Below are 52,102 nucleotides of genomic sequence, written 5' to 3' on the forward strand. Positions count from 1 at the left end.
CCCCAGGCGTGCGGCAAGCGCCTGGCGCTGGTCGGCGCCGAGCCCGTCGGCGGCCAGCACGACCCCTGCGGGGTTGCCCCCGAGGGTGGATCCCGCCTGGTCATCGACGAAGGCGTTGACCGTGTGAACGGTGATGCCCATGGCCATCCTTTCTGATGCGATGGCCGCTCAGCGCCCCAGGCGGTAGGGCTCTTCGAAATCCAGGAAGTCGTGTTCGGCCAGCGCGCCGTCAATCCAGGCCTTCACCCCCGGCAGGGCGGCCACACGTTCCACGTAGGCCTGCAGGTCGGCGGGCAGGGGCAGGCCGTAGGTCTTGATGCGCATGCACACCGGGGCGAAGTACGCGTCGGCGATGCTGAAATCGCCGAACAGCAGGGCGCCTTCAGGTTGCGCCGCCAGCAACTCGCCCCACAGGCCGCACAGCCGCGCCACGTCGGCGCGCACGCCGGCCTGGTCGCGCCAGATCAGGCGGCCGGTGTCGGGCAGCGAGGCTTCGATGTTCATGGGGCAGTGGCTGCGCAGCGAACCGAAGCCGCTGTGCATTTCGGCGCAGACGCTGCGTGCCCGGGCACGCGCTTTCGCGTCGGCCGGCCACAGCTGCTTCTCGGGGAAGCGCTCGGCCAGGTACTCGGCGATCGCCAGCGTGTCCCAGATGGCAAAGCCCTCGTCCACCAGCACCGGCACCTTGCCCACCGGGTTGACGCCGCGCAGGCCTTTCTTGAATGCCGAGTCCGCCGCGAACGAGTCGAAGCGCACCATCACTTCCTCGAACGCAATGCCGGCCTGGGTCATCAACACCCAGGGGCGCATGGACCAGGACGAATAGTTTTTGTTGCCGATGTAGAGCTGCAGTGCCATGGGGGGAATCTCCTTGTGAGGACGCCCATGCTAAGCCCTGGCTGGCAGCGCATTGATGCCAAAAAACCGCGGTATTGATTCGAGCGAAACGGTCACTGATCAGCGATGCAGCAACCAGAGGCGCAGGGATATGGGCGACCCCCGGCGCGAAGTGCCCTATCCCAGAACGCCGCGGAACCGGCTTTGCCGGGCCGCCAGCGTTGCCCCCTGGGGGTAGCGCGAAGCGCTGCGGGGGGAGCCCCTTATGCGTACTTTTCAAGAATCCGCGTCGAGCGCTCCACCTCGCGGAAGGTGTCGACCTCGGAGTTCGAGGTCGACACCGCCTCCATGACCGAGCAGGCCATCATGCGGTAGAAGGCTTTGTCCATGGCCTTGCGCGCGGCCGACATCTGCTGGGCCACGTCCTCGCAGGAGCGGCCTTTTTCCACCATGTCGATCAGCCCGCGCACCTGGCCCTCGATGCGCTTGAGGCGGTTGATCACGTCGCGTTCGTGTTCCGAGCGGTAGGCAGCGGCCGTGGGCGCCGGTGGGGTGGGGCTGGACGGGGATTTTGCTGGAGTGGCTGCCATGGTGGTGGTCCTGTGAATGGAGACTGGCCCCGAGTTTGCCAAAAATCCGGCGTGCGCGTCCGCTGGTGTTCCCTGATGCGCTGCATCTCGGTGACTACCCTACCCCCTAGGGTAGTCACCGATGGCGCGAGGAAGCGCCTCCGATATCGTCCGATGCGCAGTGATTTGAGAAATATCAAGTCACGCATTTTTTCCAACCCCATCGCGACACGAGGACAGCACCATGCACATCTGCAAGCGTTTCTCCATTGGCCTGGCCCTGGCGGCCACCCTGCTGGCCACCACCGGCTGCGGCACGATCTCCACCCTTGGCCAGTTGGAGGACGGCGCGGGCGCCGAGGCCTCGCGCATGTGGGATCGCTGGGTGGACGGCCAAGGCGACATCGCCGTGGCCACCACCTGGGAGCGCAAGGTCAAGGACGGTGTGAGCGCCAAGGACGTGGAAGAGATCCTCAAACTCGTGGCGGTGGAGCGCAACATGCGCGACGTGGGTGTGCTGCCGCTGTCCAAGGAGCTCGAAGCCCGCTCGGGCAAGAAGGAAAAGCTGCTCACGGTCTATTCCTACTGCAGCCCGGCCACCGCCCGCAAGATGGTGGACTTCAGCCCCCACATGGCCGCCTACCTGCCCTGCCGCATCAGCGTGGTGGAGCACGACGACGGCAGCCTGTGGCTCTACACCCTGAACATGGACATGATGGTCAAGATGGGCCGCAAGCTGCCCTCGCCGCTGAAGGAAGAAGCCTGGGCGGTGCGCGAGACCATCTGGCAGATGATGGAGCGCGCCTCCAAGGGAGAGTTCTGACCCTGGCAAACCCGAACACCAAAAAAAGCCAGTGATCACGACCACCCGAGGAGACACCACAATGACATTCCAGATCAGCGCCCTGCGCGCCGCCACCCTGATCGCACTGGGCCTGACCGCGCTGTCAGCCCATGCCACCGACGGCTATTTCTCGCACGGCTATGGCATCAAGGCCAAGGGCATGGGTGGCGCGGCCACCGCCCTGGCGCAAGACGGCTTCGCCGGCGCCAACAACCCGGCCGCCGCGGCGTTTGCGGGCAACCGCTTCGAGGCTGGTGTGGACCTGTTCATGCCCGACCGTGAGATGTCGCGCAGCGGCACCGGCGGCATGCTCGACACGCGGGTGCGCAGCGACAAGCGCGCCTTCCTGATCCCCGAGCTGGGCTACAACCAGGACCTGTCGCCCCGGCTGGCCGCGGGGGTCACGGTGTATGGCAACGGGGGCATGAACACCACCTACCCGGGGGGGCAGCTCAACTGTGGTCAGGGGCCGGCCAACGCGCTGTGTGGGTCGGGGCAGCTGGGTGTGGACCTGATCCAGCTGGTGGTGGCGCCCACGGTGGCCTACAAGCTCAACGAGCGCCACAGCGTGGGCGTGTCCCCGCTGCTGGTGTTCCAGATGTTCAAGGCCTATGGCCTTGAAGGGTTTGGTGGCATGTCGGTGGATGCGGCCCACCTCACCGGCAGCGGCTATTCCAACAGCACCGGCCTGGGGCTGCGGCTGGGCTACATGGGCAAACTCTCCGAGCGGGTGAGCATCGGCGCGTCCTACGCGCCCAAGGTCCACATGAGCCGCTTCAAGGCATACGCGGGCCTGTTCGCCGACGGCGGCGACTTCGACATCCCGGAAAACGCCAGCGTCGGCATCGCCGTGCAGGCCACGCCCGAGGTATTGCTGGCGGCCGACTACCAGCACATCGGCTACGGCGGTGTGCCGGCGATCGGCAACGCCGCCACCGCCGGCCCGCTGGGCGGTACCCCGGGGGGTGGTTTCGGCTGGAAGAACATCGGCGTCGTGAAGCTGGGCGTGCAGTGGCAGATGAGCCCCCGCGTCACGCTGCGCGCGGGCTACAACCGCAGCGAGAACCCGGTCACCGCGGCCAACATCACGCCCAACGTGCTGGCCCCGGGGGTGATGAAGTCGCACTTCACGCTGGGTGCCACCCACGCACTGTCGCCCCGTTCGGAGCTGACCTGGTCGTTCATGCATGCGCCGCGCGTGTCGGTGAGCGGGCCTTCGCTGCTGGCCGGCACCGAGACGGTGAGCATGCGCCAGAACGCCATCGCCATCCAGTGGGGCTCCAGGTTCTGAACACCCCTCCGGCGGGGTGATAGACCGGAAACGGATCGATCGGAGGGGCACCGCCAGACGCGGTCTCTCCGGTGCGAAATGCCTGCGCCCAGGGCACCGCCGGGCCGGCTTTGCCGGACGGCCAGTGCCGCCCCCTTGAGGGGGTCGCGCGAAGCGCGGTGGGGGTGTTCCTTCCTAGCCACGCCGCAGCGTGAGCAGGCGGCTGCGGCCGTTGCCACCGCCCAGATAGGTGGGCGCCACCGCCACCACGGACGAGGGCCGGATGCCCAGATCGGCCAGGCCGGGCAGTTGGCCCGTGGCCACGTTGTCGACCCGCATGGCGTCCAGGTTGTCGCGGCTCATCAGCGGTTCGCCCGGCGCCAGTTCCATCATCAGCGCCTGCAGCCGCCCCAGCGCCATGGGCAGTGGGACGATGGGCCGCTGGTGGCTGCCGAGGCGCCCGGCCAGGCGCACCAGATCGGCCAGCGTGAACACGTCGGGCCCCGCGCACTCGTAGGTCTGGCCCACGCTGTGGCGCGCCGGGCCGGTGCCCAGGGCACAGGCCACCACGGCACGGGCCACGTCTTCCACCCACACCGGCTGGAAGCGCACGCCCGCGCCAGCCAGCGGCAGCACGGGGAACACCGCCTGCAGCCGGGCGAACAGGTTGAGAAAACGGTCGCCGGCGCCAAAGATCACGCTGGGGCGCAACACGGTCAGGTCCAGCCCGGCCTGGCGCAGCACCTGCTCGCCGCGTGCCTTGCTGCGTTGGTAACGCGACGGCGCGTCCAGGCCCACGCCCAGCGCGCTCACATGCACCACGCGGCGTACCCCGGTGGCCGCGCAGGCGCGCGCCAGCGTGGCCGGCAGCGCCACGTGGGTGCGCTCGAACGCCGCTTCGCTGCCGTGCAGGATGGCCACGAGGTTGATCACTGCGTCGTGCCCGGGCAGCAGCCGGGCGAGCTGTGCCTCGTCGTGTACGTCGGCTTCGATCACGGTCAGGCGCGGCAGGTGCTGCACGGCGCTGGCATTCGCGGCGCGCCGCGTGGGCACCGTGACGCAGCCGTCAGCACGCTGCAACTTCTCGCAGACGTGGCGTCCCACGAATCCGGTACCCCCCAGGACAAGGATGTTTTTCATGGAGCGATCACGGGGTGGGAACGGTTGAGGGGGTCAAGGCAGCTCGCGGTTGACCGCGGTGGGGTCGGCGCGCGGCCCCACCATGCCCAGCCGCGCGCGCAGCGACTGCGGCCGGCCGCTCAGGATGGCGGCGTAGTTGGTGGTGTTGGCCAGCACGCGCTTGACGTAGTCGCGGGTCTCGTCGAACGGGATGTTCTCGGCCCAGATGTCACCGGGCAGCACCGGCCCGTTGCGCCAGGCCCGGGGCCGCCCGGGGCCGGCGTTGTAGGCGGCGGCGGCCATGGGCAGCGAGCCCTCGAAGTCGTCCAGCGCGAATTTCAGGTAGGCCGTGCCGATGGCGATGTTGGTGTCGCGCTCGCCGATCTGGTGCGGCCGGAAGTCGGTCAAGCCGATCTTGCGCGCGGTCCAGCGCGCCGTGGCCGGCATCACCTGCATCAGGCCCGACGCGCCCACGCCGGAGCGCGCGTCCATCACGAAACGGCTTTCCTGGCGGATCAGGCCGTACACGTAGGCCGGGTCCAGGCCGATCTCGCTGGCGCGCCTCACCACGGTGCTGCGGTACGGCATGGGAAAGCGCTGCGCATGGTCCTGGGCCATCGGCGTGCGCTCGCTGGTGTTGATGCAGCGGTCCCACAGATCGTTCTGGCAGGCCAGTTGGGCGGCGGCGAGCAGTTCGCGCTCGTTCATGCCGCCCGGCGTGTGCAGGCCGACGGTGTAGTTCCACTCACGCACGCCCTCGCTGCGCAGCCCCAGGCGGATGGCGGCGAGCGCGCGTTGCAGGCCGGGGTTGCGCTCGGCGGCCCGCAGCTCCTGCGGCTGAAGGGGTTCGGGCGCGGGCGGCACCGTCACCAGGCGGCCCAGTTCCTCCAGCGCCAGCTGCTCGTAAAAGCCGCGCGACGAGGCGATGGAGGCGTACAGCTCGCGCGAGCGGGCCGTGGCCGCCAGCGCGTCGGGCTCCTTGAGCGCCTGCATGGCGCGGGCGCGCCAGTACACCCACACCGGCTCGCGCTGCTGGGTTTCGTCCATCGCGGCGATGGCATCGCGCACCAAGCCCCAGGCCCCGGCGCGCAAGGCGGCGCGCGCCATCCAGGCCAGGTGGTCGCTGGGCATGAGGTTCGTCTGTCCGCGGGTGAAGTGCTCCAGCGCGTTGTCGTGCAGCTTCTGCGCCGCGCGTTTGCCGATCACGCCCCAGAGCCAGCTGCGCTCTTCCTGTGTGAGCTGGGCCTTCCAGCGTGTGCGCTCCATCTCCAGCGCCGCGAGCGCCGGCTCCTTGTCGGCCAGGCGGATGATGGCCAGCGTCACCATCTCCTTGGTGCGCGGGCGGATCGCGGTGATCTTTTCGTCCAGGTACTTGGCGGGGTCGCTGGCGATGGCGCTGACGGTGGCCACCCAGTCCGGGTCCAGCATGGCCACGGCCTGTTCGGCCGCGCGCGGGCGGTTGGCCTCCATCGCCAGCCGGGCGCGCCGCCAGGCCACCTCGGGAGCGAGATGGCCGCTGTTGAGCAGGGCCTGCGCGGCGGTGGCGCAGCCGACGTCGGCATCGCGTTGGCTCAGCCAGAGGCGCTGCACCTGGGTGGCCACCACATCGGCGGGCGTGCGCCGGTCCACCGCGTCGAGCATCAGGGCGTAACAACGCAGCTCGCGGTCGTCGTTCATGCGGTAGTGGGGCAGTTCGCTGGCCAGGGTGGCCCAGTCGTGCCGCTGGCCCAGTTGCAGCAGCCAGTCGTTGCGCAGGCGGTCTTCCCAATAGGTGCCGGGGTGGCGTGCCAGCGTGGCGCGCACCTCTTGCGCGCTGGCGGTCTCCAGCCGGGCCTTCATTTCCCAGTAGCTGGCCAGGGGCTCGAGCAGGTGGCCGCGCACGCCGGGCAGCAGGGCGCTGAGCTGTGCGCTGTCGTTGCGTCGGAACGCTTCACGCATCTTCAGCAGCGTCGCGTCGGCACTGGCTTGCGCCCAGGCAGCGCCCGGGAGCACGAGGGCGGCCATAATGGCCACGAGCCCCCGTTTCATTCTTTCCTGTTGCAGGCTTACCAGTTTCATTGGCTGATTATGGACAACAAAGACGCTCAAAGTTCCTCGACCAGCGGGGCGGGTGGATCAACGGCGGCGGTGCAGAAAACCGCCTGGCGCAAGGACCTGATCGACAAGCGGCTCTCGCTGGCCGACCGTGCCCTGCGCAACGACCTGCTGCAGCGTGTCATGCGCGTGTGGCTGATCGACCGGCCCGACGCCATCATCGGCGCCTACTGGCCCATCAAGGGTGAGTTCGATCCGCTGCCGGCGCTGTTCCGCTGGCAGGAAGCGGGGCTGGAGGAAGACGCGCAAGGGGCGCAACGGCACCGGCGCATCGGCCTGCCGGTGGTCAATAAGGTGGACAAGACGCTCACCTTCTACACCTGGTACCCGGGCTGCCCGATGGAGGAAGACGCCTATGGCATTCCCAAACCCAAGGACACCGAGATCGTGGTGCCCACGCTGATCTTCGTGCCCTGCGTCGGTTATGGCCCGGGCGGCTTCAGGCTGGGTTACGGCGGCGGTTTCTACGACCGCACACTCGCTTCGCTTCAACCCAAACCCTTCACCGTGGGACTTGGTTACGACTTTGCCTACGTGCCCGATCTGAAGCCCGAGATCCACGACGTGCCGCTGGACGCCATCCTGTCGGACACGGGGGTGATGTGGCCGGAGAGATGAAACACCCCCGCCGCGCTGCGCGCGACCCCCTCTAGGGGGCAACGCGATGCGGCCCGGCGAAGCCGGTTCCGCCGCGTTCTGGGCAAGGCACCTGCTTCGACTGGCAGGCGGGTATTCACCCTATCCTCTGTCGCCACGGGCTCGTTCCGTCGGCTGTCCTACGGGTGCTCGGCGTTGGCGTGCACCTCGGTGATGCGCTTCTCGCGCCGCACCAGGTACAGGCCGCTGCCCACGATGATGGCGGCGCCCAGCCAGGTGTGGGCGGCGGGCAGGGTCTGCCAGACCAGCCAGTCCAGCGCCACGCCCCAGGCCAGGGCGGTGTATTCGAACGGGGCGACGGCCGAGGCCTGGCCGTGGCGGAAGGCTTCGGTGATGGCGAGCTGGCCCACGAAGCCGGTGAGCGCGAGCGCCAGCAGCAGGCCCGCGTCGGCGGGTGCCAGCGGCACCCATTGCGGCGCTGCCAGCAGGCCCGCGCCGAGCGACATGAAGACCATCATGGACAGGATCATGCTTTCGCTGCTGTCGGTGCGGCTCACCAGCCGCCCGGCCACCGCCGCCACCGCGTAACAAAATGCCGCGGTCAGCACCGCCAGACCCCCCACGGTGACGAAGCCCGCCTGCAGGTCTTCACCGCTGGGGCGCAGGGCGATCAGCACGCCGGCAAAGCCCACGCCAATCGCCCACCAGTGGGCGCGCGGCACACGCTCCTTGAGCACCGGCACCGACAGCGCGGTGATCAGCAAGGGGGCGATGAAAAACAGCGTGTAGGTGGCCGAGAGCGGCAGCTCGCGCACACCGCGCGTGAACAGCGCCAGCATGATGATGCCCAACACGCCGCGCAACAGGTGCAGCTTCCAGCGGATGCGCAACACCGAGGGCCAGGCGCCGCGCCAACTGATGTAGGCCAGCACCAGCGGCAACGCCGTGAGGCCGCGCAGCGTGGCGATCTGCAGCACCGGGTAGCGCGCGGACAAGGTCTTGAGCACCGCGTCCATGAGCGCGAACGACCCCACCGCCATCAGCATGAAGGTGATGCTGCGCAGATTGCCTTGGGCGTGGTGGGCGGAGGAGGTCATGGGCGCGGAAGAAAAGCTGCGCAGTGTGCCTGAAAGACGGCGCCGACCAAGGCACCACACGCGGCACTGCGGAGAGAGCCGCTGCTCGGCACAAGCCGGGGCTCCGGCTAAGCCGGGCCAATGGCGTGGTGCCCCCGGGCGAAGCCGCACGGATGGCAAGAACATCGGAAAAGAAGACGGGTAGTCACCGAGCACACGCCGAAGATCCGGCTCCGCCGGTCCAAGGGCGTGGTCCCCCTTGGGGGAAGCCGCGTAGCGGCGCAGGGGGTTAATCAATGTAATCGACGGTGTCCGGATCCGGCACCTCACCGATCGCCTGGCGGGTGCGTTCGGCTTCTTTCAGCAGCCAGTCGCAGAAAGCCTTGACCTCCGGGCGCACCACGCTGCGTGGCGCCTGCACCAGCCAGTACACCAGGGGCGAGTCCAGCCGCATGCCGGGCAGCGGCTCGACCAGATCGCCACTGGCCAGGCTCTCGGCCACCAGCGGCATGCGGGCCAGCGCCACGCCCTGTCCGGTGAGCGCGGCCTGCACGATCTGGTTGGCGTAGTTGAAGTACAGCCAGCGCTGCGGCGTGAGCCGCGCTTTGGGTCTGGCCGCGCCCGGCCCGGCCTTGGCGCGCGCGCCGCCGGTGGCCGGGGCGGGTGTGGCGAAGTGGTCGAGCCAGCGCTGCCAGGTCAGCCACTCCAGGTGGCGCGTGCGGTGCGCGTCCCCCGCTTCGATGAGGGTGATCTTCGACAGGTCTTCCACCTTGCACAGGCGGTGCGTCTTGAGCAGCCAAGGGCTGGCCACCGGGGTGAGCTGCTCGCCAAACAGCCGGATCGCGTGGGCCGGCATGGCCTGGGGCACGGCGTAGCGCAGGGCCAGGTCCACGTCAGCGGTGGCCAGATCGATCGCGGCGTCGGAGGCGTCGATGCGGATGTCGATGTCCGGGTGCTCGCGCTGGAAGGCCTCGAGGCGTGGGATCAGCCACATCGAGGCGAACGAGGCCCAGGTGGTGATGGCCACGCTCTTGCGCCCGGCGTTCTGGCGGATCTGCCGCACGGCCGCATCAATGCGCTCCAGCGCCACCCCGCTGGCGCGCAGCAGCTGCGAGCCCGCGCTGGTGAGTTCGACAGCGCGCGTGTGGCGCAGGAAGAGGGCAGTGCCCACCTCGTCTTCCAAGGCCTGGATCTGCCGGCTCACCGCGCTCTGTGTGAGGGACAGTTCCTCGGCGGCGGCGCGGAAGTTCAGGTGCCGGGCGACGGCGTCAAAGGCGCGCAGATGCCCGGCGGAGATGGGGCGGGTGCGGGGATGGCTGGCCGGAAGCGACATGGGCAGGTCCAATCAATTGATGCGGAATCCGTATCAATAGCTTACCGCCATTTCATTGGACCCATGGACAAGGGAGCGGGAAGATGGCATCCGTGTTTCTGTCACTGGACGACTGTCACTGGAGAACCCTATGTCACACCCCGCAGCTTCTTTGTCCGCCCGCCGCGCACCCATCGGCGCCTGGCGACTGCACCCCGGCCACGCCATGAGCCTGAGCCCGAAGAAGACCGCCGTGCTGCGCATCTTCTGCGGCCAGGTGTGGGTGACCCTGGGCGGCCCTTACCAGGGTGCCCCCAACGAACTGGGCGACCGTTTCCTGGGCCCGGGTGACGTGCTGGCCGTGCCACCCGGCGCGCAGCTGGTCATGGAGCCCGTTGCCCGACCTGACGACGCCGGGCCGGTTCATTTCGACTGGTCCGACGCCGCGGCGTCGGCGGCCCCCAGCCGCTTCGCCCGCGAAGTGGCGTCGCCCGCGCGCGAGCTCGGCGCGGCGCTGGGCCAGGCGGGCGTGGCCACGGCGCGGGTGTTGCGCGGCCTGCTCGGCTACAGCGAGTTCCTGGCGGCCGGCCGGGGGCGGGTGCTGGGCCCGTACGAGGCCGGGCACTGGTGAGCCGGGCGCGGCCAGCGCCTGCCCGGGCAGGCCGCTAGCGTGCCGAGGACTTTTTGCGCTGCGGTGCCGGCTTTCGCGCCGCCACCGCAGCGGCCAGCGCCAGCCGGGCCCAAGGCGACATCAGCGCGGGCGATTCCAGCGCGTCCTCGGGCGGCGTGTGGTAGTGCAGGCGCATGGTCTTGCCCTTGGCCTCGTACTGAAAAGGCCGCCCACCCGCGGCCAGCCACTGGGGCTCCGTCTCGGCATTGGTCTTGAGAAACAAGGTGTCCCAGGCAATGATCGCGACGTTCATGCCGTCCACCGACAAGCCATAACCCCCGAACATGCGCGTGGCCTTGCACGGGCCGAGACAGGACAGCAGCTCGCAGGCGTGCAGCACGAAAGGATCGGTGATGGGTTTGGTGGCCATGCGCGCATGGTAGACAAGCACGCGCAAAGTGCCAATCCGGCTGTGGCGAGGGGGAGCAAGGCCAGAATGCCGCGGAACTGGCTTCGCCAGGCCGCAGGCATTGCCCCTTGAGGGGCTGAGCGGCTACGCGCAGCGAGCAAGCGATGGGGGTGGGCCACATCCTGCATGGGTGGACAATGTCCACCCATGGCCCGCCCCAAATCCGCCACCCACGACCTCAAGCGCGACGAAATCCTCGACGTCGCGGCGCAGTGTTTTGCCCGCCAGAGCTTCCCGGCCGCGAGCATGAACACCATCGCCACCGCCTGCGGCACCAGCAAGGCGCGGCTCTACCACTACTACGAGAGCAAGGAAGCGATCCTGTTCGATCTGCTCGACCGCTACACGCAGCGGCTGCTGGCGCTGATCGGCGAGGCCGAGGCGCGGGCCCAGCGCAAGAACCTGAGCGAACGCGATGCGCTCAATGAACTGGTGCGCGCTTTCCTGGCCGAGTACGAAAGCTCGGCCACGCGCCACGTGGCCCTGGTGTCCGACACCAAGTTCCTGGGCGAGGCTCAGCGCGAGCTCATCCTGAACCGGCAGCGCGACGTGGTGGCCGCCTTCACCCGGTTCATCCGGCGCGCCTACCCCGAGCGCGTGACGCCCGCCAACCAGACCGCGCTGACCATGATGCTGTTCGGCATGATCAACTGGACCTTCACCTGGCTGCGCCCCGGCGGCCCCATGAGCTACGCCGCTTTTGCCGACGAGGTGGTTGCCGTGCTCGAGAAGGGTTTGGCCGGATGAGTCCCAGTGTCTCATAGGGATATTTGTTTACTTATTCGTAATTGATTTCGTTTAGTTAAAATTCGCCTGTTTGCCGATCTGCGCAGCCGACACCCCCACAGGAGACCCCCATGAGCAAAGCCTTCGCTTCCCAGGCCGACCTGGAAGACAAGAAGATCACCTTCGAACAGCTCAGCCCGCACTGCTGGGCCTACACCGCCGAGGGCGACCCGAACTCGGGCGTCATCATCGGTGACGACTTCATCATGGTCAGCGACGCCACGGCCACGCCGGCCATGGCGCGCGACCTGATCCAGCAGATCCGCAAGGTGTCCGACAAGCCGATCAAGTACGTGCTGCTCACCCACTACCACGCGGTGCGCGTGCTGGGCGCCAGCGCCTACTTCGCCGAGGGCGCGACCGAGATCATCGCCAGCCAGGGCACGCTGGAGCTGATCCGCGAGCGTGGCGCGCAGGACATGCAAAGCGAGATGGAACGCTTCCCGCGCCTGTTCCGTGGCGCCGATTCGGTGCCGGGCCTGACCTGGCCGAGCATGGTGATCGGCGGTGGCGACCCGACCAAGGGCGAGGTGCCCGGCAAGCTGTCGATCAACCTCGGCGGCGTGGTGGTGCAGATCTGGAGCCCGGGGCACGGCCACACGCGCGGCGACACCATCGCCTGGGTGGAAGAAGAAAAGGTGCTGTTCAGCGGCGACCTGGTGGAGTACGAAGCGGGTGTCTACACCGGCGATGCCCAGCTCGAAGAATGGCCCGCCACGCTCGAAGCACTGCGTGCGCTCAAGCCCGAATTCATCGTGCCCGGTCGCGGCGAGGCCATGAAGGGCAACGCCGACGTGAACAAGGCGCTGGACTACACGAAGCGCTGGGTCACCACCCTGTTCCAGGCCGGCAAGGAAGCCGCCGCCGCCGGTATGGACCTCAAGGCCGCCATGGCCCACACCCGCCAGAGCATGGACCCGGTGTTTGGCCACGTGTTCATCTACGAACACTGCCTGCCGTTTGACGTGAGCCGCGCTTACGACGAAGCCAGCGGCATCAAGAACCCACGCATCTGGACCGCCGAGCGCGACATGGAGATGTGGAAGTCGCTGCAGGGCTGAGGTTGTTCGCTCAGGCAAAAAGCAAAAGACCCGCCTCGGCGGGTCTTTTGCTTTGGGGTAGCGCCAGGCGGGAACCCACGCAACGGGCTACTCGGTCGCCGACTGGGTCGATGTCGATGTGGACGTGGTCGTCGTCTGGCTGGCCGGCTTCACCGTGATCTCTTCGGTCGTGCTGCCCTCCCGGCCCACGCTGTCCGTGACCGTGAGGGTGACGGTGTAGGTGCCCGCGGCGGCGTAGGTGTGGCTGACCGCTTCGCCCTTGGCGCTGCTGCCATCGCCGAAATCCCATTTGTAAGACGTGGCGACGGTATCGGCCGGCTTGTTCGAGATCACGGTCCCGGAGCCGTCGAACGTCACCGACTCACCCACCGTGGCAGGTGAAGGGTCCGCGCTGATGATGGCGATCGGGTTGCAGGCGGCGAGCAGCACCACCGCGCTGATCAGCAGCGGTTTGCACCAGGAAAGAAGCGCTTTTTTGCAGGACATCATGGTCGGAAATGCAGGTGGGTGAATAGGAGGGGAGGTGTGGGTTCCAGGGGCGGACGTGGTGGTCGGTCGCCAGGCCTTTGCTACCATGCCGCACCACCCAGAGCCCGCCTTCATGACGCCATCAACCGCCCTGTTCGGGCATTCTGCCACCGACTGGGGCATCGTCGCGGTTTTCGCGGTCGTGTACCTCGGCATGTTTCTCGGCGGTCTGCCGCGCCTGAAGCTCGACCGTTCGGGCGTGGCCCTGCTCGGCGCCATCGCGGTGATCGCGCTGGCCGGCCTGCCGGTGGAAGACGCTGCGCGCGCGGTGGACCTGCCCACCATCGTGCTGCTGTTCGCCTTCATGGTGGTGTCGGCCCAGATGCGGCTGGGCGGCTTCTACGCCGAAGTCACGCGCCGTGTCGGGGCCATGCCTCTCTCACGCCCCGGGCTGCTGGCGGCGCTGATCGCTGTGGCCGGCGCGCTGTCGGCGGTCTTTTCCAACGACATCATCTGCCTGGCCATGACGCCGGTGGTGGCGCGCCTGTGCCTGCAGCGCGGGCTGAACCCGCTGCCGTTCCTGATCGGCCTGGCCTGCGCCGCCAACATCGGCTCGGCCGCGACGCTGATTGGCAACCCGCAGAACATGCTGATCGGCTCCGTTCTGCAACTGCCGTTCGGCGGCTATGTGCGCCAGGCGCTGCCACCGGTGGTGCTGAGCCTGGGTTTGCTGTGGTTGTGGCTGGCCTACGGGCCGGGGGCACGCACGGGGGCGGGCGAACCGCGCCGCCCGGCGGACATGGCGCTGCTGCCGGCCGCGAGCCCGGAAGAGGAGCCCGCATTCGACCGTTGGCAGACCACGAAGGGACTGGCGGTGGCCACGGCCCTGATGGGCATCTTCCTGTTCACCGACTGGCCGCGCGACGTGGCGGCGCTGGTCGGTGCGGGCGTGCTGCTGCTGAGCCGGCGCCTGCATTCCTCGCACGTGATGGGTTTTGTGGATTGGCCGTTGCTGCTGCTGTTCATCGGCCTGTTCGTGGTCAACCACGCGTTCGAAACGACGGGTCTGGCGGCGCAGGCGGTGGCATGGATGTCCAGCCAGGGCGTGCACCTGGCCGACCCCGGGCCGCTGCTGGTGCTGGGTGTGGCGCTGTCCAACCTGGTGTCCAACGTGCCGGCGGTCATGTTGCTGCTGCCGCACCTGGGTGCCAACGCCAGCGAGGCGGGCGTGATGCTCGCGCTGGTGAGCACCTTCGCCGGCAACCTGCTGCTGGTGGGCTCGATCGCCAACCTGATCGTGGCCGACCTGGCTGCCAAGCAGGGCATCGGCATCAACTGGAGGCAACATGCGCTCACCGGCATCCCGGTGACGGTGGCCACGCTGGCCGTGGTGTGGGGCTGGATGCGCTGGGCTGGCTGAAGCACGGCACCTGGGTGCATTCCCCGGCGCGCGGACTGCAACGATTGAAGCCACCCCCGCGCAGGGCACCGCGGAACCAGCTTGCCGGGCTACCCCCCCCTTGGGGTGATGCCGAAGGCGGCGCGGGGGGTCAGTGGATCGACGACAGGAACTGCTGCAGCTCCGGCGTCTGCGGGTTGCCGAACAGCTCGGCCGGCGTGCCCATCTCGTGCACGCGCCCCTGGTGCATGAAGATCACGCGGTCGCTCACCTTGCGCGCGAAGCCCATCTCGTGCGTGACCATCAGCAGGGTCATGCCCTCGTCGGCCAGCGATTCCACCACGCGCAGCACCTCGCCCACGAGCTCGGGGTCGAGCGCGGAGGTGATCTCGTCGCAGAGCAGCACGCTGGGCTCCATCGCCAGCGCGCGCGCGATCGCCACGCGCTGCTGCTGGCCACCCGAGAGCTGGTCGGGGAAGGCGTCGAACTTCTCGCCCAGGCCCACGCGGTCCAGCAGCTGGCGCGCCTTGGCCTCGCCGGCGGCGCTGTCGGTCTTCTTCACCAGACCGGGCGCGAGCATCACGTTCTTGCCCACGCTCAGGTGCGGGAACAGGTTGAAGTTCTGGAAGATCATGCCCACGTGCTGGCGCAGTTCGCGCATGGCGGCGGCGTTGCCGTGCAGCAGCGGCTGGCCGTCCACGCTCAGGCTACCGCTCTGGAACACCTCCAGCCCGTTGATGCAGCGCAGCAGCGTGCTCTTGCCCGAGCCGCTTTTGCCGATGATGGCGATCACCTCGCCCGGCTTGACCTGCAGGTCGATGCCCTTGAGCACCTCGTTGCTGCCGTAGGACTTGCGCAGCTGGTGGATGTCGACGACAGGTTTGATCGAGGCTTGGTCGGTTTGAGCATTCATGGTGTGGGCTCCATCAGAGGGGGAGTCGAATCCGGGGAAACCGCGGAACGGGCTTTGCCCGGCCGCTGGTTTCGTCCCCCTGGGGGGAAGGCGCGAAGCGACGTAGGGGGGAACCTACCGCACCGCATTCATCTTCCTTTCCAGGGAACGCGCATAAAGGCTCACGGGGAAGCACAGCGCAAAGTACAGAAGGGCCACGCAGCTATACACCAGGAAGGGCTGGAAGGTGGCGTTGGTGATCATGGTGCCGGCCTTGGTGAGTTCGACGAAGCCGATCACCGAGGCCAGCGCCGTGCCTTTGACGACCTGCACCAGAAAGCCGACGGTGGGCGCGATGGCGATGCGCGTGGCCTGCGGCAGGATCACGTGGCGCAACTGCTCGCCAAAGCTCAGCGCCAGGCTCTGCGCCGCTTCCCACTGGCCCTTGGGCACGGCGGCCACACAGCCGCGCCAGATTTCCACCAGGAAGGCGCTGGTGTAGAGCGTGAGCGCCACGGCCGCGGCCATCCAGGCCGAGGTGTCCACACCAAACAGCGCGAGGCCGAAGTAGGCCAGGAACAGCTGCATCAGCAGCGGCGTGCCCTGGAACAGCTGCACGTAGCCGGCCACGAAGCGCTCGGCGCCGGGCCAGCGCGCGGTGCGCGCCACCAGCAGGGCCAGGCCCACCAGACCGCCCCCGACGAAGGCGATCAGCGAAAGGCTCACCGTCCAGCGCGCGGCCAGCAGCAGGTTGCGGAAGATGTCCCACAGCGAAAAGTCAACCACGGCGGCCTCCAAAGAGATAGCGGGGGCCAGCCCAGTTGAGCAGGGCTCGCACGCCCATCGACAGCAGCAGGTAGATGCCGGTGGCGACGATGAAGGCCTCGAAGGCGCGGAAGTTGCGGCTCTGGATGAGGTTGGCCGCGTAGCTCAGCTCTTCGGTGGAGATCTGGCCACACACGGCAGAGCCCAGCATCACGATGATGATCTGGCTGGTGAGCGCGGGCCACACCTTCTGCAATGCCGGCGGCAGCACCACGTGCAGGAAGGTCTGCACGCGCGAGAGCGCCAGGCTGGCGGCGGCTTCGAACTGACCCTTGGGCGTGGCATCGATGCCGGCGCGGACGATCTCCGCCGCGTAGGCGCCGAGGTTGATCACCATCGCGATCACCGACGCGATCTCGGGCGTGAGCTTCACGCCCGCGGCCGGCAGGCCGAAGAACACGAAGAACAGCTGCACGATGAAGGGCGTGTTGCGGATGAGCTCCACATAGCAGCCCACCACCCAGCGCAGCCACAGCGGGCCGCTGCTGCGCGCCCAGGCGCAGAGCGTGCCCACCACCAGACCGATCACGGCCGAGATGGCGGTCAGGCCCAGCGTCCAGAGCACGCCCTTGGCGAGCAGCGGCCACTGCAGCAGCACGGTGATGAAGTCGAGTTCGATGCGCATGTGTGTGCCCTCAATGCGTCATGGGGTGCGAAGGTCGATTCGCCGCCGGGCCGCCCCAAGGCGAATCAGCCCCCTCGGGGGGGCAGCGACCCGCGCAGCGGCGGAGCGTGGGGGCCTGTTTCATTCAGGGAGCGTGCCGGCCGGGCGGCCCAGCCACTTCTTGGCCAGGGCGTCGATCTCGCCCGACTTCTTGGCCGCGATGATGATGTCGTTCACCTTCAGGCGCAGCGCGTCTTCACCCTTGGCCACGCCGATGAAGTTGGGGCTGTCTTTCAGCAGCAGCTTGTATTCGGCGCCCAGCTGCGGGTTGCGCGCCATCATGTTGCCGGCCACCGAAGCGCCGGTGGCGATGAGCTGGGTCTGGCCCGAGACGAAGGCCGAGACGGTGGCGTTGTTGTCTTCGAAGCGCTTCACGTCGGCCGTGGGCGGTGCGAGCTTGGTGAGTTCCTGGTCTTCGATGGCGCCGCGGGTCACGCCGATGGATTTGCCAGCCAGGTCGGCAAAGCTGGTGACCGTGAGCGACTTCGACGCGAACACGGCCTGGAAGAAGGGTGAATAGGCGGCGGTGAAGTCGATCACCGCCGAGCGCTCGGGGTTCTTGCCCAGGGTGGAGATCACCAGATCGGCCTTCTTGGTCTGCAGGTAGGGGATGCGGTTGGCACTGGTCACGGGCACCAGCTCCAGCTTCACGCCGAGCTTGCTGGCGATCAGTTTGGCGGTGTCGATGTCCAGGCCCTGGGGTTGCAGGTCGGTGCCGACGAAGCCGTAGGGCGGGAAGTCGGTGGGGATGGCGATCTTGATGGTCTTGGCCTTCATCACGTCGTCGAGCGCGGTCTGGGCGTGGGCGGCGCCCAGGCTGGCGAATGCGCCGAGCGCGACGGCGGTGGCGAGAAACAGGCGTTTGGTGGATTTCACAGCAAGGCTCCTAGGTAGGTTTCGGGGGCGGGAGGGGTGGGTTTGCGGGTGCGGCGGCCGGCCTTTCGGGCGGCGCCTGGCGGGGTGCCGGGGGTGGCTTCGTGCAGCGGCGCCAGGGCTTCGCGCAGGTTGGCCAGGGGGTCGTTGGGCGCGTTCAGCCGCAGGGCGGCCTGCACCTGGCCGATGTGCGCCTGCATCAGGCGCTCGGCGTGTTCGGTGTCGCCGCGCTCCAGCGCTTCGACGATGTCCACATGGTCCTGGCAGGACTGCACCGCGTCGTGTGAGGACTGGTAGAGCATGGCGATGAGCGTGGTGCGGGCGGTGAAGTCGCGCAGCGTGTCGGCCAGCAACTGGTTGCCCAGGCATTCGGCCAGGCACACGTGAAAGTCGCCCAGCAGGTAGCTGCGCTGGCCCACGTCGCTGCCCTTGAGGGCGGCCTTTTCCTGTTTGAGGTGCTGGCGCAGGCGCTGCAGCGCGGCCTTGTCCATCGGGCCGGCCTGGCGGATCAGGCCCATTTCGATCACGCGGCGCGCCTCGAAGGCTTCGCGCGCTTCGTCGTGCGAGGGCTGCACCACGTACCAGCCGCGGCGCGAACTCACGGTGACGATGCCGCGCGCGGCCAGCCGCATGAGGGCCTCGCGCACCAGGGTACGGCTGCAGTCGAACAGGATGGACAGGTTCTGTTCACCCAGGCGCGCACCCGGCGCGAGCCGCTGCGCGAGGATGGCTTCAACGATGCGCTGGGCAATGACTGTGGAATTCACCATGCCGCTTTATATGCGAATTCCGTGCCATGTCATACAAGACTTGTATGCAAGATATGTGCACCAGTGTTGTGCGAAAGACCGGTTCGCTGGTGCGACATGCACCAGCAATGCGTGCGCGGCGGCGCCGTTGTGGTGCCCCGGCCTGATGCGCGGGCGCGGTGCTCAGTGCGTCGCCATCAGCGCGCGCAGGTCTTCCTCGTAGCCCTTGAGCACGTCGACGGCGTGGGCGCGTTGCGCCGGGCTGGTGCTGTTGTGCAGGGCGGCGAACTGCTCGCAGCCTTCGCGCACCAGGCTTTCGCTGTAGGCGTGAAAACCGGGCACGGGCGCGCGCATCACGCGGTCGTGCCAGGCGCGCAGGGCCGCCACGGCGGCGGCTTGGGTCGCCGGGGGCGTCGTGGGCGCCGTGGCGCTGGGGCTGGTGCCGTTGTCGCCGCCCGCGTGACCCAGCAGCCCGCGCAGTGTCTGCAGCAGATCGTTCTGGCGCCGCAGGCGTTCGGCGTGAATGCGCTGGGGGTCGAACGCCGACTGGCGCAGCCGTTGGGTCAGCAGGGCCGTCTGGGCGTCGGTGAGCGTGCCGTACAGGGTTTCGTAGCGGCTGGTGGCCTTGTCCAGCAGGGTGTCCAGGCGCTGTTCGGGGCTGCCCAGATAGTCCTCTGCAAAAACCTGGTTGCTCTTGGCGTAGTGCCGCTCCATGTGTTGCAACTGATCGGGGGTGAGCTGCAGGGCCAGCCGGGCCAGGGGCTCCAGGCTGCGGTCGATCAGCCGCAGGTAGCTGCTGCGCAGGCGCTCGAACTGGATGCAGGTGAGCTGGGCGGTGCTGTCTTTCACCGCCAGCTGTTGCCACTGCATCAGAAACCCGGTGTAGATGGGCAGCTCGGTGCTGCGGTGCCAGGCGAAAAAGCTGTCGATGTCCTGGCGCAGCTGGACCGATTGCGCATCGTTCAGGTCGGTGTAGCCGTCGATCCACCAGTACACCAGATTGGGGGCCTGGTTGTAGGCCAGGCGGGTTGCGCTGCAGGCGCCCAGCAGGAGTGTGAGCAGGGCCAGCGCGAGGGCCAGCACACCGTGGCGCAGCGGTCGGCGGGAGATAATCCGCGGCAGGTTTTGTCCCAGATTCAATCCGTGGCCCGGCGCGGCCCCAGCAAAGGTGTTCATGTCTTTCCCTGTGGATGTGGTGGTGATGGCGGCGGGCAAGGGCACGCGCATGAAGAGCCTGCGGCCCAAAGTGTTGCACCGATTGGGCGGGCGTGCACTGGCCCAGCACGTGATCGACACGGCGGCCCGGATGTCGGCGCGTTCGGTGGTGGTGATCACCGGGCACGGTGCCGAAGCGGTGGAGGCCGCCTTGCGCGCGCCCGACGCCATGGCGCTGCGTTTCGTGCGCCAAGAGCCGCAACTGGGCACCGGCCACGCGGTGCAGCAGGCCGTGCCCGTGCTGGCGGACGACGGAATCGTGCTGATCCTCAACGGCGATGTGCCCCTGATCGGGCGCGCCACGCTGGACGCCTTGCTCACAGCCTGCGCCGGCGAGCACCTGGCCCTGCTCAGCGTGGACACGGGCGAAGACGCCGGTGGGTATGGGCGGATCGTGCGCGACAACGACGAGGACCGATCGGTGGTGGCCATCGTCGAAGCCAAGGATGCCGATGCGGCGCAGCGGGGCATCACCGAGTGGTACAGCGGCGTCATGGCCGCGCCGGCCGAGCTGCTCAAACCCCTGCTCGCCCGTCTGTCGAACGACAACAGCCAGCACGAGTACTACCTGACCGACGTGGTCAAGCACGCGGTGGCGCAAGGCCTGTCGGTGCGGGCCCTCACCACGCGGGACGCGGTCGAGGTGGCCGGCGTCAACAGCCCGCTGCAGCTCGCGCAGCTGGAACGGGCCTACCAGCGCCGTGTGGCCGAGGCGCTGATGGAGCAGGGCACCCGCCTGGCCGACCCGGCGCGGCTGGACGTGCGCGGCGAACTGCTGTGCGGCCAGGACGTGGAGATCGACGTCAACTGCGTGTTCGAAGGCCGCGTGGCGCTGGGTGCGGGTGTGCGCATCGGTGCGAACTGCGTGATCGCCAACGCGGTCATCGAAGCGGGCGCGGTGATCCACCCGTTCACCCACATCGACGGCGAAAAACTCGGGGTCACGGTCGGCCGCGGATCGCTGGTGGGGCCGTTCGCGCGCCTGCGCCCGGGCGCGGTGCTCGGGGCCGAGGTGCACATCGGCAACTTCGTGGAGGTGAAGAACTCGACCCTCGCCGATGGCGCCAAGGCCAACCACCTGGCCTACCTGGGCGACGCCACGGTGGGCGAGCGGGTGAACTACGGCGCGGGCAGCATCACGGCCAACTACGACGGCGCCAACAAGCACCGCACCGTGATCGAAGCTGACGTGCACGTGGGCAGCAACTGCGTGCTGGTGGCACCGGTCACCCTGGGCGCCGGTGGCACGGTGGGCGGGGGATCGACCATCACCAAGAACACGCCGCCGGGCGCGCTGTCGGTGGCGCGCGGCAAGCAGGTCAGCCTGCCGAACTGGCAGCGCCCCAGCAAGAACAAGGGCTGAGCGCCAGCCCTGGTGCCCTGGCCGGTGGGCGTGGGGCTCAGTGCGCGCGCGAGCGCTGCGAGGGCGGGCGCTGCCGGTTCTGGCGTTCGGCGTCTTCTTCCCCCAGATTCATCAGCCCACTCAGGCCCATGACCTCGGAGTCCCGGAAGCCGGTGGCCGGATAGAGCTGGTCGAATTCCGAGATCCGGGATTCCAGCCGCTGCTGGGGGGTTTCCACCTCTTCCTTGGGCTTGGGCTGGGGCAGCGCGGCCAGATTGAGCTGCGCACGGAAATCGTCTGGCGAAGGCATGCGGTGGATGCCGTTCTTGAGCAGCAGAAAGCGCACCCCGGCGGTCTTGAGGATGCGGTTCTTGATCTTCACCTGGTGCTCTTTGGCCTTGGCGTTGCTCAGGTGGTACTGCTCCACGTCGAACGCGAACTGGGGGCGGCCGTCTTCGCCACACACCACGAAGTCCACCTTCTGGGTCCGCAGCCGCTCCTGGGCGGTTTTGTGGTCGGCGGCGCGCCGCACCGAGAGCATGTCCTTGAGCGGCAGGTTCGGCAGCACCACGTGGCCGGGAAAGGTGTCGTGCAGGTAGTCCAGCATCTGCACCTGTTCTGGGGTGAGCACGCGCTCGGGGGTGTAGCGGTCATCGCGGCCCGAACTCTTCTCGGTATTGCGGCGGTAGTAGAGCCAGGCGCCCAGGGCCACCAGCGCCAGAACAACCATGAGAGCGATCCACAAGGCGAACATTCAACCTCCAGTTTGTTGCTGATTCCAGCCAGTTGCTGAATTTTGTGGTCGGATTCTAGGAGCCTGTAACCGCTTTTTGGTCGTTCTAACGCTTTGTTACCGCGCGATGACGGTCCCGCCGACGGGTCGCAGCGCCAGCCGTGGCTCGAACTTGGCCCGCTTGATGCTGAAGAAACTCTTGACGTTGCGCACGTTGGCATCGCTGGTGAACAGGCGCTGCGCCAGCGCGAGGTAGGCGGGCATGTCAGGCACGTGCACCACCAGCATGAAGTCGGGGCCGGGGCTGACGCGGTAACACTGCTGCACCGCCGCCTCGGCTACGGCGCGTGCCTCGAAGGCGTCCAACTGCTCGGCGCCCTGGCGTTCCAGTGTGATTTCGAGCAGGGCCGTCAGACCGTGGCCCAGCAGCGGCGCGAGCCGGTCGGCGCTGAGCAGGGCCACCTCGCGCTCGATCAGGCCCAGCTCGCGCAGGCGCTTGATGCGCCGCAGGCTCGTGGGCGGCGAGAGGTGCGCCAGCTCGGCCAGGGTCTGATTGCTGCGCGAGGCGTCGGTTTGCAGCAGATCGAGCAGGCGAAGATCGGTGTCGTCTATGTTCATTTATTTCATTGTTTGTAATTTCAGGGAATAAAAAACCAAATCAGTCTTATGGTGAAATTATTGGTCAATATGTGATGAAATTTGATCTGAAGTTTCCTCGCTGGCTGTATAGCATGCACAACATCAATTTTTCAAGGAGCGCGTTATGTGCGGCATCGTGGCAGGGGTTTCCGGGCGTGACGTGGTGCCCGTGCTGGTTCAGGGGCTGCAACGGCTGGAGTACCGCGGCTACGACTCCTGCGGTGTGGCGGTCCACAGCGGTGGTCTGCGGCGCGCGCGCAGCACGGCCCGCGTGGCCGAACTGATCGAGCAGGTGAAGCTGGAGTCCATCGCCAGCGGCACCGGCATCGCCCACACGCGCTGGGCCACCCACGGCGCGCCCGCCGTGCACAACGCCCACCCGCACTTCAGCCACGGCCCCGGGCACAGTTCCACCGATGGCACGGCCGGCCGCGTCGCGTTGGTGCACAACGGCATCATCGAGAACCACGACGAGCTGCGCGCCGCCCTGCAGGCCAAGGGCTATGTGTTCGAGAGCCAGACCGACACCGAAGTCATCGCCCACCTGATCGACTCGCTCTACGAAGGCGATGTGTTCGCCGCGCTGCAGGCGGCGGTGGCGCAGCTGCACGGTGCCTATGCGCTGGCGGTGTTCCACAAGGACGAGCCGCACCGCGTGGTGGGCGCGCGCGCCGGCTCACCGCTGATCCTGGGTGTGGGCGACGGCGGTCAGGAGCACTTCCTGGCCAGCGACGCCATGGCCCTGGCCGGCGTGACCGACCAGATCGTCTACCTCGAAGAGGGCGATCTGGTGGACCTGCAGCTCGGCCGCTACTGGGTGGCCGACGCCCAGGGCCGCAGTTTCGACGCGACCCAGCGCCCGGTGAAGACCGTGCACGCGCACAGCGGCGCGGCCGAGCTCGGCCCCTACCGCCACTACATGCAAAAGGAGATCTTCGAGCAGCCGCGCGCCATCGGCGACACGCTCGAAGGCGTCGCCGGCATCACGCCCGAGCTGTTCGGCGACGGTGCCTGGCGCATCTTCAAGGACATCGACAACGTGCTCATCCTCGCCTGTGGCACCAGCTATTACAGCGGCTGCGCGGCGAAATACTGGCTGGAAGACATCGCCAAGATTCCGACGCAGGTCGAGGTGGCGAGCGAATACCGCTACCGCACGAGCGTGCCCAACCCGCGCACGCTGGTGGTCACCATCACGCAAAGCGGCGAAACCGCCGACACCCTGGCCGCGCTGCGCCATGCCCAGGGCCTGGGCATGAAACACACCCTGACCATCTGCAACGTGGCCACCAGCGCCATGGTGCGCGAATGCGAACTGGCCTACATCACCCGCGCGGGGGTCGAGATCGGCGTGGCGTCCACCAAGGCCTTCACGACGCAGCTCGCGGGCCTGTTCCTGCTCACGCTGGCGCTGGCCCAGGTGCGCGGCCACCTGAGCGACGAGGCCGAGGCGCAGCACCTCAAGGCCATGCGCCACCTGCCCGTGGCGCTGCAGGCCGTGCTGGCGCTGGAGCCGCAGGTGATCAGCTGGGCCGAAGACTTCGCGCGCATGGACAACGCGCTCTTCCTCGGCCGGGGGCTGCACTACCCGATCGCGCTCGAAGGCGCCTTGAAGCTCAAGGAAATCAGCTACATCCACGCCGAGGCCTACCCGGCGGGTGAACTCAAGCACGGCCCGCTGGCGCTGGTCACCAGCGCCATGCCGGTGGTGACCGTGGCGCCCAACGACACCCTGCTGGAAAAGCTCAAGAGCAACATGCAGGAAGTGCGCGCGCGCGGCGGCGTGCTCTATGTGCTGGCCGATGCCGACACCCGCATCGGCAGCAGCGAAGGCATCCACGTCATCCGCATGCCCGAACACTACGGCGCGCTCTCGCCCATCCTGCACGTGGTGCCGCTGCAGCTGCTGGCCTATCACACGGCGCTGGCCAAGGGCACGGATGTGGACAAGCCCAGAAACCTCGCCAAGAGCGTCACGGTGGAGTGAGGTGGCGGAGAACCATTGACCCGTGGCCCTTCAGGTTCCCGGTCAAGACACATCCGCCGGGCCAATCCCTTGAATCAAGGACTGGTCGCCGCGCAGTACTCCAGCGGCACACCAGGCGCGTAGGCTGCCAGCACGGCCGCGCTGGCACTTTGTTGGCTGGAGAGTGTTGGCACTTCCACCAGCACACACCGGCTGACACTGCGGGTGGCGCCTTGCAGCTGGTTCATGTTCATGAAGGCCAGCGCCGATTCCAGCGGTGAAAGGCTGGGGTTGTAGGCCGCGTTTTCGGCGTTCCGTCCCGCGTAGATGCTCCCGTCATTCAGTTGCACCGCAATGCCCGCGTAACCGTAGGCGGTGTCGGTGGGGTAAGGGGCGTAGCAACCCTGGGCTGCCGCAAGCGCGGCCGCAATGACCGGGTCGCTGGGCGCGCCACCAGGCAGGCTCACCGCATGGGTGCACAGCTTGGGGTCCATCAGCCCACCGGTGATGCCCAGGTCACTCGGCCCGAAGGCATCGGGCAGAAAGGTGGTGAGCGGCGTCATCGTGTACGCGTAAGGATTGTTCGGGTTGGCCGGTACCGGTGGCAGCAGGATGTTGAGCTGCTGGGCGGACACCAGTTCGTACAGGAACTGGCGGCAATACCCGCACGGCGCGGCACTGATCGCCAAGGCCTGCAGACCCGCTTCACCGTGGAGCCAGGCGTTGTTGGTGGCGGCCTGCTCGGCATGCACCGTGAAGCTCAGGGCGACGTCGCTGAACTCGAAGTTCGCGCCCAGATACAAGCTGGCCCAACCCGTGCCCGGAACCGGCATGCCGGCCGCCACGGCCCCGACCTGGTAGTGCGAGACAGGCACCACCGCATAGGTCTGCGCCACCGGCAACAGCTGCATCATCAGCGTTCCGATCTCAGCCTGAGCGCCGAGCTTGCCCAGAATGGTTCCCACCTGGTTGGCCGACAGAAAACCACCCTGTTCCCACATCGCATCGACGTCCGGACGGATGTCGGCAGGCAGGGTGTTGATGGCTGTGATCCAGGCGGAACTGCGTTGAGAAGTGCTGGGCATGTTGTCTCCAAAGTGTGTGAATGAACCCTCTCCCTGAGTGCCACCTTTGAGGCGTGGCACCACCGGCCTGAACGTATCAAGGACGGCAACCGGTCAGGCGTGCCTACCTGTCATGGTTACCAATTCGGCGCGTTGTGGGTTCGTGGGGGCGCCGTCATTGCCTGCCGGTTGATTGCGAGGCAGAAGCGGCCTTTAGAGTTCGGTGGGCGGCTTTGCAGCGTGTGCTGACGGTGGGTGCGCTCAAGCGTACTCACGCTGACTGCCACGAAGCGGATGTTGGCCGCTGCTACATGTGACGGCCCGAATGGCGGCAGTACGAGGTACTGCTGTCATAGGGCATTCGCGACCCGGCTGGCGCCGCGCCGCCGACCGCTTCCCCATCACCTGGACTGGCGGTACCGACGCTGAGGAGTCGTTTGACTCAAGGTCCCAAAGCCGTCATTCCTGGTTCGGTGATCGGCAGGGGCTACTGCATCCAGTGGTTTCGCCCGAGTAGACTGCCAAAGTGTTTGCGGACCCAAATGTCCAACCCGGTGGTACGTTGCGAACCCGGTCGGATCTGTTTCCAATAATCAAAGCTGTGCTTGCGGGTGACCTACGCGCTTTGCACTCCGGATCGGCACGCCGCACAACCCGCACCCTCGGTGTACAACCACTTCGATATCTGTATCCAGCATGCAAAAAGCCCCTGAAATTGAACTGCTCGATGCCCGCAGTCGACTCCTTGAGTTCGCGGAGGCATACGACACAGCTCCGGCGAGGACCGTCTTGAACACCGTGTGGGAGCGCGCGCGCGAAGTCTCAAAGAGTGCCAGTGGTTCCTGGCTTGGGTATCAGGCGAATGTGTACTACAAGAATTTTTCGACTCCTCCTGCCGGCACTCACTTCGACATAGAGCATGGCACTAGCGGCACCTACTATGCTGCTCCAGACCGCAACTGGATCGAGTTGACCGATCAGCAAGTGTTTGACTTTCTTGTGGATCAGAGCGGCAATGAGGCACTTGCAATCGCCGAGGATCTTGCAGACCAAGGTCTTGCACTATTCAACAGCTTCAAAGCTGACGTGATTTCGATCCTCACTGTTTACCTTGATGCGCATGACGACAAGTACGTTAGCCGCATGTTGGAAGAGATCGAAAAGGCCGAGGTTTTTGACGCAGCCGGCATCGCAAACCAGTTGTCCCCCAAGCGTCAGCTAATAACCAGCGACATGCGCGCAATTCAGCAAGGTACTTGGGCGCCGCCCCATGTGAAGATCCAGGCCCGAATCACCGCTGCAAACCAACCCGCAGCGCACTGCCAAGAACTCGCGAATCGTCTCGAAAAGATTGCAGCCCACCTCAGTCGTGTGAGCAGGGTGGAAGTGCGCTCCTCTCGGATCGGCACGAACGTCTTTATCGGCCACGGCCGCTCATTCGTGTGGAGAGATCTCAAGGACTTCATAAAGGAACGACTGAGGCTTCCTCACGACGAATTCAACCGCATCCCAGTTGCTGGGATCACGAACATTGCAAGGTTGTCTGAGATGTTGGACTCGGCTGCTTGTGCATTCGTCATCATGACGGCAGAAGACGAACTTGCTGATGGGAAGGTTCAGGCTCGAATGAACGTCATCCACGAAGTAGGCCTCTTCCAGGGCCGCCTCGGATTCACAAAGGCAATCGTATTGCTCGAAGAGGGTTGCGAAGAGTTCAGCAATATTCAAGGCCTTGGTCAGATCCGATTTCCCAAAGGAAACATAGCCGCCAAATTCGAGGAGATTCGCTTGGTGTTGGAGCGGGAGGGTGTACTTGAAGCGCCGAACGCGTCCTAGCAAGTCGGTCGAGTCAAGTTTCAAAGGCTGAGCCCGTCAGACCGGCTTTGCCTATGTTGGTAGTGACGGGCTTAGCGGTTGGCACCGTCCACACCCCGATTGTTGAATGACCGACTCTCTTTGCTCAAGCCGCCGCCCCTGGCCGGTTCTGTGGGTTCAGAGCACATCCCGTCAGCGGTCTCCTGGTCTCGCCGCATCACCGACCAACGGCTGCTTCCAGCGCCGTCCGCGAATTGGAGGATCCGGCCAGAAGCGGGCGATCCTCAATCGTGAATGCGGTCGCTCAACGTTTGACATGAGGGGCGGCCGAGGGCGATAGCCCTTGGACGTCCCTCTTGATGGAAGGGCTAGGCGCCTGCCCTGCGAGTAGGCCCAGTGAACTTTGGAGCAACAAGCTTCCGATAGGCAGCCGAAAGATCTGTGAGCTTGATTCCCATTTGCTTTATGTCTTCTTCCGAGAACGTTTCAGGGCTTAGCCAGTACTCGGCCTTGTTCTCGCAGTTCATTGCAAGTTCTTGGTCAATATGTCGCAAAGGTATTGCGGCGGCGGCCCAGTACTTTGCGAGCTGGCTCTCAATGTCTCGGCTGCGCTCTTTGCCAAGGCCGAGGTCTCTGTAATAGAGTTTGGTTTCCTGCAGCGCATGAGAGATAGAGCGTAAAGCGTTGTCTTGCAGGTCTCGCTTTTCCTTAGCCATTGTGGCGATTGGGCCAAGAAGAGAGATCAGTCGTTCGACTACCCATTGCATCATTACTTGTTCCTCCCTGTGATCCAGGTCGATGGTGGCATGTAGGTTGGTGATTTTGCAGGCGCCTAACGCTTTGCGTGAGGGGCGCATTTGGAGTGAAGCCGAAGGAGCAGCGGAAAATGCGTCCCACTCCACGCGATTGCCAGGTGCTTAGCCGGGTAGCAGTGCGACAAACTCTTCATCACTGATCTCTTTTTCCGGGTAGGGATGGTCGTCATGTACGGTCCATCCCTTGTGCCCATGTTCTAGCCGATGCTGCGGGCCGACCAACACACAGTTTGGCAACACTACTTCTTTGACGAATGGCGTGCTCTCATGCTTTCGCGCCACATACATGGCACCTTTTGTTCCTTTGATATACCAAGGCTGGAGACCAAAGGCAGAAAACTGCTTTTCTACTATTTTTTGAAGTGTAGTAATAGCTTCAAGCGCAGAATCCCTCGCAGTGGTATCTGTTTCCGGGTTAAAGTGAATTGAGTGATGCCGAATGGCAGCAAGCTTCCGGAATAGGTTGGCTGGTTCAGGTAGCAAGACTTCCCACGAAACAAGAGTGGCAATCGCCACCTCCCAGTTATCGAAGGACTCCTTCCGGTAGATGGTTTTATACTCAACCGTCGACTTGTAGTATCTGCGAAGGTGGATTACAAGCCTGTTTAGAATCCGCTCGCCGAGCGTGCAAGCCGATACCAAAGCTGGGTAATAGCTTCCATACACGAATGCGCTTCGACATTGCCGGAGAAACACGTTGTGGAACGAAATGAGCGACATTGGATTCGCACCCAACGCTACGAAGTCTTCGATCTTGCGCTCATGCTCTTTCGGACCGAACTCAAACACCAACCCATCACGAATGGATCGCCTATTTCGTAGCCAGAGCTGACGATTATTCTCCTCCCAATCGTCTTTGATTTCGGTCTCGAGCATTACTGCCCGTGTGTCGAAATCGTATGCCAGTACCCGATAGCGCTTCACGATGTTTTTACACCTAACGTTTGAGGTGAGCGGCGGCAAACGGCTGGCCGCTGGAGGGATGATGAAGCAAGCCCGGAAGCGGCCAGCCGGTTGACGTCCGCTCGACCGAAGGGTTAGGCGTCACTCGTTCCAACTCGGTATTCATAGCTTTCACCTTGAAGCTTGAAATCCTGGACCTGCATGGCAGTGCCGTTCGAGAGAACAGCGAGGCCAAGCTGGTTTATCTCATCTTGTAGCTGATCTGGATCGACTGAGGAACTTCCCGCCTCAGCTTCGAAATAGGCCCTCTCAAGAAGTGCAAGACGCTCCGCCAGGATGCCGAAGTTCTTGCCCGGCTTGAATCTTCCATAGCACCAGAAGTGATCGACATTCGTGCTTTCAAGAATGCCGATCTGGTGCTCTCCCAACATTAGGAACTCAGGCATCTATTCCTTCGGCTGGTGAGACTTTCGATGAATGGACTGCGTGGCATTGGACGCCTAACGTAATGTCCAGAGCAAAACCTGCTCTATAAGTTGGGTGCTGCTCCATAAGTTGGTCATGTATTCCTCCCGTAAGTGGCTTGCAGCTTGGCTGGTTGACTAATTTACTGGATGTACGTACAGTTACAAAAATTCCGTCAAACCCCGCGCGCCAGAGCAGCAGTCGACCCGGCTTTGGGACCAGTTGAGCGAGTGAATCCAGTACATGCAATATAGCCTCAGCATCGAGCAGGTAGGTACCGAGATCCGAACCGTGCACGAGCTTTTGGGGCATTCCAACGTGTCGACAACGATGATCTACACCCATGTGCTGAAGGTGACGGTGGATGCGGGGGGCACGGCGAGCCCGCTGGATGCCATTGCACATGGGCATTGAAGATCCGCTCCGAGGTTCGCGGACATAGGACTGCTCCGGGTCGGGCACAGCCGCTCACCTCAGGCGCGAGAAGTCGTTCTCGAAGCGTGACCAGGCTGGCCTGCGTTGAGTGATCGGTGACGGTTGTGCAGCGGTCGTTCGACCCTTGCATCCTCGAATGACAGGTGACCGCGGCGGCCGACATTCAGGCGTGCCAGGTCACCGGCAGCAGCCAGCCTTGAAGCGACTTTCGATGGATCTTGATATCACGGGGAATGGTGCGAAAAGTCCGGACTTCTTAGATGCATATTTTTTATAATCAAATATTTGGCTGTGCCCCGACCCGTTGACGTGTTCAGGGAATGGTGCAGAAGGCCTCGGCTTTCGGGGTGTATCGAATTTTTGTCGACGACCCATTCTCAGCAAACAAGGCCATGTGCCGGGAGCGACCCATCACGCTCCTGACGGCATCCGATTTCAGCATCCATGATCATCAGACCCACGGTCAACATCCGCCCATTTACGCTCGTCGAGCACGCTGGGTTTCGCTATCTGGCGGTTATCCAGAACGGAACCCAAATCGGGGCATTGGCTCAGACGCCCGAGGGGCGGTATGTGCAGGTCAACGGTGCAGTGGTTCAGCCACTGAATACGTTCAAGGTGCTCCGTGCGCTGAAGCATGAGTTCCCCCGAAAAAACTGGAGTCGTCGTCCATCGCTGCCCGTCGTTGCGCCAGTGGGGAGCGTCCTGCCTCAGGCTCTTGATTTCGAACACCAGATCGAACGTCCTGTCGCCGCGCCTGTGGTGAGCGTGCGGCGGCGCCGCCGTGTCCCCGTTGAGGCCCTGCAGGGGTGATTGGCTAAGCACCAAATAGGTGGCGCAGCGAAAAAGTAGAGCGGTGCAAAAGTGACCCGGTTGCACGACCGCAGACCAGCGGTCTGGCGTTTGGTGTCAGGCCCGGCCTCAGGCGTAGAAGTCGTACGGAGACTTCAGGCCATAGATGTGCACGGCGCCAGGGCCTCCAGCGAAACACTGGGCCAGCTCGGGCACCGCAGGGACGGAAAGGATGGCCATGTCCTGCGTACCCAGCGTCTGAAAACTGGCGTTGCTCGCGCCGCTCCGGTTGGGGTCGCCGCCGACGGCGGGCTGTTGCACGCGCGCCAGCTGGGTGTGGCCCGCGTACGCGGGGTTGCTGGCGTCAAGGTAGTTGGCGTAGACGCATTGCACGCTGTTTTGCACACCCTGGCATGCCGTGCCGTTGCTGGTGTCCAGGGCGTACTGGCCGTCGCAGTTGAAGACAAAGCCCATGGCGTCGGCGGCCACGCTGGGCGCGGCGATCTGCATGCCGCACGAGGGGATGATCTGCACATGCAGGGCATCGACCGCCTGGGGCCAGGGCTCGTTGTCGATGTTGCGGCGCAGGCGCACGTCGCTGTGGTCCAGGCAGACCTCCACGCCGAAATCGACGTACTGCGGGAAATTCTCCGGGCCGTAGTTCTGCCGGAAGATGGCGTATTTGTCCTTGGCGCTGGCCTTGAGGTCGCCATCGCTCAGGTCAATGAAAGGGTAGGCCGTCATCTGCTCCGTCACGACGTCTTGGCGGCCAGTGGTGTCGTAGAGCACGAAGTCTTCGTTGGAGACAAAGTACTTCTCGCAGGTCATCTGGTCCGTGCCCAGCGAATGGGTGGGCGTGTCCAGCGCGACGTTGCTCACGATCAGGGCCCGGTTGCGCACCTCCATGCAAGGGTAGGAGTGGCAGTTCTTGATGAAGTTGACCAACATGTCGAACACTACGCCGTTCAGTGGCCCGTAGGCCGCCAGCCACTGCTCGGACAGGGACTGCACCACGGCATTGCGCACCTGGGTGCTGTTGGAGGCCAGGATGGTGGTCACGTCGTGCACACGCGAGGTGATCGCCGAACCACAGACAAAGGTCCAGTCCGGGTACTGGCTGGCCGGAAAAGCCTGGCGCAGCTCGCTCAGGATGAAATCGGTTGGGTCCGCATCCACATGCCCGTAGATGTACGGACCCTGGGTGCCATGAAAGTAGAACTCGGGGGCCACGAACAGGTTGAGCACGCTGCCTGGCGCCTCGTCCGATGGCAGGGCCGCAAGCGCCTGCTCGGCGGCGTTCTTCAGCACCGCGATGCGTGCCCGCACATCCGCCTGAAAATCCTCCAGCCCCAGGTAGGTCCCCGCCACCGCGCCCGGGCCATTGGGGTTGCCAATGGCGACCATGCTGGCCGGTGTGGTGGGGATGGTGTACCCGATGAAGCGGATCTTGGAATAGCGCTGGGTCATGAAAACTCCCTCTTTGAATGAAACATGTGAAACGTGCCTGCAGCTCATGCCGACCGGCTGCGTCCGGCCGTGGCCCGGTGATCTCGTCGGGAGGGCTGGCGCAGGTCAAACGTGGCCAGCAGCAGCCAGCGCCGCGCCTTGTGTTCGGCACCCGGCTTGGCGCGCAGCGGCGTGGTGTAGTGCCAGAAGGGCAGCCGGTACAGCGCCACCGAACCATCGCTGGCGGCCGGATAGACCCCTGTCAGATGACCATGCTCTTCGCAGACCAGGAACTGGTCCTGAACGCCTTCGTTGCACAGCGAGATGTGCAGATCGACAAAGCCCTCGCGGGCGTGGGCGTTCTCGGGGTGGTGGTCGTTGTGCGGCCCCGAATAGTCACCCGGCTCGTACAGGATGAGTTGCACGCCGCGCCGCCGCTCCAGCGGCAATCCGGTGATCCGCTCGGCGAAGAGGGCCAGGCTCTCCGAGCGCAGCATTTGCAGCAGACCGATCTCTGCTGCGGCCCGGTAGGCGGCGCTTCGGGGTGAGTCGAAATACGCCGTCTGGATGCGCATGCTCTTGGGCAACTGTTCGGTGTAGTTGCGGCGCATGCCGGTGATGGTCTCGGGTGGAATGCGCGACTCGATGCGGCGGACGTGGGCCGGCATGGTGGCGTCGAGCAGGCGGCGCGCTTGCATCGCCCAGGTCTTGCTGAGCATGCCCGGCAAGAAAGCCAGTGGTGTCTGGCCAGACCCCGCGTCCTGGGTCGCGGCCCTGCCCGCAAAGCGTGCGGTGTCTGCAAAACCTTGCCGCAGCATCGCCTTGCCGGGCGCGCTGAGCATCTCGGCAAACTCAGCCGGAAACTTGTCCATTGCCTCCCCCTCATTTCTCTTTTGTTTTTGCCGTTGGAGGCAGGTCGCCTCTTGATGGCGCCCAGGGCTCCTGTGCGGCTCATCTGGCTGGCAATGCTCGGGGCATTCGGCGGGCCCGCCAAACGTGGCCCTGGCAACTCTGACAGGTGGGGGCGTGCCGGGCTCACCCTGCGGCGCTGCTGCGGATGGCCGCTCCTGGCCGATCAGGCGGAGCGCCGCTTCATCGGGATGCCGTCACTCACCGATGTCCTCAACCGTCAGGCCATGGTGGTCCATCAAGGCCTTGATCTCCCGGATCACCTGCTGACGCTGGGCGGCTGTGTGGGCCTGGGTATCGTGTTCGGTTGCCTGGAAGAAGTGATTCAGGCCGCGCATGAGTTCCTGATAGCGCTGCTCTCCCATGGCCTCGCTCGGCCGAGCGCGAGACGGCTCGATCCTGCTGCGGTCACGTGGCTTCTGATGGTTCATGTATGCATGGCCTTCGCGGCCGGTCCGGACGTCTCGAAACTCCCATGGTGATATGGGTTATTTTCTACACAACACCCGGGCGATCAGGCGCTTGCACCGAATGCCCTTCTGTTTGAACTGCGGCCAGGCTCTCTCCAGGAGTCCCCGATGCGCCGCCACATTCCACCCTGTCACCGACGCTTTGCGCACGGGGAAGACCTGCACGGCTGAGGCGTGGCGGTAGGCGATCGCGTCGTCCAGGCTCGCCCGGAACAGCTAACGCTCGAGCCACAGGACGATATTCCAACTCCAGATGACGCCCACCCTGTGGCTTGAGCAGGCCGGCACGCCACAGCGCCGGTGATGCAAGGCATGGAGGCTGCGGGTAGATGTTTTATGCAGGGTGCGCAATAGCCTCAGCCTTTGGCTGCAAGTACGCCGTCAGCCCCTGGAACCACATCACCTCGACAAAGTCACCGCGGATCACCAGATCCCCATCGCGCAAGGCCGACAGAAAGGCGTCCGTTCCGTCTTTCGCGGACAGAACGGCATAGCCTCTCTCCGCATTTCTGAACGTCATGGTGAAGCGTGGGCTTTCCGTGAGCCCTGCGCTTGAGCCCACCTGGCCGTTGGCTATGTGGAAATGGCGCCCCACGCCGTCGGCCGTCTGGATCTGAAACACCAGCGTTTTTCCATCGATGTAGCTGGCGCAAGCGGGGTTCTTCTTGACCGCTCGCTGCAGCAGCTTGGTCAAGGCCCACAGCAGGAATTTGAACTTCAGCATGGTGGTATGTCTTTCTTCAAGGGAGTGTCCAGCGACTCGCGGGTGCGCTACTCGCCGAGGAACTGGATGGCGTGCTTCAGGAAGCGTTCGGGGTACTGGAACTGCGCGGCGTGACCGGCATCCGGGTAGACGAACAGCTGCGCGTTCGGAATGTTCTGGACCATATGCCAGGAGTTGATGGTCGGAATCATCACGTCGTTCACGCCATTCAGAATGAACGTGGGCTGCCGGATCTCGCGCAGGTGGGCGAACGGTGCCTTGGGATCGGGTTTGGCCAGGTAATACATATTGGCCTCGATCTGGGCCTGCATCACCGCAGGGGAACTCGGTGGGTCCTGGTCCGCTCGCTGGTGGCGGCGGTTCCAGAAGTCACGCCCGGCCTGCTTTGCTGCCTCGGAGGCTCCGAAGAAGAGAAACAGGAAGTCTTCAACCGTTGGAACAGGGCGCGGCGCTCTCTCCAGCACGCCAGGCTCCGAGTCGGGGTTGCCGCCCCGTGGACCGGTGCCCAGCAGCATGAGCTTGCGAACCAGTTCAGGGTGGCGCCGCGTCAGGTCCTGTGCCTGAAACCCACCCAGCGAGAAACCCAGAACATCCACCTGGCGAAGTCCCAAGGCCCGGATCACCGCCGCCGCGTCATCGGCCATGTCCTCGATCCGGGTACGCGGCGTGCCGGTGGAAGAGGCGACGCCGCGACCGTTGAACAGGATCACTTCGCGCCCCGCGGCCAGACCGTCGGTCATGAGTGGGTCCCAATGGTCCATGCCCCCGCGGAAATGCTGCAGGAAGAACAGGGGTGGCTGGTCCGTCGTGGTGTTGCCCCAGCGGCGGTAGGCGAATTGGTCGCCGTTGACTTCGACGAAGCGAGTGGGTGCGGTGAGGTGGGTGTCGGTCATGGTGAGACAGTCCTGTTGGCAAGCGTCAGCGGGCCAGAAACTCGAGCGTGCTGCGCACGAAGTCGGCGTGGAACTGGAAAGCACCGCCGTGTCCGGCATCGGGGTAGATGATCAGCTGGCTGTTGGGCAGCCGCCGGGCCAGGTCGTGCGTGTTGACCGTCGGGACCATGCGGTCGTTGTCACCGTTGACCACGAGCACCGGCTGCTGGACCACCGACAGATCGGCGGGCGCCTTCTTCCCCCACACGCGCAGCGCCTCCAGCTGCGCGAGGAATGCGCTCACCGTGATCTCGGTGTCACGGTCCTCGGTGCGTTCCTTCAACCGAGCTAGAAAGGCCTTGCCGGCCTCGATGCCACCGGGGGTCCGCGTGAAGAACAGGAACTGCTTGGCATCCTGGCCCGTGAAGAAGCCCCGGAGCATGTCGTAGACGGTCACCCCCGCCACGGTGCTGATGCCTTCGCCACCCGCAGGGCCGGTGCCCGCGAGCACCATCTTGCGCACGAGTTGCGGCTCCTTCAGCACGATTTCCTGGGCGACCATGCCGCCCAACGAAAAGCCCAGCAGGTCCACCTGCTGAAAGCCCTTGGCGTGGATGAAGCTGATGGCATCGTCCGCCATCTGTTCCATCGAATTCGACGGCGAGCCACTGGAGGCCCCGATACCGCGGTTGTCGAAAGCGATGACGTGGTGCTTCGCCGCGATACCGTCCATGATCCGAGGGTCCCAGTTGTCCAGGACCGCAGCCAGATGGACCAGAAACACCACGGGCGTTCCGCCGTTGTACTGGCCCATTTCCCGGTACGCGAAGTTCACGCCGCCAACCGTGATGGTTTGGGTAGGGACGTTCTTCCAGGTGACTTCAGACGGTCGTCCGAGCGAGAGCTGGCTTGGGTCCGCCCCGGTGGCGACAGGCTCTGCCGCCAGCAGCGTGGACGTCTGGAGGGTCGTGGACAGAGCGAGGCCCAGCACGGTCGTCTTGAGCAGGTGTTTCATCGTGAGTCTCCCATCAGGTGCCGAGCGCTGGATAGTCGGTGTAGCCCTTGGGACCCGGCGTGTAGAACGTCGTCATGTCCACGGGGTTCAACGCCGCCTTGGCTTGCATGCGTTCCACCAGATCGGGGTTGGCGATGAACGGGCGGGCAAAGGCGATCAGATCGGCGTGACCCGCTGTGAGTGCACTTTCTGCACCCGCCCGATCAAACCCACCGGCCAGGATGAACAGGCCGTGAAACGCCACACGAAGGCGGAACTTGAACTCGGCAGGCACGGGCGGCGCGCCCAGGGCCGAGTGGTCCAGCAGGTGCACATACAGAATGCCCAACTGCGCCAGTTCTTCGATGAGGGCCAGGACCTGCGCCTCGACCTCGGGGTATCCGCCCATGCCGTTGAAAACGCCGTAGGGCGAGAGCCGGATGCCCACCCGGTCTGCGCCGATGGCAGCGACCGTGGCGCGAGCCACCTCCAGTGCGAAGCGGTTGCGGCCCTCGATGCTGCCCCCGTACCCATCGGAGCGGTGGTTCACGTTGGCGTTCAGAAACTGCTCTATCAGATAGCCGTTCGCCGCGTGCAGCTCGACACCGTCGAAGCCCGCCTCAATGGCCAGCTGGGCCGACCTGGCGTACTCCGCCACGGCGTGGGCGATGTCGTCAGCGGTCATGGCGCGTGGTGCGCTGTGCGGCTGCATGCCCTGGGTGTCGGTAAACATCTCGCCGGGGCAGACCTCGGCCGTCGGCGCGAGCACTTGCGCACCGGCAGGCAGGTTGGCCACATGGGCCACGCGCCCCGTGTGCATCAGCTGCACAAAGATCTTGCCGCCTTTGGCGTGCACGGCGTCTGTCACCAGCTTCCACCCCTGCACATGCGCTTCGGTGAACAGGCCCGGAATGCGGGCGTAGCCCAGGCCGTTGGGCGAGGGCGAGGTGCCCTCGGTGACGATCAGCCCGGCCGAGGCCCGCTGGCCGTAGTACTCGGCCATCAGGGCATTGGGCGTGTTGTGGTCCACCGCCCGGCTCCGCGTCATGGGCGCCATGACGATGCGGTTGCGGAGCTGCAGGGAAGGCGCAGAGTGTGTGGTGAAGAGCATGGCGGTCTTTCTGTGGGTGGTGTTGGCGTGGGGCCGGAGGGGTTGGGCTCATTGGCCCTGGGGGAGGTAGACCGGGCGCGTTGCCGTCAGGCCCTGCCGGACCTGCTCGGTGAGCGCGTCGGCCAGCACCTCGTCGGCGCCCGCTTCCAGACCGTCGAGCGCCCGTTGCACGATCTCTTCGGCGCTGCTTTTCGGGACCTCGAAGCCCCGTGTGAGGTCGGTGTCGACATAGGCCATGTGCAGGCCCAGCACCTGGGTCTTCTGGCTGGCCAGCTCGTGGCGCAGGGCGTTGGTCAGCGACCACGCCGCCGACTTGCTCGCCGAATAGGCGGCCAGTTCGCCGCCGTTGACCCAAGACGCCACCGACAACACATTGAGCAGTGCGCCACCACCGTTGGCCTTGAGCACCGGCGCAAAGGCCTGGCTCACGTTCAACACGCCAAAGAAGTTGGTCTCGAAGACGCGGCGCGCCACCGCGTCGCTGTCGGGTGCCAGGAAACCGCCGGGCTGGGCAATGCCCGCGTTGTTGATCACCAGGGTGACGTCAGCGGCCTGTTGCGCGGCGGCCGCGATCTCCTCGGGTTGGGTGACGTCGAGCCGCAAGGCCTCGACGCCGGCCAAGGTCACGGTGGCGGGATCGCGCGCGGCGGCGTAGACCTTGCTGGCGCCACGGGCCAGCAGTTCGCGCGCAAAGGCCAGGCCGATGCCGCGGTTGGCACCCGTGATCAGGACGACGGAATTTTCAATGTTCATGGGAGGCTCTAAAAAGGTGGGTGAGGGGGATGTCATATGACGTTTGTCATATGAGAAGGTGTGCGAAATGGTTGAGGTGGAACGGCTCATCGGACCTTGATGACCACCTTTCCTTTGGCTCGGCCGCTTTCGACGTAGGCCAAGGCCTCGTTGGTGGCTTCGAAGGGGAAGACCTTGTCGATCACCGGGCGGATGGTTCCCGATTCGATCAGCGGCGTGATCTGCCGCAACTGGCTGCCGCTGGCCTTCATGAACAGGAAGGCATAGCCAACCTGGAGGCGCCGGGCTTGCCTGCGGACACCAAAGCTCAGGGCGCGCACGACCTGCTTTACCACCCACGGGGCCTTGATGTCTTCGGCAAACCGGGGATCGGGTGGCCCCGAGATGGAGATGAGGCTGCCGCCGGGTTTGAGCACGCCCAGGGACTTGCGCAACGTCTTGCCGTCCTGGCTGTTGAGCACCACGTCATAGCCGCTCAGGCGTTTTTCAAAGGCGTCCTTCTTGTAGTCGACGATCACATCCGCACCCAGGCTCTTGACCAGGGCTGCGTTGCCCGCGCTGGTGGTGGTGGCCACCGTCGCACCGAGGTGCTTGGCCAACTGGATGGCAAACGTGCCCACGCCGCCGGAACCCGCCTGGATGAAGACCTTCTGCCCCTTTTTGAGTCTGGCCTTTTCCACCAGCGCCTGCCACGCCGTCAGGCCCACCAGAGGGATGGACGCGGCCTCTTCCATGCTGATGTTCCGAGGCTTGATCGCCACCGAGTCCTCTTTGACGGCCACCAACTCGGCGAAGGTGCCGATGCGGAAGTCATCGGGCCGGGCGTAGACCTCGTCGCCCAGCTTGAACTGGCGCACCCGCGGTCCGACACGGACCACCACGCCGGCCACGTCGTGCCCCAGCACGAAGGGTGTGCGGTACGGCAGGATGAGCTTGAACTCGCCGTTTCGAAGCTTGGCGTCCAGCAGGTTCACCGCGGTTGCGTGCACCTGGATCAGGACCTCGTCTTCACGCAGCTCCGGTTCCGGCACATCGGCGGCCCGCAGTGCTTCTTTCTTCCCGTAGCGGTCCAGGACGAAGGCTTTCATGGCGTTTCCTTTTTCAAAACAGTGCAAGAGACGAACCCAGCGGACCGGGACAGGAGAGTATTTGACATGATGATCATCATATATATGGGCAAAAAAAAGCGGGCCCACGGGTCAGGCCCCGGAAGGGGCCAGGCGCTTCAAGGCCGCGCTGCACAGCGCGTCCGACAACGCCGGGTCGTCGACCGCGCGGGCCAGCATCAGTGTGCCCACCATGGTGGACACCGTCACCAGCGCGCGCTCATGGGCGCCGGGCTGCCCCCAATCCGGTGACTGACGCGCCACCAGATCGATCATCTCCTTGATGCGGCGTGTGGCCGCCCGGCGCACTTCGGGCGACTGGCGGGGCATTTCAGAACCCAGGGCCGACACAGGGCAACCGGTTTCGATACCCGCCAGGTGCTCTTTGGAGAGATAGGTCTGCATCAGCGCCTGCAACGCCTGCTCGGGCGGGGCAGCGGCAATGACACGGGCCGCGAAGGCGTTGGACTCGGCGCCCGCACGGTCCGCCGCCTCGGCCAGCATGGCTTCGCGGGACTCGAAGTGCGCATAGAACGCACCGTGCGTCAGACCCGCCTCTTTCATGATGTCGGCCACCCCCGTACCGTCGTAGCCGCTGCGCCGGATGGCGCGAGCAGCGGCCTGCACGATGCGCTCGTGTGAAGCTTCTTTGGCGGCGGCCCGGATGTTGGTTTGCGTCTTTCGCATGATGTGCATCATACATAACATCTGCCAACTGTGCAATGGCTCCCGTTTTTCAAGCTCTGGAGCCCATCACAGGAAAAGTCTGCGGGACAGAGTCCCTTGGGCCTCAGTGCCTGGCCGGCGCGGTGGCCCGGGCGGCGGCGTCAAACCCGCCCTTGGCTTTCCACTCCTCCATGCCGCCTTGCAGGATGCGCACGTTGTCCCAGCCCGCCACGCGCAGGGCGAAACCGGCCTGGGCCGAGAGCGACCCGGTGTTGCAGTAGATCAGCACCGGTTTGTCTTTCGGGATGGTGCTGCGCTGGGCCAGCACCTGGCGCCAGTCCATGTGGATCGCGCCGGGGATGTGGCCCTTGGCGAACTGGCCCGCGTCGCGCGCGTCGATGACGATCATCCTTTTCCACTCATCGGCCGGGATCTGCTCGGCAAAGATCACGCCGCCGCCGTAGTCCACGAATTCCAGGTAGGCCGCCATCTCGTCCACGGCGATGGCCTGGTTGTCGGCGTGGGCGGCGGGGGCCAGCCACAGGCTGGCGGCGGTGAGGGCGGCGAGCGCCAGGTGTTGCGGTTTCATGGGATTTCCAGTGGGGCGGTTTTGAAACAAGTCGTTTATCAGCATTAACTGATATTGTCTCGGGGCAACGGGATAAGGCAGACAGGTGTTTCCCCTCATCCGCGCAGGGAAACGCTCAGGGGTCGTTCCCGACGTGGGGTTCGGTGCAGGGGCGGCGGTTGATCGCGTAGTCGGTGACCTGCCCCTTGAAGGGCAGCATCAGCATGCCGGGCAGGCGCGCCACCTCGTGTGGGTCGGTGTGGCCGTGGATGCCGATGACCATGCCGATCTGACCGGCGCGCGGCTGTTCGCGGTAGGTGCCGAACAGGCGGTCCCACCAGGGGAGGTTGAAGCCGAAGTTGGAGTTGCTCTCGTCGTCTTCCACCGAGTGGTGCACGCGGTGCATGTCGGGCGTGACGAGGACCCAGCGCAGCGCTCGGTCCAGCCGATCGGGCAGGCGGATGTTGCCGTGGTTGAACATGGCGCAGGCACTGAGCAGCACCTCGAAGACCACCACCGCCAGTACCGGCGCGCCCAGCAGTGCGATGGTGGCGAACTTGATGCCCATGGAGAGCACGATCTCCAGCGGGTGGAAGCGTGTGCCCGTGGTCAGGTCGTAGTCCAGGTCGGCGTGGTGCACCCGGTGCAGCCGCCAGAGCGCAGGCACGGCGTGCACCATCACGTGCTGCAGCCAGATCACGAAGTCCATCGCCACCACGGCCAGCGGCACCGCGAGCCAGAACGGCACGGGGAAGTTGTTCAGCAGCCCCCAGCCCCTCTCGGCCCCCAAGGCGGCCATGCCCACCGCGGCCGTGGGGAACACCAGGCGCACGATCGCGGTGTTGAGCAGCACGACGCCGAGGTTGCTGGCCCAGCGCTGCGCGCGCGGCAACTGGAGCGTCCGGCGTGGCGACGCCAGCTCCCACAGGGCCACGAGGGCGAACACCCCGGCGAAGGCGCCGATGCGGATCATCCATTCGTGCGTCAGCACCCAGGCTTCGATGTTCATGAAACGTCTCTCAGCGCTCCAGTGGCAGACCCGCGGCCTGCCACTCGCTCACGCCGTCGGACACCTTGCGTGCGCGGTAGCCGTGCGAGAGCAGCAGCGCCACGGCTTCGTCGGACAGCAGGCAGAACGGCCCGCGGCAGTAGGCGACGATCTCCTTGTCGCGCGGCAAGGCCGCGAGCCGTTTCCCGATCTCGGCCAGTGGCATGGAGCGCGCGTACGGCAGGTGTGCCGCATCGAACTCGTCCTGCGGCCGCACGTCGATCACCACCACCTCGCCGCGCTGCGCCTGCTCCATCAGCGCCTGGCGGTCCACGGCCGCGAGTTGGCCGGGGTGGGCGGCCATCTGGTCGAGCGCCAGGCGCAGCTCCAGCAGGTGTTCTTCGGCCACCTCGCGCAGCTTCACGCCCAGGCCCGCCACATCCGGCCCGCTCAGGCGGTAGTGGATGAACTTGCCTTCGCGCCGGCTCGTGACCAGCCGCGCATCGCGCAGCGCCTTCAGGTGGGCGCTGGCGAGCTTGATGTCGATCGACAGCTCGGCCGCGAGCACGTCCACCGACTTTTCGCCCTGCGCCAGCATTTCCAGCAGTTCCAGCCGCTTGGGGCTGCCCAGTGCCTTGCCGATGCGGGCCACCTGCTCGTACAGCAGATCTTTGAGTTGGCGTTGTTTCATGAATAACATTCTATTGATTGTTTGAATGATGCGGAGAAAGCGACCGACCAGCGGTCACGGCTTCGCGCTCGCGCGCCCGGCGCCAGCCCGGGATGGGCATCATCCGAATTTGATTCATATCAAGTGCACCTTTTAGGAATTCCATCTACAATAGATTCATTCAAAATGCATCTTTAAACGGATGCACGGCGTTGCCAGGCACCGGTGCTGGTCGATGCGGTGCTTGCGGAGGGGTGCAAACCGGCGCTTCCCGCTTCCTGTCTCTTCCTTCTTCACGAGGTTCCCATGAGCAACACATCACCCCTCCAGAACGTCCACCTCTTCGACGCCCGTGGCGTGGCCAAGCGCTTTCGCCACGCCGCCATCTTCGGTGCGCTGAAAAGCCTGCAGCCGGGGGAAACCATGCGCTTCGTCAACGACCACGATCCCATCCCGCTGCTGGCGCAGATCCGCCAGACCTTCGGGGACGCGGTTTCCCTGGAATACCTGCGTCGTGACCCGGGTGAAGTGGTGCTCGACTTCAGTGTCATTGGTTGAATGCCGGGTGTGCCGCCCGGCGCGCAGGAGCCTTCCATGACATCCACCCCCTTTCCCTACGACGGACCGGACGCTCTGCTCGAACCGATCGCCAAGGCGCTGCGACGCGTGGTGGACCCGGAGGTTTCGATCAACGTGGTGGACCTGGGCCTGATCTACCAGGTGAGCGTGGCGGACAACAAGGTGCATGCCCGGGTGACCATGACCTCGGCCGCCTGTCCGGTGACCGATCTGATCATCGAAGAGATCGAAAACGAGCTGGACCGGGACCTGCCGCCGGACATGCTGATCCAGGTGGAGCTGGTCTGGGAACCGCCCTGGAGCGAGGAGCGCCTGAGCGAGCGCGCCCGGCGCTTCATGGACCGCTGATGGTCGAGCGCGCCTCCCGCATCGCCCGCCCGCGGCCGCGCCGCCACCGGTTGGCGCCCGGGCTGCTGGTCCTCGTGGCCATGGCGCTGCTGGGGGGCATTGCCGGTGGGCTGCTGCGAGCGGGCGTGCAGCTGCCCCAGCTCTTCCAGTCCCATGCCTGGCTGGGGTACGCCGCGCTGTCGCACGCGGCCCTGATGATCTGCGGCTTCATGGGCACGGTCATCGGCATCGAGCGGGCCGTGGCCGTCAAGGCCGCGGGCGCCTGGCTGGCACCGCTGGCCTCGGGCCTGGCCGGGCTGTGCCTGCTGCTCGGGTTCAGCGGCCCGGCGGCCGTGCTGATCGTGGTGGCCGCGGCCATCTTCGTGGTCGTTAACCTGGTGATCGTGCGCCGCCAGCGCGCGGCCCACACGGTGCTGCTGCTGGCCGCCGCGCTGGCCTGGCTCGCGGGCGGCCTGGTGTTCCTGTTACGGCCGGGTGACGTGGCGAGCCTGCCCTGGTGGTTCGCCTTTCTGGTGATGACCATTGCCGCCGAGCGGCTGGAGATGACCCGGCTGATGCGCACGCGCCCCGGCGCACGCTTCTCGCTGTTCCTGGTGTTGGCCGCCATGGTGGGGGGCGCCAGCGTGTCCTTGTTCGCGCCCGTGGCCGGGGGCGTTCTCTACGGCGTGTCGCTGTTCCTGTTGGCCCTTTGGCTGGGGGTGTTCGACATCGCCCGCCGCACCATCCACGCCGACGGCCTGACGCGCTACATGGCCGTGTGCCTGCTGGGCGGGTACGCCTGGCTCGCCGTCGCGGGCCTCGCCTGGGCCGGGGCCGCGCTGGGCCTGCCGCTGCGGGACGCCGCGCTGCACGCTCTGGGGCTGGGCTTCATCGTCAGCATGATGATGGGGCACGCCCCGGTGATCCTGCCGGCCATCGCCCGGGTCAAGCTGCAGTTCGGCTGGCCGTTCTATCTGCCGCTGGCGGCCCTGTACCTGTCGTTGCTGGTGCGCCTCGGGCCAGGCTTGGTGGACCTGGGCCTGCGCGCCAGCGGCGCCCTGTTCAACGCCGTGGCCATGGGCCTGTTTGCCGCCACCGTGGCCGGCGCGGCGCTGGTCTGGCGCCTGAAGCACGGCGCTCCCGCACCGTAGGCGCGGGCAGCTTACGCAGAGGCTTCTTCCAGCTGGCTTCGCAGGGCCTGCACCTGCTGGCGCAGGGCGGTGTTTTCTGCTTGCAGCTGCGCCACCTGCTGGCGCAAGGCCGCCAGCTCGTCGGTGGGCTGCTGTGCTTCCTGCGGCGGCGTGTCGGCGTCCGCGTCCTGCGGCTTGCGCCGCGATTCACGCACCCGCTTGGCCGCCAGCTTGAGTTCTTCCTTGCCGGCCAGCGCGGCCGCCTTCTGCTCCTCGGCCGGCAGGCTGGCCACGGCCGCCGCGGCGTTGAGCGAGATCGTGCCGGATTTCAGGGCCGCGACCAGCTCGGGCTCGGCCTGCTTCTGGATCTTTTCGATCATCACCACCTGGCTGCTGCTGAGCCGCGCCGCCTTGGCGATGTCTTCACGGCTGTTCAGGGGCTTGGGTTCGAGCGCGGGGGCGGTGGCCGCCGGGCTGTCCGCCGGCATGGCCGGCTCGGCATGATCGGATGCCTCGGGCAGGGCGTCCGGCGGCGGCGAAGCCAGCACCCGCGAGCGCCGCTCGGCGATGATCTCGCGCTTGCGCAGCGCCAGCACGCCGCGCTGGAAGTCCGACACGCTGCGCCGGCCCAGGTGCTGGTCGATCATCCACAGGTGCACGTCCTCCATGGACTGGAAGCGCGGGTTCTGCACCGTCTGGAAGGGCAGACCGTGTTTCTGGCAGATGCCGTAGCGGTTGTGCCCGTCCACCAGCACGTCGCCCCAGAGCACCAGCGCATCGCGGCAGCCCTCGGCCAGCAGGCTGCGCTCCAGCGCTTCGTGTTCCTCCGGGGTCAAGGGGTCGATATAGGCTTTGAATTCCGGGTTGACAGTGATGTTCATGGGGTCGGGGTTCGGGGCGTGGCTCGGGGGCGCGAATTGTAGATGGGCGGGCAGCGCCCCGCCCCGCGCTGGCATCACTGGTCGGCGAACAGTTCGACGATCAACTGGCGCAGCCACACACTGTCCGGGTCGCGGTTGTACTTGGCGTGCCAGAACAGGTTGATGGCGATCTCGGGCAGCTTCACCGGGTGTGGGGAGATCACCAGCTTGAACGGCTCCTGGCAGCGCTGCGCAAAACGCTCGGGCAGCGTCGCGATCAGGTCGGTGCTCTGCAGGATGTGCCCCACGGCGATGAAGTGCGGCACCACCAGGCGCATGCGCCGCTCGATGCCGGCGCGCGCCAGCAGGCCGTCCACCTCGCCGTGGCCGGTGTTCGGCGCCACCACGCCCACGTGCTCCAGCTTGCAGAACTGCGCCAGGCTCATGGGCGAGCGGGCCGTGGGGTGGCCCTGGCGGAACATGCACACGTAGCGCTGCCGGAACAGCCGGCGCTGGAAAAAGCCGGCCTGCAGGTGGGGCATCAGGCCCAGCGTGAGGTCCACCGAACCCGAGGCCATGTCGTCCCGCAACTGGTCGGCGTTCGGCCGGTGGGTGTGGACCCGTACCTGCGGCGCCAGGCGCGACAGAGCGTCCATCAGCGGGGGCATGAAGTACATCTCGCCGATGTCGGTCATGGCGAGGTTGAAGGTGCGCTGGCTGGTCAGCGGGTCGAACGAGTCGCGCCGCGACAAGGCGGTCTGCAGCGCGTTGAGCGCGTACACCACCGGCTCGGCCAGGTGCAGCGCATAGGGCGTGGGCTCCATGCCGCGCGAGGTGCGCAGGAACAGCTCGTCCTTCAACACCACCCGCAGGCGCTTGAGCGCGTTGCTCACCGCCGGCTGCGAGAGCCCGAGCTTGTCGGCGGCCGTGGACACACTGCGGTCGAGCAGCAGCTGGTTGAACACCACCAGCAGATTCAGGTCGATGTCGCGCAGGTCCATGGGGTGCTGGCCATATTCATGATGGTGATTCTATCTATGCGGTTTGCTTTATCGACTGATAAGACTCGGCGCTCCAGAATCGGCCCACATCGGAGACATCGAGACACAAACCGCCATGGAACTCGTCGTAGAACCGCTCAAGCTTCGCCTGAACGTGGACAGTGGAAAGAACCTGCTGGACGTTCTGCGGGCCAATGAGGTTCCCATCTCCTACAGCTGCATGTCGGGGCGCTGCGGCACCTGCCGCTGCCGCGTGGTGGACGGCGACCTGGTGGACGCCGGCCCCGAAGCCGGCCGCCCGCAGACCGGCGCAGGCCGCTACGTGCTGGCCTGCCAGGCGGTGCTGACCGAGAACTGCACCATCGAAGTGCCTGAGGTGGACGAGGTGGTGGTTCACCCGGCGCGCATCGTCAAAGGCACGGTCACCGCCATCGAAGACGCCACGCACGACATCCAGCGCCTGCGGGTCCGGCTGGCCAAGCCGCTGGCCTTCAGCCCGGGGCAGTACGCCACGCTGCAGTTCACCCCCGAGCACATCCGGCCCTATTCCATGGCGGGCCTGCCCGACGACGCCGACATGGAGTTCCAGATCCGTCGCGTGCCCGGGGGGCGTGTCACAGGGTACGTGTTCGACGAACTCAAGCCCGGTTCGACGATCCGCCTCAGTGGCCCGCTCGGCACGGCCTATCTGCGCCGCCAACACACGGGGCCCATGCTGTGCGTGGGCGGTGGCACCGGGCTGGCGCCCGTGCTCTCGATCGTGCGGGGTGCGCTCGAAGGGGGCATGGAGAACCCGATCCACCTGTACTTCGGGGTGCGCAGCCAGGACGACCTGTACGACGCCGACCGCCTGAGCGCCCTGGCGCAGCGCCACCCCAACCTGCGCGTCCACATCGTGGTGGCCACCGGCACGGTGGGCGCGGGCCTGCGCAGCGGTCTGGTGACAGACGCCATCGCACAGGACATCGCCTCGCTGGCCGGCTGGCGCGCCTACCTGTGCGGCGCGCCCGCGATGGTGGAAGCGCTCAGCCTGCTGGTGCGCCGCATGGGCGTGGCCCCTGAGCACGTGCACGCGGACGCTTTCTACCCCGGCGGCGTCTGACACGCGCCACCCGCCCCCACACAACACCCCACCCCAGGAGACCCCACGATGAGCGACACCCCCACCGTGTTTCCCCAGAACCCGGCATGGCCGGGTGACGGCACCAGCCAGGTTCCGTTCTGGGCCTATACCCGCGACGACCTCTACCAGCGCGAGCTGGACCGGCTCTTCTACGCCGGCCACTGGTGCTACGTGGGCCTGGAGGCGGAGATCCCCCACCCGGGCGACTTCAGGCGCTCGGTGATCGGCGAGCGCTCGGTCATCATGGTGCGCGACCCCGATGGCGGCATCAACGTGGTGGAGAACGTCTGTGCCCACCGCGGCATGCGCTTTTGCCGCGAGCGCAGCGGCAAGGCGGCGAAAGACTTTTTCTGCCCCTACCACCAGTGGAACTACAGCCTCAAGGGCGACCTGCAGGGCGTGCCATTCCGCCGTGGCGTCAAGCAGGACGGCAAGGTCAACGGCGGCATGCCCAAGGACTTCAAGCTCGAAGACCACGGGCTGACCAAGCTCAAGGTGGCCACCCGCGGCGGTGTGGTGTTCGCGTCGTTCGACCACGGCGTGGAACCGTTCGAGGACTTCCTCGGCCCCACCATCCTGAAGTACTTCGACCGTGTGTTCGATGGCCGCCCGCTCAAGGTGCTGGGCTACCGGCGCCAGCGCATCCCGGGCAACTGGAAGCTGATGCAGGAGAACATCAAGGACCCCTACCACCCCGGCCTGCTGCACACCTGGTTTTCCACCTTCGGCCTCTGGCGCGCCGACAACAAGTCGGAGCTCAAGATGGACGCGCACTTCCGCCACGCCGCCATGATCTCCACGCGGGGGCAGGGCGGCAGGAACGAGGAGGTGGTGGCCGGTGTGGACAGCTTCAAGGAGTCCATGAAGCTCAACGACCCGCGCCTGCTCGACATCGTGCCCGAGCCCTGGTGGGACGGCCCGACCGCGGTGATGACCACCATCTTCCCCAGCGTGATCATCCAGCAGCAGGTCAACAGCGTGTCCACCCGCCACATCCAGCCCAACGGGCATGGCTCGTTCGACTTCGTCTGGACCCACTTCGGCTTTGAAGACGACTCGCCCGAGATGGAGCAGCGCCGCCTGATCCAGGCCAACCTGTTCGGCCCGGCCGGCTTTGTGTCGGCCGACGACGGCGAGGTGATCGAGTGGTCACAGGAGGGTTTCGAGCAGAAGCCCGCGCACCGTACCGTGCTCGAAATGGGCGGGCACAACATCGGCGACACCGATCACATGGTGACCGAGACCCTGATTCGTGGCATGTACGACTACTGGCGCAAGGTGATGGGGGAATGAACATGATCGACTTCAAGACCTACTTCGAACTGCTCAATCTCTACAGCGACTACGCCATGGTGTGCGACTCGGCCGACTGGGAACGGTGGCCCGAGTTCTTCGTCGAGGAAGGCAGCTACCGGCTGCAGCCGCGTGAGAACCACGAGCAGGGCCTGCCGCTGTGCCTGTTGGCGCTGGAGAGCCAGGCCATGATCCGGGACCGGGTGTACGGCGTGAAAGAAACCATGTACCACGATCCGTACTACCAGCGCCACATCGTGGGCACGCCGCGCGTGATCCGGATCGAGCAGACCGCAGACGGCGAGCGCATCGAGTCCGAGGCCAATTACGCCGTCATCCGCACCAAGATCGACGCGGAGTCCATCGTGCTGAGCGCCGGCTTCTACCGCGACGTGATCGTGCGCCGGCCCGAGGGCCTGAAGCTGCTGTCGCGCCTGTGCGTGTACGACAGCGAAATGATCGCCAATTCCATCATCTACCCGATCTGAGGCAAGTCCATGGCAGACGACAACTGGACCGACGCGGTGGCGCTCGACGACGTGCCCGAGGGCGATGTGATGGGCATTGTGGTGGCGGGCCAGGAGGTAGCGCTCTACGAGGTGGACGGGCAGGTGTACGCCACCTCCAACCTGTGTACCCACGGCGCGGCGCGCATGAGCGACGGCTTTCTGGAAGGGCGCGAGATCGAATGCCCGCTGCACCAGGGCAAGTTCGACGTCTGCACCGGCCAGGCCCTGTGCGCGCCGCTGACCGAGAACATCCCAACCTACCCGGTGAAGATCGAGAACCGGCGGGTGTGGATCAAGCTGGGTTGACGCCCGGCCGCCTGAAGGCCTGGCGCGCGCTCTGGGCCTTCGGGCGGATCGTGCACTGCTCCGCGTGGTCGTTGATCAGCCCCATGGCCTGCATGAAGGCGTACACGGTGGTGGGGCCGACGAACTTCCAGCCGAGCTTTTTCAGGTCGCGCGACAGCCGGTCCGACTGTGCCGAGGTTGAGACCGTCTGGGGCACGGCCAGTTGCGCGGCCTCGGGCTCGTAGCGCCAGATGAACGCGGCCAGCGAGCCTTCGCGCTGGACGAGTTCCACCGCGCGTGCGGCGTTGTTGATCACCGCTTCGATCTTGCCCCGGTGGCGCACGATGCCTTTGTCCTGCAGCAGCCGCTCGACGTCGCTCTGGGTGTAGCGCGCGATCCGGTGGAAATCGAAGCCGTGGAAGGCGGCCCGGAAGTGCTCGCGCTTGGCGAGGATGGTGCGCCAGCTCAGCCCCGACTGGAAAGCCTCCAGGCTGATCTTCTCGAAGAGGCGCCGGTCGTCATCGACCGGGAAACCCCACTCGTGGTCGTGGTACGCCAGGAACTCGGGCGCCGCCGCGCACCAGCGGCACCGCGCTGCCCCGTCGGGGCCGTTGATGGTTGTGTTCATGCTTTGGCTTTCCTCTCACTGTCTGAAGGGATCGATACGACTTGCTCAAGCCATGTGTGCAGCTGCTGGACCTCGCGGCGCACGAAGCGCTGGTCGCCCAGGGCATTCGCGAGGGTGGCCACGCCCTGGCTGCGGCCCAGCAGGTGCATCGCCAGCGCATCGGCGTCGGACTTTCGGCCCAGCGCCACAAACTGCCGCTTCAACCAGGCGCGAAACAGCGTGAACAGCGTGTTCGCCTGCGCCCGTCCAGCGTGGTTGAGCTTGGCGAGTTCGGTGCACAGCGTGCCGACCGGGCAGCCATGCCGCAGGATCGGCGCCTGGTTGACGATCAGCATGTCGATGAACTTGCGGATGCGTTCGATGGGGGTTTGGGCCTCCTGCTCCCACTGCTCCAGCATCCGCTGGGTGTTGGCCAGGCGCAGCGTGATCACCGCGTCCAGGATCTCGTCCTTGCTCCTGAAGTGGTAGTAGAAGTTGCCGCGCGAGATCTTCACCGACTCGGCGATGTGGGCGAACGAGGTGTGCTCGTAGCCGTTTTCGTAGAACAGCCGGTCGGCGGCGTCAACGATGTGGTCGCGTGTCTGTTTGTCACCCATGACGATGCGCTCATGAAGAAATGAGTCCGCCGTAGGACGGTTGTCCTACGGAGCGCGAATATAGGACAGTCGTCCTACGCCGTCAATGGAGCGCGATCTGAAGGTGTTCTGCCTCTTCTGGCGGGTGTGCGGGCTGTCAGGCCGCGCAGCGGCGCGCGATCCAGGCGTCGATCGACAGCTTGCCCGGGCCGTGCGCCATCAGGTAGAGCAGCACGGCGGCCCAGGTGCCGTGGGTGGGGTAGGCGTCGGGGTAGACGAAGAGCTGGATCACCAGCGTCATGCCCAGCAGGCCGAGGGCCGACAGGCGCGTGGCCAGGCCGAGCAGGATGAAGACGGGCAGGATGTGTTCGCCCAGCGCGGCCAGGGTCGCGCCCAGCTCGGGCGACAGCACGGGGAGCTTGTATTCCTCCTGGAACAGGAACACCGCGTTGTCCGACAGCCGGGGCATGCCCAGCGTGAATTCGCCGCTGACGATGTCGATGGCCAGGCCTTCGATCTTGGTCTGGCCCGATTTCCAGAATACCGCGGCGATGGAGAAGCGCGCGATGAAGGCCAGCAGGGTGTTGGGCAAGTGGCCCATCGCGCGGTGCACGCTCTGCAGCAGCGCGCTCAGGCGCGCCATCGGGCCGCCGTGGGCTGCGCTGGCGGCGGGGGTGGTGAGGGTGTTCATGAGGGTCTCCTGCGGTGTCGTGGGCAAAGGGCGGCTCAACGGCTCAGTGGGCGCTCCACCCCGACTAGCAGTTCGTGGCGGATCAGGGTGGCCAGGGCCTGGGCCAGGTCGAAGTCGGGCGCGGCGGCCAGGGCCCGCTCCAGGGCCTGGCCAAAGGGGTCGTCCAGCAGCAGGCCCACCACCAGCTCGGCCATGCCGGGCGGGGTCTGCCAGACCATCACGTCGAGCCCGCTGCGGAACACCAGCGCCGACTCGGCCTGCGCGAGGTCAACGTGTTCCAGCGCGAGGCCGCTGCCCTCCTGGTGGGCCGCCCAGAGCGACACGGCCGCTTGCGCGGAGTGCAGGACGTGCAGGCTGGGCGCCAGCCGCCAGCGCAGCGAGGGCAGCGCCTGTGCGTCGTGCATGACCGCCGCGATGGCCGTGGCGTCCATGGGCTGGGCGTCGGCGGCGTGCAGGGCCTGCAGGCGCAGCATTTCGAGCCGGGCCACGTCCGGCAGGTAGGGCAGGCTGGCCGCCGGGGCGAAACGGGCGATGAAGCCGGGCAGCTCGGCGCCGTAGTGGCTGAGCACCCGGCTGCGGGGCGGGTGGGCGCGCACGAACCGCTGGGCCATGGCGCGGAAGAAGGGTTCGCCCACCAGTTGCTGCGTCACGGGAAAGGTGTGGGCCAGCGCGTCCACCAGCGACACCACTACGTTGTTGCGGTGGACGGCCAGACGGCGCTCGGGGTCGCTGTGGTTCCAGGTGGTGAGGCCGTTGGGCACGGCCTGCGCCGGGTCGAGCAGGGCCTGGGCCCAGGTATGTTGCGTGCTCATGTTTGCGCCTCCAGCGCCGAGGCGTAGCGGGTGCGCGTGGGTGGGCAGGGCCGGGTCGGGGGCGCCTCCCGCGCTGCGGCCGACAGGTGCTGTTCCGCCAGCCGGGTCTCGTGGAGCAGCACGTCGAAGCCGGGCACGTCGTTGTCGCGCTCGATCAGCGTGGGCTGTGCGCCGGCGAGGGCCAGCGCGGTGTCGTACAGCGCCCAGAGCGCCTCGGCCACCGGGGAGCCGTGGGCGTCGATCAGCAGGCGGTCGCCCGCGCCATCGACGTCTTCGGCAAAACCCGCCAGGTGGATTTCGCGGGTGGCGTGGCA

The 52,102-nt window shown here is 66.0% G+C and carries 60 protein-coding genes (2 of these 60 only partly in view); 19 read left to right on the plus strand and 41 right to left on the minus strand.

The genetic code is table 11. From position 1 onward, the window contains the following. The 3 genes from HTA01S_RS11705 to HTA01S_RS11715 all read right to left on the minus strand — a co-directional run. A protein-coding gene (locus HTA01S_RS11705; protein ID WP_068171832.1) for a PhzF family phenazine biosynthesis protein crosses the window boundary here: on the minus strand, positions 1 to 141 show its beginning. The gene continues 753 nt to the left of window position 1, outside the view; the window shows 141 of its 894 coding nt (coding positions 1-141); the start codon lies at positions 139 to 141; its stop codon lies off the left edge, out of view. A 27-nt stretch (positions 142 to 168) separates the two neighbouring features. Continuing rightward, positions 169 to 858 carry a glutathione S-transferase family protein gene (locus HTA01S_RS11710; protein ID WP_068171313.1) on the minus strand — a complete coding sequence of 230 codons (690 nt, stop codon included), beginning with the start codon at positions 856 to 858 and terminating at the stop codon, positions 169 to 171. 242 nt (positions 859 to 1,100) lie between these two features. After that, entirely contained in the window at positions 1,101 to 1,427 is a 327-nt protein-coding gene (locus tag HTA01S_RS11715) for a metal-sensitive transcriptional regulator (protein ID WP_068171315.1), read from the minus strand. Positions 1,428 to 1,650: 223 nt separating this feature from the next. On the opposite strand from HTA01S_RS11715, the gene HTA01S_RS11720 reads away from it, so the two are divergent. Then, positions 1,651 to 2,229, plus strand: coding sequence for a DUF302 domain-containing protein (locus tag HTA01S_RS11720; RefSeq protein ID WP_068171318.1), 579 nt, complete (start codon positions 1,651 to 1,653; stop codon positions 2,227 to 2,229). A 61-nt stretch (positions 2,230 to 2,290) separates the two neighbouring features. Further along, positions 2,291 to 3,541: an OmpP1/FadL family transporter gene (locus tag HTA01S_RS11725; RefSeq protein WP_068171321.1), complete on the plus strand. Its 1,251-nt coding sequence runs from the start codon at positions 2,291 to 2,293 to the stop codon at positions 3,539 to 3,541. 174 nt (positions 3,542 to 3,715) lie between these two features. Here the strand turns inward: HTA01S_RS11725 and HTA01S_RS11730 are convergent, their stop codons facing one another. Together HTA01S_RS11730 and HTA01S_RS11735 are read right to left on the minus strand one after the other, a co-directional pair. Further along, positions 3,716 to 4,660 carry a complex I NDUFA9 subunit family protein gene (locus HTA01S_RS11730; protein WP_068171324.1) on the minus strand — a complete coding sequence of 315 codons (945 nt, stop codon included), beginning with the start codon at positions 4,658 to 4,660 and terminating at the stop codon, positions 3,716 to 3,718. 33 nt (positions 4,661 to 4,693) lie between these two features. After that, positions 4,694 to 6,697 carry a lytic transglycosylase domain-containing protein gene (locus HTA01S_RS11735; RefSeq protein WP_245638070.1) on the minus strand — a complete coding sequence of 668 codons (2,004 nt, stop codon included), beginning with the start codon at positions 6,695 to 6,697 and terminating at the stop codon, positions 4,694 to 4,696. Positions 6,698 to 6,766: 69 nt separating this feature from the next. On the opposite strand from HTA01S_RS11735, the gene HTA01S_RS11740 reads away from it, so the two are divergent. After that, entirely contained in the window at positions 6,767 to 7,351 is a 585-nt protein-coding gene (locus tag HTA01S_RS11740) for a 5-formyltetrahydrofolate cyclo-ligase (protein WP_068171329.1), read from the plus strand. 158 nt (positions 7,352 to 7,509) lie between these two features. Here HTA01S_RS11740 and HTA01S_RS11745 read toward each other — a convergent pair whose 3' ends face one another. Together HTA01S_RS11745 and HTA01S_RS11750 are read right to left on the minus strand one after the other, a co-directional pair. Continuing rightward, complete coding sequence (locus HTA01S_RS11745) at positions 7,510 to 8,427, minus strand: DMT family transporter (protein ID WP_068171332.1); 918 nt, start codon at positions 8,425 to 8,427, stop codon at positions 7,510 to 7,512. A gap of 268 nt (positions 8,428 to 8,695) precedes the next feature. Further along, positions 8,696 to 9,739, minus strand: a complete 1,044-nt coding sequence (locus HTA01S_RS11750) for a LysR substrate-binding domain-containing protein (protein ID WP_157572071.1) — start codon at positions 9,737 to 9,739, stop codon at positions 8,696 to 8,698. Positions 9,740 to 9,869: 130 nt separating this feature from the next. On the opposite strand from HTA01S_RS11750, the gene HTA01S_RS11755 reads away from it, so the two are divergent. After that, a complete protein-coding gene (locus HTA01S_RS11755; RefSeq protein WP_084236046.1) occupies positions 9,870 to 10,349 on the plus strand; it encodes a DUF2917 domain-containing protein in 480 nt (159 codons plus the stop codon). 34 nt (positions 10,350 to 10,383) lie between these two features. On the opposite strand, the gene HTA01S_RS11760 is transcribed toward HTA01S_RS11755, so the two are convergent. Then, positions 10,384 to 10,758, minus strand: a complete 375-nt coding sequence (locus HTA01S_RS11760) for a TfoX/Sxy family protein (RefSeq protein WP_068171337.1) — start codon at positions 10,756 to 10,758, stop codon at positions 10,384 to 10,386. Between the two features lie 186 nt (positions 10,759 to 10,944). Here HTA01S_RS11760 and HTA01S_RS11765 point away from each other — a divergent pair, with 186 nt between their 5' ends. Then, the gene (locus HTA01S_RS11765; protein WP_068171341.1) at positions 10,945 to 11,544 is read left to right on the plus strand and encodes a TetR/AcrR family transcriptional regulator; all 600 of its coding nucleotides are present in this window, start codon (positions 10,945 to 10,947) and stop codon (positions 11,542 to 11,544) included. Between the two features lie 110 nt (positions 11,545 to 11,654). Beyond that, the gene (locus tag HTA01S_RS11770; protein WP_068171344.1) at positions 11,655 to 12,644 is read left to right on the plus strand and encodes an MBL fold metallo-hydrolase; all 990 of its coding nucleotides are present in this window, start codon (positions 11,655 to 11,657) and stop codon (positions 12,642 to 12,644) included. 87 nt (positions 12,645 to 12,731) lie between these two features. Here the strand turns inward: HTA01S_RS11770 and HTA01S_RS11775 are convergent, their stop codons facing one another. Further along, complete coding sequence (locus HTA01S_RS11775; RefSeq protein WP_068171346.1) at positions 12,732 to 13,133, minus strand: PKD domain-containing protein; 402 nt, start codon at positions 13,131 to 13,133, stop codon at positions 12,732 to 12,734. 112 nt (positions 13,134 to 13,245) lie between these two features. Here HTA01S_RS11775 and HTA01S_RS11780 point away from each other — a divergent pair, with 112 nt between their 5' ends. Then, positions 13,246 to 14,532 carry an anion transporter gene (locus tag HTA01S_RS11780; protein WP_068171839.1) on the plus strand — a complete coding sequence of 429 codons (1,287 nt, stop codon included), beginning with the start codon at positions 13,246 to 13,248 and terminating at the stop codon, positions 14,530 to 14,532. 130 nt (positions 14,533 to 14,662) lie between these two features. Here the strand turns inward: HTA01S_RS11780 and HTA01S_RS11785 are convergent, their stop codons facing one another. The 6 genes from HTA01S_RS11785 to HTA01S_RS11810 all read right to left on the minus strand — a co-directional run bounded on the left by HTA01S_RS11785 (position 14,663) and on the right by HTA01S_RS11810 (position 19,690). Continuing rightward, complete coding sequence (locus HTA01S_RS11785; RefSeq protein ID WP_068171349.1) at positions 14,663 to 15,424, minus strand: amino acid ABC transporter ATP-binding protein; 762 nt, start codon at positions 15,422 to 15,424, stop codon at positions 14,663 to 14,665. 114 nt (positions 15,425 to 15,538) lie between these two features. Beyond that, positions 15,539 to 16,189 (minus strand): amino acid ABC transporter permease, encoded by a 651-nt coding sequence (locus tag HTA01S_RS11790; RefSeq protein ID WP_068171842.1) that lies wholly within the window; start codon positions 16,187 to 16,189, stop codon positions 15,539 to 15,541. Beyond that, positions 16,182 to 16,853 carry an amino acid ABC transporter permease gene (locus HTA01S_RS11795; protein ID WP_068171352.1) on the minus strand — a complete coding sequence of 224 codons (672 nt, stop codon included), beginning with the start codon at positions 16,851 to 16,853 and terminating at the stop codon, positions 16,182 to 16,184. Before HTA01S_RS11795 ends, HTA01S_RS11790 begins: the two co-directional genes overlap by 8 nt. Before the next feature lie 120 nt (positions 16,854 to 16,973). Continuing rightward, on the minus strand, positions 16,974 to 17,768 hold the full coding sequence (locus HTA01S_RS25230; RefSeq protein ID WP_068171355.1) for a transporter substrate-binding domain-containing protein: 795 nt from the start codon (positions 17,766 to 17,768) through the stop codon (positions 16,974 to 16,976). After that, complete coding sequence (locus tag HTA01S_RS11805) at positions 17,765 to 18,535, minus strand: GntR family transcriptional regulator (protein WP_068171359.1); 771 nt, start codon at positions 18,533 to 18,535, stop codon at positions 17,765 to 17,767. The genes HTA01S_RS25230 and HTA01S_RS11805 overlap by 4 nt, the downstream gene beginning before the upstream one ends. Positions 18,536 to 18,697: 162 nt before the next feature. Next, positions 18,698 to 19,690, minus strand: coding sequence for a DUF6279 family lipoprotein (locus HTA01S_RS11810; protein WP_157572072.1), 993 nt, complete (start codon positions 19,688 to 19,690; stop codon positions 18,698 to 18,700). Between HTA01S_RS11810 and glmU the strand changes: the two genes are divergently transcribed. Beyond that, positions 19,689 to 21,092 (plus strand): bifunctional UDP-N-acetylglucosamine diphosphorylase/glucosamine-1-phosphate N-acetyltransferase GlmU, encoded by a 1,404-nt coding sequence (gene glmU / locus HTA01S_RS11815; RefSeq protein WP_068171362.1) that lies wholly within the window; start codon positions 19,689 to 19,691, stop codon positions 21,090 to 21,092. The two genes, HTA01S_RS11810 and glmU, sit on opposite strands and share 2 nt — an antisense overlap. A gap of 37 nt (positions 21,093 to 21,129) precedes the next feature. Here the strand turns inward: glmU and HTA01S_RS11820 are convergent, their stop codons facing one another. Together HTA01S_RS11820 and HTA01S_RS11825 are read right to left on the minus strand one after the other, a co-directional pair. After that, positions 21,130 to 21,825 carry a DUF2726 domain-containing protein gene (locus HTA01S_RS11820; RefSeq protein WP_068171365.1) on the minus strand — a complete coding sequence of 232 codons (696 nt, stop codon included), beginning with the start codon at positions 21,823 to 21,825 and terminating at the stop codon, positions 21,130 to 21,132. A gap of 96 nt (positions 21,826 to 21,921) precedes the next feature. Then, complete coding sequence (locus tag HTA01S_RS11825; protein ID WP_068171367.1) at positions 21,922 to 22,422, minus strand: Lrp/AsnC family transcriptional regulator; 501 nt, start codon at positions 22,420 to 22,422, stop codon at positions 21,922 to 21,924. A gap of 145 nt (positions 22,423 to 22,567) precedes the next feature. On the opposite strand from HTA01S_RS11825, the gene glmS reads away from it, so the two are divergent. Further along, a complete protein-coding gene (gene glmS, locus HTA01S_RS11830) occupies positions 22,568 to 24,430 on the plus strand; it encodes a glutamine--fructose-6-phosphate transaminase (isomerizing) (protein ID WP_068171370.1) in 1,863 nt (620 codons plus the stop codon). Between the two features lie 74 nt (positions 24,431 to 24,504). Here glmS and cdd read toward each other — a convergent pair whose 3' ends face one another. Continuing rightward, positions 24,505 to 25,494: a cytidine deaminase gene (gene cdd, locus HTA01S_RS11835; protein ID WP_068171374.1), complete on the minus strand. Its 990-nt coding sequence runs from the start codon at positions 25,492 to 25,494 to the stop codon at positions 24,505 to 24,507. A 675-nt stretch (positions 25,495 to 26,169) separates the two neighbouring features. Between cdd and HTA01S_RS11840 the strand changes: the two genes are divergently transcribed. Continuing rightward, positions 26,170 to 27,309, plus strand: a complete 1,140-nt coding sequence (locus tag HTA01S_RS11840) for a TIR domain-containing protein (protein ID WP_068171376.1) — start codon at positions 26,170 to 26,172, stop codon at positions 27,307 to 27,309. A 347-nt stretch (positions 27,310 to 27,656) separates the two neighbouring features. Here the strand turns inward: HTA01S_RS11840 and HTA01S_RS11845 are convergent, their stop codons facing one another. The 3 genes from HTA01S_RS11845 to HTA01S_RS11850 all read right to left on the minus strand — a co-directional run bounded on the left by HTA01S_RS11845 (position 27,657) and on the right by HTA01S_RS11850 (position 29,452). Continuing rightward, complete coding sequence (locus HTA01S_RS11845) at positions 27,657 to 28,145, minus strand: hypothetical protein (protein WP_245638071.1); 489 nt, start codon at positions 28,143 to 28,145, stop codon at positions 27,657 to 27,659. Positions 28,146 to 28,205: 60 nt separating this feature from the next. Next, a complete protein-coding gene (locus HTA01S_RS24685; protein ID WP_218017344.1) occupies positions 28,206 to 28,979 on the minus strand; it encodes a hypothetical protein in 774 nt (257 codons plus the stop codon). 161 nt (positions 28,980 to 29,140) lie between these two features. Next, on the minus strand, positions 29,141 to 29,452 hold the full coding sequence (locus HTA01S_RS11850; protein WP_068171380.1) for a hypothetical protein: 312 nt from the start codon (positions 29,450 to 29,452) through the stop codon (positions 29,141 to 29,143). 262 nt (positions 29,453 to 29,714) lie between these two features. On the opposite strand from HTA01S_RS11850, the gene HTA01S_RS24690 reads away from it, so the two are divergent. Together HTA01S_RS24690 and HTA01S_RS11855 are read left to right on the plus strand one after the other, a co-directional pair. Then, positions 29,715 to 29,885, plus strand: a complete 171-nt coding sequence (locus HTA01S_RS24690) for a tyrosine-type recombinase/integrase (RefSeq protein WP_084236050.1) — start codon at positions 29,715 to 29,717, stop codon at positions 29,883 to 29,885. Positions 29,886 to 30,350: 465 nt separating this feature from the next. Continuing rightward, on the plus strand, positions 30,351 to 30,719 hold the full coding sequence (locus tag HTA01S_RS11855; RefSeq protein WP_068171384.1) for a hypothetical protein: 369 nt from the start codon (positions 30,351 to 30,353) through the stop codon (positions 30,717 to 30,719). 108 nt (positions 30,720 to 30,827) lie between these two features. Here the strand turns inward: HTA01S_RS11855 and HTA01S_RS11860 are convergent, their stop codons facing one another. The 13 genes from HTA01S_RS11860 to HTA01S_RS11920 form a co-directional block, all read right to left on the minus strand. Continuing rightward, a complete protein-coding gene (locus HTA01S_RS11860) occupies positions 30,828 to 32,165 on the minus strand; it encodes a hypothetical protein (protein WP_068171386.1) in 1,338 nt (445 codons plus the stop codon). A 44-nt stretch (positions 32,166 to 32,209) separates the two neighbouring features. Then, positions 32,210 to 33,016: a hypothetical protein gene (locus tag HTA01S_RS11865; protein WP_068171390.1), complete on the minus strand. Its 807-nt coding sequence runs from the start codon at positions 33,014 to 33,016 to the stop codon at positions 32,210 to 32,212. Positions 33,017 to 33,250: 234 nt separating this feature from the next. Then, positions 33,251 to 33,484 carry a hypothetical protein gene (locus HTA01S_RS11870; protein WP_068171393.1) on the minus strand — a complete coding sequence of 78 codons (234 nt, stop codon included), beginning with the start codon at positions 33,482 to 33,484 and terminating at the stop codon, positions 33,251 to 33,253. Positions 33,485 to 33,857: 373 nt separating this feature from the next. Next, positions 33,858 to 34,247 carry a helicase gene (locus HTA01S_RS11875; RefSeq protein WP_068171396.1) on the minus strand — a complete coding sequence of 130 codons (390 nt, stop codon included), beginning with the start codon at positions 34,245 to 34,247 and terminating at the stop codon, positions 33,858 to 33,860. Between the two features lie 47 nt (positions 34,248 to 34,294). Next, complete coding sequence (locus tag HTA01S_RS11880) at positions 34,295 to 35,140, minus strand: alpha/beta fold hydrolase (RefSeq protein WP_068171401.1); 846 nt, start codon at positions 35,138 to 35,140, stop codon at positions 34,295 to 34,297. A 25-nt stretch (positions 35,141 to 35,165) separates the two neighbouring features. Continuing rightward, complete coding sequence (locus HTA01S_RS11885) at positions 35,166 to 36,134, minus strand: alpha/beta fold hydrolase (RefSeq protein WP_084236051.1); 969 nt, start codon at positions 36,132 to 36,134, stop codon at positions 35,166 to 35,168. Between the two features lie 13 nt (positions 36,135 to 36,147). After that, on the minus strand, positions 36,148 to 37,224 hold the full coding sequence (locus HTA01S_RS11890) for an alkene reductase (protein ID WP_068171403.1): 1,077 nt from the start codon (positions 37,222 to 37,224) through the stop codon (positions 36,148 to 36,150). 48 nt (positions 37,225 to 37,272) lie between these two features. Next, the gene (locus tag HTA01S_RS11895; protein WP_068171406.1) at positions 37,273 to 37,977 is read right to left on the minus strand and encodes an SDR family oxidoreductase; all 705 of its coding nucleotides are present in this window, start codon (positions 37,975 to 37,977) and stop codon (positions 37,273 to 37,275) included. Positions 37,978 to 38,063: 86 nt separating this feature from the next. Next, positions 38,064 to 39,065, minus strand: coding sequence for an NADP-dependent oxidoreductase (locus tag HTA01S_RS11900; RefSeq protein ID WP_068171408.1), 1,002 nt, complete (start codon positions 39,063 to 39,065; stop codon positions 38,064 to 38,066). A 111-nt stretch (positions 39,066 to 39,176) separates the two neighbouring features. Continuing rightward, positions 39,177 to 39,782 (minus strand): TetR/AcrR family transcriptional regulator, encoded by a 606-nt coding sequence (locus HTA01S_RS11905; RefSeq protein ID WP_068171411.1) that lies wholly within the window; start codon positions 39,780 to 39,782, stop codon positions 39,177 to 39,179. Positions 39,783 to 39,873: 91 nt separating this feature from the next. After that, the gene (locus HTA01S_RS11910) at positions 39,874 to 40,338 is read right to left on the minus strand and encodes a rhodanese-like domain-containing protein (protein ID WP_068171416.1); all 465 of its coding nucleotides are present in this window, start codon (positions 40,336 to 40,338) and stop codon (positions 39,874 to 39,876) included. 115 nt (positions 40,339 to 40,453) lie between these two features. Next, positions 40,454 to 41,326 (minus strand): sterol desaturase family protein, encoded by an 873-nt coding sequence (locus HTA01S_RS11915; protein ID WP_068171419.1) that lies wholly within the window; start codon positions 41,324 to 41,326, stop codon positions 40,454 to 40,456. Positions 41,327 to 41,336: 10 nt separating this feature from the next. Then, positions 41,337 to 41,996: an ArsR/SmtB family transcription factor gene (locus tag HTA01S_RS11920; protein ID WP_068171422.1), complete on the minus strand. Its 660-nt coding sequence runs from the start codon at positions 41,994 to 41,996 to the stop codon at positions 41,337 to 41,339. 285 nt (positions 41,997 to 42,281) lie between these two features. On the opposite strand from HTA01S_RS11920, the gene HTA01S_RS11925 reads away from it, so the two are divergent. The 3 genes from HTA01S_RS11925 to HTA01S_RS11935 are packed head-to-tail and all read left to right on the plus strand — an operon-like array spanning position 42,282 to position 44,032. Then, positions 42,282 to 42,533: a DUF2249 domain-containing protein gene (locus tag HTA01S_RS11925; RefSeq protein ID WP_068171427.1), complete on the plus strand. Its 252-nt coding sequence runs from the start codon at positions 42,282 to 42,284 to the stop codon at positions 42,531 to 42,533. Between the two features lie 36 nt (positions 42,534 to 42,569). After that, positions 42,570 to 42,902 (plus strand): metal-sulfur cluster assembly factor, encoded by a 333-nt coding sequence (locus tag HTA01S_RS11930; RefSeq protein WP_068171849.1) that lies wholly within the window; start codon positions 42,570 to 42,572, stop codon positions 42,900 to 42,902. After that, a complete protein-coding gene (locus HTA01S_RS11935) occupies positions 42,902 to 44,032 on the plus strand; it encodes a hypothetical protein (protein WP_245638072.1) in 1,131 nt (376 codons plus the stop codon). The genes HTA01S_RS11930 and HTA01S_RS11935 overlap by 1 nt, the downstream gene beginning before the upstream one ends. 11 nt (positions 44,033 to 44,043) lie before the next feature. Here the strand turns inward: HTA01S_RS11935 and HTA01S_RS11940 are convergent, their stop codons facing one another. Both HTA01S_RS11940 and HTA01S_RS11945 read right to left on the minus strand, forming a co-directional pair. Beyond that, on the minus strand, positions 44,044 to 44,892 hold the full coding sequence (locus HTA01S_RS11940; protein WP_068171429.1) for a plasmid replication/partition related protein: 849 nt from the start codon (positions 44,890 to 44,892) through the stop codon (positions 44,044 to 44,046). Between the two features lie 74 nt (positions 44,893 to 44,966). Next, positions 44,967 to 45,872 (minus strand): LysR family transcriptional regulator, encoded by a 906-nt coding sequence (locus HTA01S_RS11945; protein ID WP_068171432.1) that lies wholly within the window; start codon positions 45,870 to 45,872, stop codon positions 44,967 to 44,969. 115 nt (positions 45,873 to 45,987) lie between these two features. On the opposite strand from HTA01S_RS11945, the gene HTA01S_RS11950 reads away from it, so the two are divergent. From HTA01S_RS11950 to HTA01S_RS11965, 4 genes are read left to right on the plus strand one after another with little or no spacing between them, the layout of a single operon-like run. Then, positions 45,988 to 46,974, plus strand: coding sequence for a 2Fe-2S iron-sulfur cluster-binding protein (locus tag HTA01S_RS11950; protein ID WP_068171435.1), 987 nt, complete (start codon positions 45,988 to 45,990; stop codon positions 46,972 to 46,974). Positions 46,975 to 47,022: 48 nt separating this feature from the next. Then, complete coding sequence (locus HTA01S_RS11955) at positions 47,023 to 48,288, plus strand: aromatic ring-hydroxylating dioxygenase subunit alpha (protein WP_068171437.1); 1,266 nt, start codon at positions 47,023 to 47,025, stop codon at positions 48,286 to 48,288. Further along, complete coding sequence (locus HTA01S_RS11960) at positions 48,285 to 48,776, plus strand: aromatic-ring-hydroxylating dioxygenase subunit beta (protein ID WP_068171440.1); 492 nt, start codon at positions 48,285 to 48,287, stop codon at positions 48,774 to 48,776. The genes HTA01S_RS11955 and HTA01S_RS11960 overlap by 4 nt, the downstream gene beginning before the upstream one ends. A 9-nt stretch (positions 48,777 to 48,785) precedes the next feature. After that, a complete protein-coding gene (locus HTA01S_RS11965) occupies positions 48,786 to 49,103 on the plus strand; it encodes a non-heme iron oxygenase ferredoxin subunit (protein WP_068171443.1) in 318 nt (105 codons plus the stop codon). Here HTA01S_RS11965 and HTA01S_RS11970 read toward each other — a convergent pair. The 5 genes from HTA01S_RS11970 to bufB all read right to left on the minus strand — a co-directional run. Continuing rightward, on the minus strand, positions 49,090 to 49,710 hold the full coding sequence (locus HTA01S_RS11970) for a DNA-3-methyladenine glycosylase I (RefSeq protein WP_068171445.1): 621 nt from the start codon (positions 49,708 to 49,710) through the stop codon (positions 49,090 to 49,092). The two genes, HTA01S_RS11965 and HTA01S_RS11970, sit on opposite strands and share 14 nt — an antisense overlap. Beyond that, the gene (locus tag HTA01S_RS11975; protein ID WP_068171448.1) at positions 49,707 to 50,306 is read right to left on the minus strand and encodes a TetR/AcrR family transcriptional regulator; all 600 of its coding nucleotides are present in this window, start codon (positions 50,304 to 50,306) and stop codon (positions 49,707 to 49,709) included. The genes HTA01S_RS11970 and HTA01S_RS11975 overlap by 4 nt, the downstream gene beginning before the upstream one ends. Positions 50,307 to 50,442: 136 nt before the next feature. Further along, positions 50,443 to 50,886: a DoxX family protein gene (locus HTA01S_RS11980; RefSeq protein WP_407656106.1), complete on the minus strand. Its 444-nt coding sequence runs from the start codon at positions 50,884 to 50,886 to the stop codon at positions 50,443 to 50,445. Positions 50,887 to 51,011: 125 nt separating this feature from the next. Beyond that, positions 51,012 to 51,788 carry an HvfC/BufC N-terminal domain-containing protein gene (locus HTA01S_RS11985; protein ID WP_068171456.1) on the minus strand — a complete coding sequence of 259 codons (777 nt, stop codon included), beginning with the start codon at positions 51,786 to 51,788 and terminating at the stop codon, positions 51,012 to 51,014. Then, positions 51,785 to 52,102 carry the 3' end of an MNIO family bufferin maturase gene (bufB, locus tag HTA01S_RS11990; protein ID WP_084236053.1) on the minus strand. 660 nt of this gene lie beyond the right edge of the window, so 318 of the gene's 978 nt are visible here — the last part of the coding sequence; its start codon lies beyond the right edge, outside the window; the stop codon is at positions 51,785 to 51,787. Before bufB ends, HTA01S_RS11985 begins: the two co-directional genes overlap by 4 nt.

This window comes from Hydrogenophaga taeniospiralis CCUG 15921 (genome assembly GCF_001592305.1).
GTDB classification, from domain to species: domain Bacteria; phylum Pseudomonadota; class Gammaproteobacteria; order Burkholderiales; family Burkholderiaceae_C; genus Hydrogenophaga; species Hydrogenophaga taeniospiralis.

Bases quoted from the DNA above. Each gene is read 5' to 3' on its own strand.
- HTA01S_RS11760 (WP_068171337.1), bottom strand. From the start codon at position 10,758: ATGGCCACCAAACCCATCACCGATCCTTTCGTGCTGCACGCCTGCGAG.
- HTA01S_RS11860 (WP_068171386.1), bottom strand. From the start codon at position 32,165: ATGACCCAGCGCTATTCCAAGATCCGCTTCATCGGGTACACCATCCCC.
- HTA01S_RS11890 (WP_068171403.1), bottom strand. From the start codon at position 37,224: ATGCTCTTCACCACACACTCTGCGCCTTCCCTGCAGCTCCGCAACCGC.
- HTA01S_RS11805 (WP_068171359.1), bottom strand. From the start codon at position 18,535: ATGGTGAATTCCACAGTCATTGCCCAGCGCATCGTTGAAGCCATCCTC.
- HTA01S_RS11935 (WP_245638072.1), top strand. From the start codon at position 42,902: ATGGTCGAGCGCGCCTCCCGCATCGCCCGCCCGCGGCCGCGCCGCCAC.
- HTA01S_RS11810 (WP_157572072.1), bottom strand. From the start codon at position 19,690: ATGAACACCTTTGCTGGGGCCGCGCCGGGCCACGGATTGAATCTGGGA.
- cdd (WP_068171374.1), bottom strand. From the start codon at position 25,494: ATGCCCAGCACTTCTCAACGCAGTTCCGCCTGGATCACAGCCATCAAC.
- HTA01S_RS11920 (WP_068171422.1), bottom strand. From the start codon at position 41,996: ATGAAACAACGCCAACTCAAAGATCTGCTGTACGAGCAGGTGGCCCGC.
- HTA01S_RS11955 (WP_068171437.1), top strand. From the start codon at position 47,023: ATGAGCGACACCCCCACCGTGTTTCCCCAGAACCCGGCATGGCCGGGT.
- HTA01S_RS11875 (WP_068171396.1), bottom strand. From the start codon at position 34,247: ATGCTGAAGTTCAAATTCCTGCTGTGGGCCTTGACCAAGCTGCTGCAG.
- HTA01S_RS11845 (WP_245638071.1), bottom strand. From the start codon at position 28,145: ATGCGCCCCTCACGCAAAGCGTTAGGCGCCTGCAAAATCACCAACCTA.
- HTA01S_RS11925 (WP_068171427.1), top strand. From the start codon at position 42,282: ATGAGCAACACATCACCCCTCCAGAACGTCCACCTCTTCGACGCCCGT.
- HTA01S_RS11720 (WP_068171318.1), top strand. From the start codon at position 1,651: ATGCACATCTGCAAGCGTTTCTCCATTGGCCTGGCCCTGGCGGCCACC.
- HTA01S_RS11980 (WP_407656106.1), bottom strand. From the start codon at position 50,886: ATGGGCCACTTGCCCAACACCCTGCTGGCCTTCATCGCGCGCTTCTCC.
- HTA01S_RS11895 (WP_068171406.1), bottom strand. From the start codon at position 37,977: ATGAACATTGAAAATTCCGTCGTCCTGATCACGGGTGCCAACCGCGGC.
- HTA01S_RS11910 (WP_068171416.1), bottom strand. From the start codon at position 40,338: ATGAAACCGCAACACCTGGCGCTCGCCGCCCTCACCGCCGCCAGCCTG.
- HTA01S_RS11855 (WP_068171384.1), top strand. From the start codon at position 30,351: ATGATCATCAGACCCACGGTCAACATCCGCCCATTTACGCTCGTCGAG.
- HTA01S_RS11885 (WP_084236051.1), bottom strand. From the start codon at position 36,134: ATGAAACACCTGCTCAAGACGACCGTGCTGGGCCTCGCTCTGTCCACG.
- HTA01S_RS11965 (WP_068171443.1), top strand. From the start codon at position 48,786: ATGGCAGACGACAACTGGACCGACGCGGTGGCGCTCGACGACGTGCCC.
- HTA01S_RS11900 (WP_068171408.1), bottom strand. From the start codon at position 39,065: ATGAAAGCCTTCGTCCTGGACCGCTACGGGAAGAAAGAAGCACTGCGG.
- HTA01S_RS11905 (WP_068171411.1), bottom strand. From the start codon at position 39,782: ATGATGCACATCATGCGAAAGACGCAAACCAACATCCGGGCCGCCGCC.
- HTA01S_RS11770 (WP_068171344.1), top strand. From the start codon at position 11,655: ATGAGCAAAGCCTTCGCTTCCCAGGCCGACCTGGAAGACAAGAAGATC.
- HTA01S_RS11780 (WP_068171839.1), top strand. From the start codon at position 13,246: ATGACGCCATCAACCGCCCTGTTCGGGCATTCTGCCACCGACTGGGGC.
- HTA01S_RS11725 (WP_068171321.1), top strand. From the start codon at position 2,291: ATGACATTCCAGATCAGCGCCCTGCGCGCCGCCACCCTGATCGCACTG.
- HTA01S_RS11765 (WP_068171341.1), top strand. From the start codon at position 10,945: ATGGCCCGCCCCAAATCCGCCACCCACGACCTCAAGCGCGACGAAATC.
- HTA01S_RS11915 (WP_068171419.1), bottom strand. From the start codon at position 41,326: ATGAACATCGAAGCCTGGGTGCTGACGCACGAATGGATGATCCGCATC.
- HTA01S_RS11745 (WP_068171332.1), bottom strand. From the start codon at position 8,427: ATGACCTCCTCCGCCCACCACGCCCAAGGCAATCTGCGCAGCATCACC.
- HTA01S_RS11970 (WP_068171445.1), bottom strand. From the start codon at position 49,710: ATGAACACAACCATCAACGGCCCCGACGGGGCAGCGCGGTGCCGCTGG.
- HTA01S_RS11950 (WP_068171435.1), top strand. From the start codon at position 45,988: ATGGAACTCGTCGTAGAACCGCTCAAGCTTCGCCTGAACGTGGACAGT.
- HTA01S_RS24690 (WP_084236050.1), top strand. From the start codon at position 29,715: ATGCAATATAGCCTCAGCATCGAGCAGGTAGGTACCGAGATCCGAACC.
- HTA01S_RS11825 (WP_068171367.1), bottom strand. From the start codon at position 22,422: ATGAACATAGACGACACCGATCTTCGCCTGCTCGATCTGCTGCAAACC.
- HTA01S_RS11840 (WP_068171376.1), top strand. From the start codon at position 26,170: ATGCAAAAAGCCCCTGAAATTGAACTGCTCGATGCCCGCAGTCGACTC.
- HTA01S_RS11865 (WP_068171390.1), bottom strand. From the start codon at position 33,016: ATGGACAAGTTTCCGGCTGAGTTTGCCGAGATGCTCAGCGCGCCCGGC.
- HTA01S_RS11755 (WP_084236046.1), top strand. From the start codon at position 9,870: ATGTCACACCCCGCAGCTTCTTTGTCCGCCCGCCGCGCACCCATCGGC.
- HTA01S_RS11870 (WP_068171393.1), bottom strand. From the start codon at position 33,484: ATGAACCATCAGAAGCCACGTGACCGCAGCAGGATCGAGCCGTCTCGC.
- HTA01S_RS11795 (WP_068171352.1), bottom strand. From the start codon at position 16,853: ATGCGCATCGAACTCGACTTCATCACCGTGCTGCTGCAGTGGCCGCTG.
- HTA01S_RS11960 (WP_068171440.1), top strand. From the start codon at position 48,285: ATGAACATGATCGACTTCAAGACCTACTTCGAACTGCTCAATCTCTAC.
- HTA01S_RS11710 (WP_068171313.1), bottom strand. From the start codon at position 858: ATGGCACTGCAGCTCTACATCGGCAACAAAAACTATTCGTCCTGGTCC.
- HTA01S_RS11750 (WP_157572071.1), bottom strand. From the start codon at position 9,739: ATGTCGCTTCCGGCCAGCCATCCCCGCACCCGCCCCATCTCCGCCGGG.
- glmU (WP_068171362.1), top strand. From the start codon at position 19,689: ATGTCTTTCCCTGTGGATGTGGTGGTGATGGCGGCGGGCAAGGGCACG.
- HTA01S_RS11975 (WP_068171448.1), bottom strand. From the start codon at position 50,306: ATGGGTGACAAACAGACACGCGACCACATCGTTGACGCCGCCGACCGG.
- HTA01S_RS11985 (WP_068171456.1), bottom strand. From the start codon at position 51,788: ATGAGCACGCAACATACCTGGGCCCAGGCCCTGCTCGACCCGGCGCAG.
- HTA01S_RS11715 (WP_068171315.1), bottom strand. From the start codon at position 1,427: ATGGCAGCCACTCCAGCAAAATCCCCGTCCAGCCCCACCCCACCGGCG.
- HTA01S_RS11940 (WP_068171429.1), bottom strand. From the start codon at position 44,892: ATGAACATCACTGTCAACCCGGAATTCAAAGCCTATATCGACCCCTTG.
- HTA01S_RS11850 (WP_068171380.1), bottom strand. From the start codon at position 29,452: ATGCCTGAGTTCCTAATGTTGGGAGAGCACCAGATCGGCATTCTTGAA.
- glmS (WP_068171370.1), top strand. From the start codon at position 22,568: ATGTGCGGCATCGTGGCAGGGGTTTCCGGGCGTGACGTGGTGCCCGTG.
- HTA01S_RS11945 (WP_068171432.1), bottom strand. From the start codon at position 45,872: ATGGACCTGCGCGACATCGACCTGAATCTGCTGGTGGTGTTCAACCAG.
- HTA01S_RS11820 (WP_068171365.1), bottom strand. From the start codon at position 21,825: ATGTTCGCCTTGTGGATCGCTCTCATGGTTGTTCTGGCGCTGGTGGCC.
- HTA01S_RS11775 (WP_068171346.1), bottom strand. From the start codon at position 13,133: ATGATGTCCTGCAAAAAAGCGCTTCTTTCCTGGTGCAAACCGCTGCTG.
- HTA01S_RS11730 (WP_068171324.1), bottom strand. From the start codon at position 4,660: ATGAAAAACATCCTTGTCCTGGGGGGTACCGGATTCGTGGGACGCCAC.
- HTA01S_RS11930 (WP_068171849.1), top strand. From the start codon at position 42,570: ATGACATCCACCCCCTTTCCCTACGACGGACCGGACGCTCTGCTCGAA.
- HTA01S_RS24685 (WP_218017344.1), bottom strand. From the start codon at position 28,979: ATGCTCGAGACCGAAATCAAAGACGATTGGGAGGAGAATAATCGTCAG.
- HTA01S_RS11880 (WP_068171401.1), bottom strand. From the start codon at position 35,140: ATGACCGACACCCACCTCACCGCACCCACTCGCTTCGTCGAAGTCAAC.
- HTA01S_RS11735 (WP_245638070.1), bottom strand. From the start codon at position 6,697: ATGAAACTGGTAAGCCTGCAACAGGAAAGAATGAAACGGGGGCTCGTG.
- HTA01S_RS11785 (WP_068171349.1), bottom strand. From the start codon at position 15,424: ATGAATGCTCAAACCGACCAAGCCTCGATCAAACCTGTCGTCGACATC.